At 42.5% G+C, this 57,671-nt stretch carries 54 protein-coding genes and 1 tRNA gene (2 of these 55 cut by a window edge); 23 read left to right on the top strand and 32 right to left on the bottom strand.

Translation table 11 applies throughout. The features are described 5' to 3' along the window. Positions 1 to 971 carry the start of a glycosyltransferase family 117 protein gene (locus EAH55_RS28960; protein ID WP_121812748.1) on the bottom strand. It extends 2,167 nt beyond the left edge of the window, so the window shows 971 of its 3,138 coding nt (coding positions 1-971); its start codon is at positions 969 to 971; the stop codon falls past the left edge of the window. Between the two features lie 213 nt (positions 972 to 1,184). Here EAH55_RS28960 and EAH55_RS28955 point away from each other — a divergent pair. From EAH55_RS28955 to EAH55_RS28925, 7 genes are all read left to right on the top strand, one after another. Further along, positions 1,185 to 1,255: transfer RNA gene (locus EAH55_RS28955), tRNA-Gln, on the top strand. A gap of 164 nt (positions 1,256 to 1,419) precedes the next feature. Next, positions 1,420 to 2,364, top strand: coding sequence for a ribose-phosphate pyrophosphokinase (locus EAH55_RS28950; protein WP_112572913.1), 945 nt, complete (start codon positions 1,420 to 1,422; stop codon positions 2,362 to 2,364). Between the two features lie 188 nt (positions 2,365 to 2,552). Beyond that, complete coding sequence (locus EAH55_RS28945) at positions 2,553 to 3,137, top strand: 50S ribosomal protein L25/general stress protein Ctc (protein WP_112572915.1); 585 nt, start codon at positions 2,553 to 2,555, stop codon at positions 3,135 to 3,137. Positions 3,138 to 3,409: 272 nt separating this feature from the next. Further along, positions 3,410 to 3,970, top strand: coding sequence for an aminoacyl-tRNA hydrolase (pth, locus tag EAH55_RS28940; protein WP_121812747.1), 561 nt, complete (start codon positions 3,410 to 3,412; stop codon positions 3,968 to 3,970). Between the two features lie 104 nt (positions 3,971 to 4,074). After that, positions 4,075 to 6,510, top strand: coding sequence for an outer membrane beta-barrel family protein (locus tag EAH55_RS28935; RefSeq protein ID WP_162997092.1), 2,436 nt, complete (start codon positions 4,075 to 4,077; stop codon positions 6,508 to 6,510). A 114-nt stretch (positions 6,511 to 6,624) separates the two neighbouring features. Beyond that, positions 6,625 to 9,096: a TonB-dependent receptor domain-containing protein gene (locus tag EAH55_RS28930; RefSeq protein WP_162997091.1), complete on the top strand. Its 2,472-nt coding sequence runs from the start codon at positions 6,625 to 6,627 to the stop codon at positions 9,094 to 9,096. 108 nt (positions 9,097 to 9,204) lie between these two features. Next, a complete protein-coding gene (locus tag EAH55_RS28925; RefSeq protein WP_112572923.1) occupies positions 9,205 to 9,555 on the top strand; it encodes a Spx/MgsR family RNA polymerase-binding regulatory protein in 351 nt (116 codons plus the stop codon). A gap of 265 nt (positions 9,556 to 9,820) precedes the next feature. On the opposite strand, the gene EAH55_RS28920 is transcribed toward EAH55_RS28925, so the two are convergent. Then, complete coding sequence (locus EAH55_RS28920) at positions 9,821 to 10,780, bottom strand: phytanoyl-CoA dioxygenase family protein (RefSeq protein ID WP_121812744.1); 960 nt, start codon at positions 10,778 to 10,780, stop codon at positions 9,821 to 9,823. Between the two features lie 264 nt (positions 10,781 to 11,044). On the opposite strand from EAH55_RS28920, the gene EAH55_RS28915 reads away from it, so the two are divergent. The 3 genes from EAH55_RS28915 to EAH55_RS28905 all read left to right on the top strand — a co-directional run bounded on the left by EAH55_RS28915 (position 11,045) and on the right by EAH55_RS28905 (position 14,667). Further along, the gene (locus tag EAH55_RS28915; protein ID WP_121812743.1) at positions 11,045 to 13,039 is read left to right on the top strand and encodes a M1 family metallopeptidase; all 1,995 of its coding nucleotides are present in this window, start codon (positions 11,045 to 11,047) and stop codon (positions 13,037 to 13,039) included. A gap of 180 nt (positions 13,040 to 13,219) precedes the next feature. Next, on the top strand, positions 13,220 to 14,062 hold the full coding sequence (locus EAH55_RS28910; RefSeq protein WP_121812742.1) for an oxidoreductase: 843 nt from the start codon (positions 13,220 to 13,222) through the stop codon (positions 14,060 to 14,062). 287 nt (positions 14,063 to 14,349) lie between these two features. Further along, positions 14,350 to 14,667, top strand: coding sequence for a hypothetical protein (locus tag EAH55_RS28905; protein WP_121812741.1), 318 nt, complete (start codon positions 14,350 to 14,352; stop codon positions 14,665 to 14,667). An 11-nt stretch (positions 14,668 to 14,678) separates the two neighbouring features. Here the strand turns inward: EAH55_RS28905 and EAH55_RS28900 are convergent, their stop codons facing one another. Beyond that, the gene (locus EAH55_RS28900) at positions 14,679 to 15,413 is read right to left on the bottom strand and encodes a LytR/AlgR family response regulator transcription factor (RefSeq protein ID WP_121812740.1); all 735 of its coding nucleotides are present in this window, start codon (positions 15,411 to 15,413) and stop codon (positions 14,679 to 14,681) included. Beyond that, positions 15,410 to 16,525, bottom strand: coding sequence for a sensor histidine kinase (locus EAH55_RS28895; protein WP_121812739.1), 1,116 nt, complete (start codon positions 16,523 to 16,525; stop codon positions 15,410 to 15,412). The genes EAH55_RS28900 and EAH55_RS28895 overlap by 4 nt, the downstream gene beginning before the upstream one ends. A gap of 238 nt (positions 16,526 to 16,763) precedes the next feature. Here EAH55_RS28895 and EAH55_RS28890 point away from each other — a divergent pair, with 238 nt between their 5' ends. Continuing rightward, the gene (locus EAH55_RS28890; RefSeq protein WP_121812738.1) at positions 16,764 to 17,075 is read left to right on the top strand and encodes a hypothetical protein; all 312 of its coding nucleotides are present in this window, start codon (positions 16,764 to 16,766) and stop codon (positions 17,073 to 17,075) included. Between the two features lie 66 nt (positions 17,076 to 17,141). Here EAH55_RS28890 and EAH55_RS28885 read toward each other — a convergent pair whose 3' ends face one another. From EAH55_RS28885 to EAH55_RS28870, 4 genes are all read right to left on the bottom strand, one after another. Further along, positions 17,142 to 18,140, bottom strand: coding sequence for an ABC transporter ATP-binding protein (locus tag EAH55_RS28885; RefSeq protein WP_121812737.1), 999 nt, complete (start codon positions 18,138 to 18,140; stop codon positions 17,142 to 17,144). A 128-nt stretch (positions 18,141 to 18,268) separates the two neighbouring features. Continuing rightward, positions 18,269 to 19,099 carry an outer membrane beta-barrel protein gene (locus tag EAH55_RS28880; protein ID WP_121812736.1) on the bottom strand — a complete coding sequence of 277 codons (831 nt, stop codon included), beginning with the start codon at positions 19,097 to 19,099 and terminating at the stop codon, positions 18,269 to 18,271. Positions 19,100 to 19,133: 34 nt separating this feature from the next. Further along, complete coding sequence (locus EAH55_RS28875; protein WP_162997090.1) at positions 19,134 to 19,922, bottom strand: hypothetical protein; 789 nt, start codon at positions 19,920 to 19,922, stop codon at positions 19,134 to 19,136. Further along, a complete protein-coding gene (locus EAH55_RS28870; RefSeq protein ID WP_121812836.1) occupies positions 19,912 to 20,481 on the bottom strand; it encodes an RNA polymerase sigma factor in 570 nt (189 codons plus the stop codon). Before EAH55_RS28870 ends, EAH55_RS28875 begins: the two co-directional genes overlap by 11 nt. A gap of 156 nt (positions 20,482 to 20,637) precedes the next feature. On the opposite strand from EAH55_RS28870, the gene EAH55_RS28865 reads away from it, so the two are divergent. Then, a complete protein-coding gene (locus EAH55_RS28865) occupies positions 20,638 to 20,817 on the top strand; it encodes a type II toxin-antitoxin system VapB family antitoxin (RefSeq protein WP_091166939.1) in 180 nt (59 codons plus the stop codon). Then, positions 20,817 to 21,221 (top strand): type II toxin-antitoxin system VapC family toxin, encoded by a 405-nt coding sequence (gene vapC / locus EAH55_RS28860; protein ID WP_121812734.1) that lies wholly within the window; start codon positions 20,817 to 20,819, stop codon positions 21,219 to 21,221. Before EAH55_RS28865 ends, vapC begins: the two co-directional genes overlap by 1 nt. 4 nt (positions 21,222 to 21,225) lie before the next feature. Here the strand turns inward: vapC and EAH55_RS28855 are convergent, their stop codons facing one another. The 8 genes from EAH55_RS28855 to hemC form a co-directional block, all read right to left on the bottom strand. Beyond that, positions 21,226 to 21,759, bottom strand: coding sequence for a CopD family protein (locus tag EAH55_RS28855; protein ID WP_121812733.1), 534 nt, complete (start codon positions 21,757 to 21,759; stop codon positions 21,226 to 21,228). 106 nt (positions 21,760 to 21,865) lie between these two features. Continuing rightward, positions 21,866 to 22,891: a uroporphyrinogen decarboxylase gene (hemE, locus tag EAH55_RS28850; protein ID WP_121812732.1), complete on the bottom strand. Its 1,026-nt coding sequence runs from the start codon at positions 22,889 to 22,891 to the stop codon at positions 21,866 to 21,868. A 119-nt stretch (positions 22,892 to 23,010) separates the two neighbouring features. After that, positions 23,011 to 23,574, bottom strand: a complete 564-nt coding sequence (locus tag EAH55_RS28845; RefSeq protein WP_121812731.1) for a hypothetical protein — start codon at positions 23,572 to 23,574, stop codon at positions 23,011 to 23,013. Next, the gene (locus EAH55_RS28840) at positions 23,574 to 24,281 is read right to left on the bottom strand and encodes a response regulator transcription factor (protein ID WP_090529686.1); all 708 of its coding nucleotides are present in this window, start codon (positions 24,279 to 24,281) and stop codon (positions 23,574 to 23,576) included. The genes EAH55_RS28845 and EAH55_RS28840 overlap by 1 nt, the downstream gene beginning before the upstream one ends. 14 nt (positions 24,282 to 24,295) lie before the next feature. Continuing rightward, a complete protein-coding gene (locus EAH55_RS28835; RefSeq protein WP_114937415.1) occupies positions 24,296 to 25,171 on the bottom strand; it encodes a sensor histidine kinase in 876 nt (291 codons plus the stop codon). Positions 25,172 to 25,257: 86 nt separating this feature from the next. After that, positions 25,258 to 26,625 carry a glutamate-1-semialdehyde 2,1-aminomutase gene (gene hemL / locus EAH55_RS28830; RefSeq protein ID WP_121812730.1) on the bottom strand — a complete coding sequence of 456 codons (1,368 nt, stop codon included), beginning with the start codon at positions 26,623 to 26,625 and terminating at the stop codon, positions 25,258 to 25,260. 182 nt (positions 26,626 to 26,807) lie between these two features. Then, entirely contained in the window at positions 26,808 to 27,779 is a 972-nt protein-coding gene (gene hemB / locus EAH55_RS28825; RefSeq protein WP_121812835.1) for a porphobilinogen synthase, read from the bottom strand. Positions 27,780 to 27,908: 129 nt separating this feature from the next. Further along, the gene (gene hemC, locus EAH55_RS28820; protein WP_121812729.1) at positions 27,909 to 29,483 is read right to left on the bottom strand and encodes a hydroxymethylbilane synthase; all 1,575 of its coding nucleotides are present in this window, start codon (positions 29,481 to 29,483) and stop codon (positions 27,909 to 27,911) included. A 381-nt stretch (positions 29,484 to 29,864) separates the two neighbouring features. On the opposite strand from hemC, the gene EAH55_RS28815 reads away from it, so the two are divergent. Both EAH55_RS28815 and EAH55_RS28810 read left to right on the top strand, forming a co-directional pair. Then, positions 29,865 to 32,234 (top strand): ABC transporter permease, encoded by a 2,370-nt coding sequence (locus EAH55_RS28815; protein WP_121812728.1) that lies wholly within the window; start codon positions 29,865 to 29,867, stop codon positions 32,232 to 32,234. Between the two features lie 51 nt (positions 32,235 to 32,285). Continuing rightward, the gene (locus EAH55_RS28810; RefSeq protein ID WP_121812727.1) at positions 32,286 to 32,816 is read left to right on the top strand and encodes a hypothetical protein; all 531 of its coding nucleotides are present in this window, start codon (positions 32,286 to 32,288) and stop codon (positions 32,814 to 32,816) included. 131 nt (positions 32,817 to 32,947) lie between these two features. On the opposite strand, the gene EAH55_RS28805 is transcribed toward EAH55_RS28810, so the two are convergent. Then, positions 32,948 to 33,394: a hypothetical protein gene (locus tag EAH55_RS28805; protein WP_121812726.1), complete on the bottom strand. Its 447-nt coding sequence runs from the start codon at positions 33,392 to 33,394 to the stop codon at positions 32,948 to 32,950. A gap of 214 nt (positions 33,395 to 33,608) precedes the next feature. Between EAH55_RS28805 and EAH55_RS28800 the strand changes: the two genes are divergently transcribed. After that, positions 33,609 to 34,670: a sensor histidine kinase gene (locus EAH55_RS28800; RefSeq protein ID WP_162997089.1), complete on the top strand. Its 1,062-nt coding sequence runs from the start codon at positions 33,609 to 33,611 to the stop codon at positions 34,668 to 34,670. 8 nt (positions 34,671 to 34,678) lie between these two features. Next, positions 34,679 to 35,401: a LytR/AlgR family response regulator transcription factor gene (locus tag EAH55_RS28795; protein ID WP_208644976.1), complete on the top strand. Its 723-nt coding sequence runs from the start codon at positions 34,679 to 34,681 to the stop codon at positions 35,399 to 35,401. Positions 35,402 to 35,557: 156 nt separating this feature from the next. On the opposite strand, the gene EAH55_RS28790 is transcribed toward EAH55_RS28795, so the two are convergent. Together EAH55_RS28790 and hemA are read right to left on the bottom strand one after the other, a co-directional pair. Beyond that, positions 35,558 to 37,516 (bottom strand): hypothetical protein, encoded by a 1,959-nt coding sequence (locus tag EAH55_RS28790; protein WP_121812725.1) that lies wholly within the window; start codon positions 37,514 to 37,516, stop codon positions 35,558 to 35,560. A 504-nt stretch (positions 37,517 to 38,020) separates the two neighbouring features. Continuing rightward, complete coding sequence (gene hemA, locus EAH55_RS28785) at positions 38,021 to 39,247, bottom strand: glutamyl-tRNA reductase (protein WP_112572970.1); 1,227 nt, start codon at positions 39,245 to 39,247, stop codon at positions 38,021 to 38,023. A 168-nt stretch (positions 39,248 to 39,415) separates the two neighbouring features. On the opposite strand from hemA, the gene EAH55_RS28780 reads away from it, so the two are divergent. The 5 genes from EAH55_RS28780 (at position 39,416) to EAH55_RS28760 (ending at position 44,374) form a co-directional block, all read left to right on the top strand. Beyond that, positions 39,416 to 39,805 (top strand): DoxX family protein, encoded by a 390-nt coding sequence (locus EAH55_RS28780; RefSeq protein WP_121812724.1) that lies wholly within the window; start codon positions 39,416 to 39,418, stop codon positions 39,803 to 39,805. Between the two features lie 154 nt (positions 39,806 to 39,959). Then, positions 39,960 to 41,486: a carbon-nitrogen hydrolase family protein gene (locus EAH55_RS28775; RefSeq protein ID WP_121812723.1), complete on the top strand. Its 1,527-nt coding sequence runs from the start codon at positions 39,960 to 39,962 to the stop codon at positions 41,484 to 41,486. Positions 41,487 to 41,724: 238 nt separating this feature from the next. Then, positions 41,725 to 42,555, top strand: a complete 831-nt coding sequence (locus EAH55_RS28770) for an alpha/beta hydrolase family protein (RefSeq protein ID WP_121812832.1) — start codon at positions 41,725 to 41,727, stop codon at positions 42,553 to 42,555. Between the two features lie 78 nt (positions 42,556 to 42,633). Next, complete coding sequence (locus EAH55_RS28765; RefSeq protein WP_121812722.1) at positions 42,634 to 43,632, top strand: MBL fold metallo-hydrolase; 999 nt, start codon at positions 42,634 to 42,636, stop codon at positions 43,630 to 43,632. A gap of 130 nt (positions 43,633 to 43,762) precedes the next feature. Then, positions 43,763 to 44,374: an RDD family protein gene (locus tag EAH55_RS28760; RefSeq protein WP_121812721.1), complete on the top strand. Its 612-nt coding sequence runs from the start codon at positions 43,763 to 43,765 to the stop codon at positions 44,372 to 44,374. An 11-nt stretch (positions 44,375 to 44,385) separates the two neighbouring features. Here the strand turns inward: EAH55_RS28760 and EAH55_RS28755 are convergent, their stop codons facing one another. Both EAH55_RS28755 and EAH55_RS28750 read right to left on the bottom strand, forming a co-directional pair. Further along, positions 44,386 to 44,952: a hypothetical protein gene (locus EAH55_RS28755; protein WP_121812720.1), complete on the bottom strand. Its 567-nt coding sequence runs from the start codon at positions 44,950 to 44,952 to the stop codon at positions 44,386 to 44,388. Continuing rightward, a complete protein-coding gene (locus tag EAH55_RS28750) occupies positions 44,949 to 45,209 on the bottom strand; it encodes a hypothetical protein (protein WP_121812719.1) in 261 nt (86 codons plus the stop codon). Before EAH55_RS28750 ends, EAH55_RS28755 begins: the two co-directional genes overlap by 4 nt. Before the next feature lie 144 nt (positions 45,210 to 45,353). Between EAH55_RS28750 and ispG the strand changes: the two genes are divergently transcribed. Beyond that, positions 45,354 to 47,426: a (E)-4-hydroxy-3-methylbut-2-enyl-diphosphate synthase gene (ispG, locus tag EAH55_RS28745; protein ID WP_121812718.1), complete on the top strand. Its 2,073-nt coding sequence runs from the start codon at positions 45,354 to 45,356 to the stop codon at positions 47,424 to 47,426. Between the two features lie 181 nt (positions 47,427 to 47,607). On the opposite strand, the gene ilvA is transcribed toward ispG, so the two are convergent. The 11 genes from ilvA to ilvC all read right to left on the bottom strand — a co-directional run. Beyond that, positions 47,608 to 48,858 carry a threonine ammonia-lyase IlvA gene (gene ilvA / locus EAH55_RS28740; protein WP_121812717.1) on the bottom strand — a complete coding sequence of 417 codons (1,251 nt, stop codon included), beginning with the start codon at positions 48,856 to 48,858 and terminating at the stop codon, positions 47,608 to 47,610. 2 nt (positions 48,859 to 48,860) lie between these two features. Then, on the bottom strand, positions 48,861 to 50,027 hold the full coding sequence (locus tag EAH55_RS28735) for a 2-isopropylmalate synthase (protein WP_121812716.1): 1,167 nt from the start codon (positions 50,025 to 50,027) through the stop codon (positions 48,861 to 48,863). Positions 50,028 to 50,169: 142 nt separating this feature from the next. Next, positions 50,170 to 50,925: a methyltransferase domain-containing protein gene (locus tag EAH55_RS28730; RefSeq protein ID WP_121812715.1), complete on the bottom strand. Its 756-nt coding sequence runs from the start codon at positions 50,923 to 50,925 to the stop codon at positions 50,170 to 50,172. A 189-nt stretch (positions 50,926 to 51,114) separates the two neighbouring features. Then, positions 51,115 to 51,504: a hypothetical protein gene (locus EAH55_RS28725; RefSeq protein ID WP_162997088.1), complete on the bottom strand. Its 390-nt coding sequence runs from the start codon at positions 51,502 to 51,504 to the stop codon at positions 51,115 to 51,117. Between the two features lie 11 nt (positions 51,505 to 51,515). Next, the gene (locus EAH55_RS28720; protein WP_162997087.1) at positions 51,516 to 51,890 is read right to left on the bottom strand and encodes a hypothetical protein; all 375 of its coding nucleotides are present in this window, start codon (positions 51,888 to 51,890) and stop codon (positions 51,516 to 51,518) included. A 32-nt stretch (positions 51,891 to 51,922) separates the two neighbouring features. Continuing rightward, a complete protein-coding gene (gene leuB / locus EAH55_RS28715) occupies positions 51,923 to 52,993 on the bottom strand; it encodes a 3-isopropylmalate dehydrogenase (protein ID WP_121812831.1) in 1,071 nt (356 codons plus the stop codon). A gap of 57 nt (positions 52,994 to 53,050) precedes the next feature. Next, positions 53,051 to 53,857, bottom strand: a complete 807-nt coding sequence (locus EAH55_RS28710) for a methyltransferase domain-containing protein (RefSeq protein WP_121812712.1) — start codon at positions 53,855 to 53,857, stop codon at positions 53,051 to 53,053. Between the two features lie 69 nt (positions 53,858 to 53,926). Then, on the bottom strand, positions 53,927 to 54,517 hold the full coding sequence (leuD, locus tag EAH55_RS28705; protein WP_121812711.1) for a 3-isopropylmalate dehydratase small subunit: 591 nt from the start codon (positions 54,515 to 54,517) through the stop codon (positions 53,927 to 53,929). Positions 54,518 to 54,576: 59 nt separating this feature from the next. Continuing rightward, entirely contained in the window at positions 54,577 to 54,990 is a 414-nt protein-coding gene (locus EAH55_RS28700; RefSeq protein WP_121812710.1) for a GxxExxY protein, read from the bottom strand. Positions 54,991 to 55,025: 35 nt separating this feature from the next. Continuing rightward, a complete protein-coding gene (leuC, locus tag EAH55_RS28695) occupies positions 55,026 to 56,441 on the bottom strand; it encodes a 3-isopropylmalate dehydratase large subunit (RefSeq protein ID WP_121812709.1) in 1,416 nt (471 codons plus the stop codon). Positions 56,442 to 56,636: 195 nt separating this feature from the next. Beyond that, positions 56,637 to 57,671, bottom strand: partial view of a ketol-acid reductoisomerase gene (gene ilvC / locus EAH55_RS28690; protein ID WP_091213120.1) — the 3' portion only. Its footprint extends 24 nt past the window's final position; only the last 1,035 of its 1,059 coding nucleotides appear in the window; its start codon lies beyond the right edge, outside the window; it ends in the stop codon at positions 56,637 to 56,639.

Below are 57,671 nucleotides of genomic sequence, written 5' to 3'. Positions count from 1 at the left end.
TTTACACCATACTCTAATAAGGCTAAAATACCTACGCTTACTATAAGGCCAATAATGCCACCGCTAATACCTAATATCAGCACAAAACATACCGCCGCTAAAATAATGGCAGGTTTAATAGGGTTTATGGTGTAATAAATACCAGCTACAATAGTGATGATCAATAAAATAAAGAATACCACAGCGCCGCTGCCAAAGCCCATACCCAGGGTATTTACAAAAAGCAGGTCGGAAAAAGCCGCGCCTTTTACGGTGTATTGTATCACTCCCCAAAGCACAAATGCTAATGCCACAACACTGGCCAAAAAGGTAAGTAGCGTACCTTTGGTAGTAACGCTTTTAGCCTTACGGAAATAGATCACCAGGCCAATGGCAGGTATCACCAGCAGGTTTAATAAGTGGATGCCTATAGAAAGGCCCATTACATAAGCGATAAAAACTATCCATCTGTTGGCATGAGGTTCATCGGCGTGGGCATCCCACTTTAATATAGCCCAAAATACTACTGCGGTGCAAAGTGATGATTGCGCGTAAACTTCAGATTCCACCGCCGAAAACCAAAAAGTATCCGACCAGGCATAAGCCAAAGCACCTACAAGGCCCGAGCCAATGATCAGGATCAGGTTGGTATTATTAAGCTGCTCCTCTGTTTTAACTAAAAGTTTTTTGGCAAGGGCGGTAATGGTCCAAAACAGGAACATAATGGTAGCGCCGCTGGCCAGTGCCGATGCCATGTTGGCCCAATAAGCTACTTTAGTATTATCACCCATAGATAACAGGGTGAATACTTTGCCTATCATAGTAAATAAGGGCGCACCGGGCTGGTGAGCTACCTGTAAGCGATAGATACAGGCAATAAACTCGCCGCAATCCCAAAAGCTTGACGATGGCTCAAGGGTTAAAATGTAGGTTACTGTGGCAATAATAAAGGCTACCCAGCCAAATATATTGTTGAGTTTTTTGTAATTCATGTTTGAATGCTATATAAAAAACAGGATTAATGCAGCCGAAAATAACAAAACTATTGGGATGTTGCCATCAAAAACGGGCTTTTGAAGCGTATTTGAATTTTATTTTGCTGTATTTGAGGTGTTAATGAATTTTTTTAAAATTCTATTTTGACTTTCAAATCTTAGCGCTATATTTGCATTCCTTTTCGGGGAGTAATACAAACCAAAGGAGATTGCCTGATAGTATAATGGTAGTACGACGGTTTTTGGTACCGTTTGTCTAGGTTCGAATCCTGGTCGGGCAACAATAAAAATTCGGATTTCGGATTTTCAATTTCGGATTTATTCTGATTGGAAAACTTGAAATCCGAATTGTGTTTTAAGGCGTTTGTGAAGCGGGAAGGCCTTATTTTAATAAGGCAGAGTAATCAATCCGAAATCGAACATCCGAAATTCAAAATCAAAGAAAATGCCCTTACAATTTAACCCGGTTAAATTATTTACAGGATCAGGCTCGCCGGAGCTTGCGCGTCTGATAGCTGATGCATATGGTCGTGAATTAGGAGAAGTTGTAATATCGCGTTTCAGCGATGGAGAATATCAGCCGCATTTTAACGAATCTGTAAGGGGGAGTGATGTTTTCCTGATCCAGTCTACCCATCAGCCTACCGATAATTTAATGGAATTACTCATGATGATTGATGCCGCCCGTCGTGCGTCAGCTCATTATGTAACTGCCGTTATACCTTATTTTGGTTTGGCCCGTCAGGACAGGAAAGATAAACCACGTGTTGCCATTGGTGCAAAGCTGGTAGCTAACCTGTTGGTTGCAGCCGGTATTAACCGTATCATGACCATGGATTTGCACGCAGCGCAAATTCAGGGCTTTTTTGATGTTCCGGTTGATCACCTGGATGCTTCTATCATTTTTGTGCCTTATATCAAAAGCCTTGGCTTAGGTCACCTTACCATTGCATCGCCTGATATGGGCGGTTCATACAGGGCCCGTAGCTTTGCCAAGTTTTTTAACGCTGAAGTGGTAATTTGCGACAAACGCCGTAAACGCGCTAACGAAATTGAAGCCATGACGCTGATAGGTGATGTTACCGATCAGGACATAGTATTGATTGACGACATCTGCGATACTGCAGGTACATTGGCAAAAGCAGCCGGACTTATCATGGAGCGTGGTGCACGCAGCGTACGCGCCGTTTGTACACACCCGGTATTATCAGGCAAAGCTTATGAAACTATCGAAAACTCGGCGTTAACCGAACTGATAGTTACAGATACTATACCGCTGAAACAGCAAAGCTCAAAAATAAAAGTGCTTTCAACTGCCGAATTGTTTGCTAAAGCGATAAGCAACGTAAACGAACACGGCTCGATAAGTACCTTGTTTAAGGTAGAGTAGTAGGTAGTTCATGGTTGATGGTTCATAGATCATAGTGAACATTTATCATGGAAAATAAAAAAGAATAAAGTAATTGGGAAATTAGGCCATGAACAATGATCTATGAACCATGAACTAAAAAAGGCTTTGTGGAAAGTAGAACAATGATCTATGAACCATGAACTAAATAAATAAACAAATAAATAAAAATGAAATCAATTGCTATTAGCGGTTCTCTAAGAGAGAACGTAGGGAAAAGAGACGCGAAAGAGCTGCGTTACAATGGCCAGGTGCCTGCAGTTCTTTATGGTGGTGCTACCCAGACCCACTTCTATGTGTCCGCAGCTGATTTGAGAGCCGTAGTTTACACTCCGGTTGTTCATTTCATCGATCTTGAAATTGCTGGTGTTAAATCACAAGCTATCATCCAGGACATTCAGTTCCACCCACTAACTGAAAAAATCACTCACGTTGACTTTTTATTGTTAGACGAGAAAAAACCTATCTCTATCGAAATCCCTGTTAAATTAACCGGTACTTCTCCAGGTGTAAAAGTAGGTGGTAAACTGGTTCAAAAATTAAGGAAACTGCGTATCAAAGCGCTTCCTAAAGATCATCTTGATGCTATTGAAGTAAGCATCGAGTCTTTAGAAGTTGGTAAATCAGTAAAAGTATCTGATATTAAATTAGATAACTTAACTATCACCAACGCTAAAGAAGATACCATTGTTTCTGTAACTACCTCACGTGCATTACGTCAGGCAGAGCAAGAAGCAGCTCAAGGTAAAAAATAATTTTGCTTAGCAAATTATCAAAACAGCGATAGGGAAACTTATCGCTGTTTTTGTTTATTTTGAAATAGAAAACGGCGAGGCTTTTTTAAAAGCGTAGGCTTGTGCGATTCCCCTCTTGAGAGGGGAGGAGGGGGGTGTTATTCAGCATAATGCATAACACACCCCTGCTACCGCACCGCCCAACGCGCCCCCTCTCAAGAGGGGAGCCAAAACCAAGCCCGTTCAATAATAATTAATCAAATTTCTCCGCTGATTAGCGGAGGTTAGGGGGCATGAAATATTTAATTGTAGGTTTAGGAAACATTGGTCCGGAGTATGCAGATACCAGGCACAATATAGGTTTTATGGTATTGGATGAACTGGCTAAGCAGGAGGGAGCAAGGTTTCAAAACTCACGCCTGGCTTACTATACCGAGGTATCGTTTAAAAGCCGTACCCTTTGCCTTATTAAACCTACTACCTACATGAACCTGAGTGGTAAAGCCCTTAACCACTGGATGAAAGATCTTAAAATCCCGATTGAGAATGTTTTGGTTATTGTGGATGACCTTGCCCTGCCGCTGGGTACCCTGCGCTTAAAACCTAAAGGCAGTGCCGCCGGGCATAATGGCCTTAAAAATATTGAGGCAGTGCTTGGCAATAGCAACTATGCGCGGTTGCGTTTTGGTATTGGCGATAATTACCCCAAAGGTCGTCAGGTTGATTTTGTACTTAGTGCTTTTGATAAAGATGAACAGCCCGAACTTCCCGCACTAATAGATCGCTCGATAGAAATGGTGAAGAGTTTTGCTACCATCGGTACCGAACTTACCATGACCCGTTACAATAAGTAACATGGCTGTTACAAACTAATATTTTAGTTAAATTCCCGTTCAAATCATGATTCGCGATGTAACGCGGCATGATGTTCTTACGTCTTGTAAACCTAAATAACCTTATGAAACAAATCTTACTAACGGTACTTTGCTGTTGCTTTTCCACGCTCTTATTTGCTCAAACAAAAACTCCCGCTGCTCCGGCAGTTCCCAATATTATTGTAAAAGGTATTATCATTGATTCGGTTATAAACAAACCCATGGGGTATGTTACCGTTGCCTTGCAGGATGCAGCTACCAAAGCTCCTGTAAAAAGCACCCTGGCAAAAGACGACGGTAGTTTTGAACTGAAAGCACCCGAAGGTAAAACATACCAGTTGGTAGCTGTATTTATAGGTTACGCTACTAAAACCATCCCGGTAAAACCTACCGGTAATACATTTAACGCAGGCAGGATCCTGCTTTCGGCATCAAGCAAACAATTGAAGGAGGTTACCGTTACCGCGGTAAGGCCCGTAATGAAACAGGAGGTTGACCGCCTGAGCTATGATGTACAGGCTGATCCGGAAAGTAAATCCATCACAGCTTTGGATATGATCCGTAAGGTGCCGCTGTTGTCTGTAGATGGAAGCGACAATATTAAGCTCAGGGGTAATGATAATTATAAGATCCTGATCAACGGTAAAGAGTCGGCCATGATGGCGAAAAATCCATCAGATGTATTGAAATCCATGCCGGCTGCCAATATCGAAAAGATAGAGGTGATCACCACGCCGCCCGCAAAATATGATGCCGAAGGTCTGGCGGGTATCATCAACATCATCACCAAAAAGAATGCAGATCAGGGCTACAACGTAAACATCAACACCGGTTACAACAGCGTTTTTGGCGAGCGTGCCAATGTGAACGTAACAGTAAAGCAGGGGAAATTTGGTTTTGCCGGCTATGCAGGATACAACCACAGACCTGTGCAAACATCAACTTTCGAAAACATCAGCAATTTTTACCATCCGCCGTCATCACTTAGCCAGACCGGTACAAGAGGTAACGGAGCCAATAACGTTTATGGCAGCGGCGAGTTAAGCTATGAAATTGATAGCCTGAACCTGATTACAGGTATGTATGATTTTTACGATGGTAAAGGTAAACAGCAAAACAACCAGGTTACCAGCATTAAGGATAGTGTTGACGCGGTTACCCAGTTTTATCGTTTATTCAATGCCGGAACCAGCACTTTTCATGGTTCGGATTTAGGCTTGAACTACCAGATAGGTTTCAGGAAGTATAAAGACCAGTTGCTTACCGTATCTTATAAATACAATAACAATAATAATGGCCAAAACAATGGTGCTACTGTAGCTGCCGATTCTATTGGTAAAGCACCTACCGATTACAGGCAATACAACAAATCGGGTTCAAAACAACATACTTTCCAGCTCGATTATATTCAGCCACGGAAAATATTAACACTTGAGGCAGGTGGTAAAATTATTTTAAGGGATAACTACAGTAACTTTTATACCGACCTGAAACAACCGGACGGAAGCTACAAAACCGATGATAGCCAAACCAATGATTTTACCTACAATCAGGATGTTTACAGCTTGTATAACTCATACTCGGTAAAGCTTAGTAAATGGGCTTTTAAAGGTGGCTTGCGATTGGAGCACACCAAAGTAAATGCCGATTTTTCAACCACCAACAGCACCGTTCACCAGGATTATAATAACCTTGTACCATCGGTATCTATCCAACGCTCGTTAAAAAGCAGCAGCCTTACCTTAGGTTATACCCAACGGATCCAGCGCCCGGGTATTTACCAGTTAAACCCTTATACCGACAGGACAAACCCACAGTATGTTAACATGGGTAACCCTAATTTGAAGGCAGCGGTTACTAATAACTTTGAACTGGGGTACAGCAATTTTGCCAAGGGCTCTATTAACCTGAGCACCAATTACTCTTTCGCCAATAATACTGTACAAAACCTGGCTCGGGTTGATTCGGCCGGGGTTACTACCAACACTTACGACAACGTGGGCTCCAACAAAAACTGGGGCTTTGATGCTAACATCAATTATCCTATCACGTCTAAATTAAATGTGAATATCAATGCCGAGTTGTTGTTTGTTTGGCTGAAGGGCTACTACAATGGTTCGTTGTACAAAAATAGCGGCAACCAGGGGCATATTTTTACTTATACCAGTTACAAGTTTGATGGCGGTTACCGCGCAGGTGTAAACATAGGTTACGACAGCCGTTATGTATTGCTGCAGGGAAAGGATAATTATTACTTCTTCAGCTCCATCAGCGGAACCAAAACCATGTTTAAGGAAAAGGCTACCTTATCGGTAAATGTTAACAATCCTTTCAAAAAATTCAACAAACTCGATTTCTATACCAAAACTCCTGACTTTGATACTTACACTGCTAACAACAACTTTTATCGCACCATTAACGTGAGCCTGAGCTACAAATTTGGCAGGCTTAACAGTAGCATTAAGAAAAATCAACGTGGTATTAACAACGATGATACCAGCAGCGGAAGCCGCAATTAAAGAATATACAATTAACCCGTTGGGTGACAGAAACAAACGTTAAAAAGTGTTAAACGCATATTTTTTGCTGTCACACCCGGGTATCTTAAACGTCTTATGACCAAAATCGCAATTATGAAACAATTTCTACTAACAGTGCTATGCTGTTGTGTCACGGGCATGGTGATGGGGCAGGCAGCAACACCGGCACCTGTTCAAAATATAACGGTTAAAGGTATCGTGATAGATTCGGCAGCCAACAAGCCATTGGGGTATGGTACGGTGGCCTTGCAGGATGCCGCTACCAAAGCGCCCGTAAAAAGCACACTCGCCAAAGATGATGGCAGCTTTGAGCTGAAAGCACCCGAAGGTAAAACTTATCAGTTGGTTGTTGCTTCGGTTGGATATGCAACTAAAGTACTTCCTGTAAAAATAACTGGTAAAACGTTTGATGCCGGACGCATTTTGGTAGCAACATCAAACAAGCAGCTAAACGAGGTAACCATCACTGCCGTAAGGCCGGTAATGAAGCAAGAGGTTGACCGCCTTAGTTATGACGTAACTGCCGACCCTGAAAGCAAGGCCATTTCGGCATTGGATATGATGCGTAAAGTTCCACTTTTAGCCGTAGATGGTGACGATAACATTAAGCTAAAAGGCAGCGGCAAATACAAGATATTGATTAATGGTAAAGAGTCGGCATTGATGGCAAAAAATCCATCGGACGTATTGAAGGCGATGCCTGCTACCAACATCGAAAAAATAGAGGTAATTACAACACCACCCGCTAAATATGATGCGGAAGGTTTGGCTGGTATCATTAATATCATTACCAAAAAAAATGCCGATCAGGGTTATAACGGTAGTATCAACATGCGATACAACAGTGTATGGGGGCCGGGTTATAACCTGAACATGACTGCCAAACAAGGTAAGTTCGGTGTTTCGGGTTATGCCGGTTTTGGTAATCAGAAACGTAATACCAATACATCAAGCATAAAACAAACTTTCTTTAATCCAGAATCAGAGATCCTGCAAACGGGAGAAAACTCGTTTGGCGGTAAATATCGCTATGCCAATGCCGAGTTGAGCTATGAAATAGATACCCTGAATTTACTTACAGGCTCGTTTGAATACTTTCATGGCGAATTTGACCAGGATGGTTCACAGCGGTCGGCTCAAACAAACGCTGCCGGCGCCCTTACCCAGGGATATAACCTGTTGAGCAACGGCTACAATCACGATCAGGGCCTCGACGCGTCTATCAACTACCAACTGGGCTTTAAAGGACATAAAGATGAGTTGCTGACTTTATCGTACAAATACAGCTACGGGCCAAGCAAAAACTTTACTGATAACCAGTTTTCGGACAGGGTTAATTATTATAACGCCCTTCAGCCCGATTTCAGGCAGTATAATAATGCCGGTAACCGCGAGCATACATTTCAGTTAGACTACGCCTATCCGTTAAAAAAGATCAGTATTGAGGCTGGGGGTAAAGTCATCCTCCGTAATAACTTCAGCGATTACAGGCGTGAGGATAAAGATTCAACCAATTCGGTGTACAACGTAAACGCGGGACAAACGGGCGAGTTTGATTATCACCAGGATGTGTACAGTGCCTATAACTCGTACCAGTTAAAGTTTGATAAGTGGACAGGCAAGGCAGGTGTACGTTTGGAGCATACCCAGGTAAATGCCGTGTTTACAGGTACGCCGCTTGATAAAAACTATAACAACCTTATTCCGTCGGTATCCATCCAGCGTTCGCTGAAAAGCAGCAGCATTAGTTTGGGCTTTACTCAGCGTATTCAAAGGCCGGGTATTTACCAGTTGAACCCTTTTATTGATAAATCGAACCCCAAATTTATCAGTACCGGTAACCCCGATCTGAAACCTGAGTTGAACAATACTTTTGAATTGAACTATAGCAATTTTTCAAAAGGATCTATCAACGTAGGTTTAAGTTATGCGTTCTCCAATAATGCTATCCAGAATGTAACAAGCCTTATTCAAAACAACATGGGCGATCATATTGATACAGTTACTTTTACTACATATCAGAATTTGGGAAGTAACCGCTCGTTAGGATTAAACTTGAATACCAATCTTTCCATTACTAAAAAGTTTACGGTTAATATCAACGGACAAATTTCGCACATCTGGTTAAAAGGTACTTATAACGGCCAGTTTTATAAAAATGATGGCTATACAGGTAACGCTTTCGCCAACATCGGCTATAAGTTTGACGGTGGCTACCGTGTTGGTTTGGATGCCGGTTTCTTTAGTGGTGATGTTACCTTGCAGGGTAAATCAAGCAATTTTATTTATAACTCTTATGTTGTTTCAAAAGAGTTCCTGAGTAAAAAGCTGACAGTATCCTTAGTAGCCAACAACCCATACAGCAAGTACCGTACTTTCCGGTCGACTACCCACACAGTTGATTTCGATCAGGAATCTTTATATCATAACCGCTACCGCCATTTCGCTATCAGGCTTAACTATAAGTTTGGTAAGCTGAGCAGCGATATTAAAAAGAACCAACGCGGTATTAATAATGATGATACCAAAGGCGGCGGCAAAAGCAGCAGCGGTGGCAATGGATAATTGTTAACAGATATTTATTAACAAGCTGTTCAAAGTCTCCGGACTTCGAACCAATAAGTCTGTAGTTTATAACTACAGGCTTATTGGTTTAAACCGTAAATTTACCCCATGAAAGTTTACGGAATAACCAATTGCAATACAGTAAAAAAGGCCCTCGACTGGCTTAAAGAAAATAAGGTAGCTTACGATTTTCAGGATTTTAAAAAGCTTGGTGTAAGCACCGAAAAGCTACAGGAATGGGATACTAAAGCAGGCTATGAAAAGTTCATGAATAAACAAGGCCTCACCTGGAAACAGCTTGACCCGGCAGTTAAAGAAAGCATCAAGACAAATACCGATGCGCTGCAATTATTACAGCAAAAAACCAGTATGATCAAACGTCCTGTTATTGAGGATAACGGTTTCCTTTTCTTTGGTTTTGATGAAAAGGTTTATGCCGATCATTTTTTGGGAAAGTAATTTGATTTTGAGAAAGCTTAATATTATGAAAACGCTAAAAAACATGTCATTGCGAGGAGGCACGACGAAGCAATCTCGTAGCTAATGCATGTCCGCCCTGAATAGCTACGAGATTGCCACGCTGCGCTCGCAATGACATACTTTTTTTAAGATATAATTTCATCTTCCGGACACTTGTTGGTGACAACACTACAACGGCGAGGTGAACGCCTAATAAAAAGGAAGTCGTTGCAGTTACTGCAACGACTTCCTTTTTATTAATTCATTATTCCTTTTTGAATACCGCTTTATATAACAGCTTAAGCAGCGCTTTCTTATCCCGGGTTGGGTTAAATATATATTGGGTTTTATTTACCCTTAAATAATCAATTTTTTCACCGTTATAATTCGGTACAACTTTTTCGCCGGTTGCAATGTTGGTAATGTTGTTTCTTAAGAAAAGCTCATCGGTAACCATGTTACTTAGCATCGGGGTGTAGTAGTAGCAATCCTCAAAAAAGTAATGCGTTACCTGCGACCATCTTGATGAACCTTCCTTTAAAACCGGCATGCCGCCATGCAGGATATTGCTCGACCAAATTAGCATATCACCCTTTTTCGCGTGAAAAATTTTCCTTTCAAAAGGGCTTACCTTTATAATTTCTTCTATAAAGTCTTCGTATTCGTTATAATTGTCATAGTTGTTGCTGGTGGCATTCTCTTTAATCTGAGCAAAATTGTATTCAGGTAAACGGTGTGAACCCGGGTAGTAAAATAGAGGGCCGTTTTCTTCATTTATATCTTCCAGTGCTACCCAAACACCACACATAAACTTGGCCGGTAACGAGCTAAAGTGTATAGTATCAGAATGGGCAAGTTGCTGTGTGCCCTCACTAAAATTTAATGTTTGAAAGGGGATAGGCTTCCTGCCATATAAAGTTTCCAGCAATTTAAGCAGGGGGGGATAAGCAGCTAAATCTTTGCAAGGCTCTGAAACCTCCCAAAAATCCTGGACCCTGGTTTTGGTGCGATGCGTTTTTATTGGAAAATTGGTGTCAAAAGCTTTGTTTTCTGTTTCTTGTTGAACTTTATCAATAAGGTCGGCAGGGAAAAAGTTGCTTAATGCCGTAAAGCCATTTTCGTGATAATCAATACACAATTTTTTTTCTTCGGCACTTAGATTTTTTGTCTCGAGGATCTTATAAAAAAACGGCGATTCGATCCAGGGGAAGTTCGATTTGATCATAGGTAATTAGGATGGTTATGGTTATTTATTTTTTAACCTTTACGTTTTCTATGGCACAAACGTAACATAAAAAGTTAAAGTATATGTTTTGAAATAATAATTAGACTTGCCGATGATAGACAACTTCTGGTTAAATCTACTTTACATATAGATATTGCTGACGAATTAAATTATTTAATAAAACCGTAACAATCGTTTTACCCGTCCCTTGCATTTACCTAATTTGTAGTATACTTGTTCTTTTACTCAATAGATTGACTGAACATGAAATTAAAACTGATGGCAGGTTGCAGCCTTGCCTTTATGTTGGCCGCGAGCGCCACTTACGCGCAACAGCCAGCGCCTCCCACCACTACAACACCCGCCGGATCTGTTTATGATTATCACGAAACTTTTGGTCCTGGGTTTTATACTAAAAACGGTACCGAATTTCGTGCAGCGAGCGGAGAACCAGGATATAAATACTGGCAAAACCGTGCCGACTATCAGTTGGCTGCCAAACTGAACGATCAAACCAATGAAATTACCGGTTCAGAAGTTTTAACTTACACCAACAACAGCCCGCAAACATTAGGTTTTATGTGGATGCAGCTGGATCAAAACTTGTTTAAGCTTGATTCACGTGGTACTGCCATCGTTCCGCCTGCAGGTAGCCGTAACTGGGGCCGTGGCGAGGCATTTGACGCCGGTTATAAAATTAAATCGGTTAAAGTTGCCGGCCTGAAAGGAGAATATGTTGATGTTAAATTCCTGATCACTGACACCAGGATGCAGGTTTTCCTTCCAAAGGAAATTGCAGCCAACGGTGGCCAGGCTAAATTGAAAATTGAGTATTCATTCGTTTCTCCAAACTACGGATCAGACCGTATGGGTTACTTGCAAACTAAAAATGGTAAAGTTTATACCATTGCACAGTGGTACCCACGCGTATGTGTGTATGATGATGTAATGGGCTGGAATACCCTGCCATACAGCGGTCCGGGCGAGTTTTACCTGGAATATGGTGACTTCGATCTGAACATTACTGCTCCTGCAAACCACATCGTAGTAGCATCCGGCGAATTATTGAACCCACAGGAAGTATATACCCCTGAACAATTGAAACGCTGGGCAGCCGCCGAAAAAAGCGAAAGCACGGTGATCATCCGCTCGGCTAATGAGGTTACCGATCCAAAATCACGCCCTGCCGGTAAAGCCGAATTAACCTGGCACTTTAAAATAAAAAACGCGCGTGACGCATCATGGGCTTCATCTGCCGCGTTTATTGTTGATGCCGCCAAAATGGATTTGCCAAGCGGAAAAAAATCAACCGCGATATCAGCTTACCCTGTTGAAAGTGATGGCAATGATGCATGGGGCCGCTCAACTGAGTATGTAAAAAAATCTATTGAGTATAACTCGTCAAAATGGTTTGAATACCCTTACCCTGCAGCTACAGCAGTTGCCGGTATTGTTGGCGGTATGGAATACCCTGGTATCGTTTTCTGCGGATCTAAAGCAAAAAAAGCAAGCCTTTGGGGCGTTAACGACCACGAGTTTGGCCATACCTGGTTCCCGATGATCGTAGGTTCAAACGAGCGTATGTACGGTTGGATGGACGAAGGTTTCAACACTTTCATTAACACCCTGTCTACAGCTAACTTCAACAACGGCGAGTACAAAAGCACCCGTGTGCCTGATATGCATGCTATTGGCAGCAACTTCACCAGGCCAGATCTTGAGCCTATCATGAGTCAGCCGGCTAACCTGAAAGAAAGAAATACAGGTACCCTGCTTTACTCAAAACCAAGCGCTGGTTTAGTATTACTGCGTGAGCAGATTTTAGGCCCTGAGCGTTTTGATTTCGCGTTTAAAACATACATCAACCGCTGGGCATTTAAACACCCAACACCTGATGACTTTTTCCGTACCATGGAAAATGCAGCAGGCGAAAACCTGCAATGGTTTTGGAGAGGCTGGTTCCTGAACGACTGGCGTTTAGACGTTGCCGTAAGCGATGTAAAATATGTTGACAACGATCCAACTAAAGGCGCGTTGATCACTTTAGATAATCTGGGTAAAATGGCTATGCCGGTTATACTGGAAATCAAAACCAAAAGCGGTAAAGTTGAGCGAATGAAACTACCGGTTGAAATTTGGGAACGTTACGCGTCATGGACATTCAAATATCCATCAACCGAAGAAATTGAATCGGTTACTTATGATCCGGACAAAGTATTGCCAGACTACAACCAGGACAATAACGTTTGGAAAAAATAATTTCCCTCTAAATTTTCTCTAAAGGAGAGACTTTATAGAAACGGCGATGAGTTAAAAACTCATCGCCGTTTTTTGTTGTTTATATCGGGGATTTGAGTGGCCACAATGTAACAATGAAGTTCGGCTGACAAACAATTAATGCCTCTGCTGTTAATTTTACAATATCAAACACAAACTATTATGAAAAACAAAGTATGGTTAATAACAGGCTGCTCAACAGGTTTCGGCCGTGAACTGGCGAAGCTTGTTTTACAGTTAGGTTATAAGGCCGGTGTTGCTGCGCGTAACACTGATGACGTAAAAGACATTGTTGAAGGTTATCCTGAAACAGCAGTAGCATTAAAACTTGATGTAACAAAGCCAGAGGAAATCAAAGCTGCTGTTGAAACCGTTACACAGAAATTTGGCACTGTTGATGTATTGGTGAACAACGCTGGTATTGGCTATTTTGGCGCCATTGAAGAGAGCGAAGATGAAGAAGTGCGCCGGATGTTTGAGATTAACTTTTTTGGCCTTGCAGCCATGACCAAGGCTGTATTACCAATTATGCGCGCTCATAGAAGCGGACATATACTTAACATAGCTTCTATTGGTGGATTGGTTGGTTTCCCGGCAGTAGGTTTTTATAATGCCACTAAATTTGCTGTTGATGGATACTCTGAAGCCTTAGCTAAAGAAACCAAACATTTAGGTATTAAGGTTACCGTGATTGCCCCAAGCGGTTTCCGTACCGATTGGGCTGGCCGCTCGGCTAATAACAGCAAGATCGTTATTGATGATTATAAAGAAACTGCAGGTACCAACAAAAACAATATCCGTGGCTACAGTGGCAAACAACCCGGTGACCCGGAACGCGCTGCCAAAGCTATTGTTGATGCTGTTGAAGCTGAAAATCCGCCGTTACGTTTGTTATTAGGCAAGGCAGCCTTAAAAGGCGCGCGCAACAAGCTTCAGGAATTACAGAAGGATTTTGATACCTGGGAAGCAACTACGGTAGGTGCTGATTTTCCGGAAGGGGAATAAAGGTTTTACTTTAACCTTTACAGATTTAAACATCTTCTTCATTTTAAAAATCCCCTCTTGAGAGGGGGCGCGTAGGAATGAGTGGCAGCAGGGGTGCGTTTCTGCATGCGATAAGCAAAGCACAGTAACACACCCCTCCACCCCTCTCAAGAGGAGAATCACACAATCCCGCGCTTTTTTCATATGAAGTCGACAACCTACTAATGTCTGAATTCAAGCCATAGACGATTAAACCTATATTAGGTCTTCAGTTTTTCGTAAATTACATTCATAAAAACCTGAAACTCATGGGACAGATTGTAATTGTAGCCTATAAGCCAAAACCGGGCAAAGAGGAGGCGCTTAAACAATTAATGAAAACGCATTTGCCGCGCCTCAAACAGGAGGGTTTGGTAACTGATCGTGAATCTATCATCATGGAGGCAACTGACGGTACCATCATTGAAGTTTTTGAATGGCTAAGCACTGAAGCTATTGCCAATGCGCATAGCAATAAAGCCGTACAGCAAATGTGGGGAGAATATGCCGAGGTTTGTGATTACGTTCCGTTAAACATGCTGAAAGAAACCAACGATATGTTTGCAGGTTTTAAGCCTGTTGATTGAGGTAACACCCTTTACCCCATCTGCAACCGTTCGCTCTTTAATTTCTTCTGCACGTCCTGCTTATAATTACGACCGATAGGTAGCTCGTGCCCGGCAACATCTATGCTATAGGCATAGAAAGAATCTATTTTGTTCAGCGCAACTATAAACGAACGATGGATGCGTACAAACCTGTTTTCGGGCAGCATTTCTTCCAATAGGCTTATCTTTTGCCGTGTGATATGCGTTTGGTTATTTATGGCCACTACTTTCACATAATCGCGCAGGCTTTCTATCCATAAAATATCATTGATATTTACCTTGATCGTTTTTCTATCTACCTTCAAATAAATGAATGTATGCGCATCGCTTACCGGCTCCTCATGAGCGATCAAGGGTTTACTTTTATGCTCGTTAAGTTGATAAATTTTATCGACCGCCCGCAAAAAGCGCTCAAAAGATATAGGTTTGAGCAGATAGTCAACAGCGTTTAATTCAAAACCGTCAAGCGCGTATTCGCTGTAGGCTGTGGTGAATATTACCTTGGGCGGATTCTTTAGGCTTTTCAGCAGATCTGTTCCTTTTATTCCAGGCATCTGGATATCGAGGAACATCAAGTCGATGGGTTTTTGTTGTAACAACCGGAACGCCTGAATACCGTCGGTACAGGTGGCGGTAACCTCCATTTCGCTAAAACGCGCAAGGTAGTTTTTCAACACCTCAATGGCATGCGGCTCGTCGTCAACTATGAGGGTACGTATTTTCATGCGGTTACCATTTGTTGTGTTGCGGATTGTTTTACGGTTTTCAGATCGAGATCGAGCGCCACAAAAAATGTGTCATCTTCGTTTACAATCTTCAGCCGTGACGAATGAGGATAAAGCAGGTCGAGCCTTTTGGTTACATTTTTTAAACCGATATGCCCCGGCGTGTTACTTGTATCAACAGGATGATCAGGTTTGCTGTTGGCAACCTTTAGCTTAAAGTGATTTAGCGTTACACTTATATCAATATTGATCCAGGTAGCGCCAACCTGTTCGCTGGTGCCATGCTTAAAAGCGTTTTCGATAAAAGGCAATATCAGCAGCGGTGCTATGGTTTTATCTTTTAAATTACCGGTTATGGTAAAGTTAATATCTATGCGGTCTTCGTACCGGAGTTTTTCCAGCTTTACATACTGCTGCATCATAAACACTTCCTTCTCTAAAGGAACTTCATTATCGGAGCATTCATAAAGCATGTAACGCAGCAGATCCGACAGGCCGATAATAGCTTGTGGTGATTTTGGCGAGTTGTTAAGACTTAAAGAGTAAAGGTTATTAAGCGTGTTAAATAAAAAATGCGGGTGTACCTGGGCTTTCAATGCGTTGAGTTCAGCTTCAAGCGCGGCCTGTTTACGCTCATACCACATTTTAAACAGCTTAATGGCAATCACAAAACCAGTAAACAGGTTGGTGCCTTTAAATGAATTTACCAGGCTTTGTCCATCCATTAACTGCTCAAAAAACGGACGCTGGGTTGAGGCTATGTAACCGACATCAGTAACATGCATCACCCGGATGAGGTAAGGAGCAACAAAAAAGATCCCTATTGTACGACTGATGAACATACATGCAAACACCAGCGGGATCAGCATCAGGAAAAACATCACATAGCGCTTTTCAAAAACATATTTGGGGATCAGCCAATAGGCAATGGCATAATAATAAGCAATTTGTATAGGCATATACAAAACGTTATTACGCATAGATACCCAAAAATTGGTTTGGAACGAATAAAGTGTAGTGATGAAAAACGATACAATCACCCAAAATATCACATGCTGCCAAAAGCGCGGCAGTCTGACATTGTTGAGTATGATATCGAAGCCATTATTCATAATGCTAATTTACTGTAAAACAGTTTAATTGAATGATTTCTTAACCAGAAGTGCGACAAACGGCAATCAACTAATGACGAACAGCCGGGAATAGGGCAGTTACCATAGCTTTTTGCAGTCAAAAGTTTGTTCGTCGTGTTAAAATGCGGTTTATCGTAACTGGAAGGTAGTGTGCCTACATTGCTTTTAAGCCATTTTAAAGGCGTTTAATTTTAGTTTATAAATTAAAAATAAGGCCATGAAAAAGTTAATTATCACAATTTACATCCTGGCATTTGCAGCAGCTGCAGTGCAGGCTCAGAATAAAATAACAAACACCCACGGTTTTTGGGTAATAGAGCATAACGCCAATTTACCCCGCGTACAAACCGTTAAGTTTTATAACGATAACAATAAGCTGATGTATGAGGAAACGGTTTACAGCAAGCTTAATATCAAAAAGAAAAAGACCCGCCTCGCGCTTGATCAGATATTGGACAGGCTAAACGAGCGCACCGCATATATCGAAAACAAAAACCTGGTAATGCTAAGCCTCAATTTAAGGAATTAAGATTTTTTTAAATATACGTTTAAGAAAACCGGTAGCCAACGCGAGGTATGGCGCCGGTTTGTTTTTTTAATATTCCAGGTATTTCTCCACCCGGACGGCTACCGAATCTCCTTCAGCATATTTCCCTGTTTCTTCGCTTAAAACCCTCAAGGTAATATTGCCATGCTCAAGGATCAGATCTTCATAAAAACCTTTGAATAACACCTGTTTAACAACCCAACTGCGGGTAGCAGCTATTAATTTGATTTTGATCTGTTCGGGGTAAATAACCGCGTAGTCTTTTGATAATTCAATGCCGCAAAGTTTTGCTTCAGCAGCATTAAATATGTTGCAGTTGGTAAGTAGCTGGGCGGTATAAAGAAATTTAGGATGTTTATATAGCGCTTTCGGATTGCCATGTTCAACTATTTCACCTTTGTTAAGTACAATAAGCTCATCGGCCATCGAGAGTACTTCAGCAGGGTCATGCGATACCATGATTACCGTTAAGCCGGTTTCTTTAACAATCTGCCTGATATCATGCTGTAAGCCTTCCCTGAATGATGTATCAACCTGGTTAAAGGGTTCGTCGAGCAGTAATACTTCGGGGTGGGTGATAATGGCGCGCGCAATGGCTACACGTTGTTTTTCGCCACCGCTCAGGTCGGCAACCCGCTTATCGGCCATCGCAAACATATTAAGTTGCTTAAGTACCCTTTCAGTTTTTTCTGCTTTAGCTTTAAGATTGGTTGCGGGGAGCATGGCTGCTACGTTATCCCAAACCTTGGCAAAAAGGTTAAGATCATCGGTATGCTGGGTAACCATTTTCATGGCGTCATGACCGGGGATCAGCTTCTCTTCCGGCCCCCAGATGCGTTCGCCTTTAAAATAAACCGTACCTTCATCAGGAGAAAGCAATCCATAAAGCAATCGGAGTAAAGTGCTTTTGCCGCTTCCGCTTTCGCCAATAATCGCTGTGATTTTGCCCGGTTCTATAACCAATCCGGTCTTTTTTACACCGGATTGCTGCTTCCCAGGATATATTTTAGTTACGGCAACCGCCTGCAAAAAAGGAATATCTGACATCAAGGGCAAAGATAAGCGTTTGAACCATGATTTATCTGATTTAAGGATTATAAGATGGGGCAGTTCATCCACCTGTCATGGTAATCCCGGCAACCTAAAATCATGGGTCAGCATAATGGCTCTGGAGCTTAAAAGCCAAAAGTTAATCCAAACGAGAAGTTCCTCAGGCCTTTTTGATCGGGGCTGTTTTCAAACATATCGTTGAAGTAATATTTGGCGTACAGGCCCATGATGCCGTAGCCCATACGTACAAATACACCTTTGCGAAGTTTGGTAAAATGATAATCGTCATTGAACTTTTGCTTCCCGTTTTCATCGCTGATCTGTTTTACACGCCCGTTGAGTAAGATCCCAATCTCCGGACCGGCAACTAACCTGAAGTAATTTCCGCGGTCGTCTTCATGGCTACGGTAGTAAAACGACAGGGGGATACGTAGGTAACTTGATGAAAAACGGTTCTTGCTATAATGGATACTGTCCTGAACGTATGTTAACACAGGGGCATTGCGCTGTATGGTGATATCGTTACGCAGGCGGATATGCGTCCAGTCGAATCCGCCGGAAACATAGATCTTGAAAGCGCTGTTAAACCGGTAACCAAATTGCAGCACATCAAAACCAAAGTTGCTGGTTTTCCACTGGCGGTAGCTCAGGAACTTATTTTTGTCAGACAGGGTAAAGCTGCCGTTATCCACCAAAGTAGCAAAGCCAAGGTCGATCCTTGAAAAGGTTACACCGAATGAAAAGCCCGGCGCTTTGTGAGCATGGTAAGCGGTATCAGACCTGTCATTGTTAATATTAACCTGTGCAACATCATCACCAAAGCCAAGCTTTACTTTAACGTGTTTTTTGTGAGTAGTGGTGTCTGTAGCGCTTTGTGCAGAATCGGCAGGTGTGCTTTGAGCAAAAACAAAACTCGCGGCAAGGCACATTATGATGGTAAAAGTCAGGCGTTTCATATTATTGTGGTATATCTATCGTTCGCTAAAAATATTATTTGTCTTTGTCTTTTTTCACTTTAATAAAGCCGAGGTTTAGGCCAGTGATGGTGGCGTCGTCTTCGTCGGTATTGCTAAATTCAATCACTTTGTCTTTACGTTTGTCAACAGCGGCAATCACAACATTAAAAACATCGCCAAGGCTGCGGATCCGATGTTTTTTAACATGTTTTGCAGCTGCCGGAGCAGGCTGTACAGGTGTTTGGGCTATTAACACGGGCTGCGCTTTTTCACCGTTAATTATAGCTGATTTGGGGCCGATTGTTGTTGTTGAATCCGGGGCCGCGGTTTTAACAACAGGGTGATTTGTGGCAGGGTCGCTTGCAAATAAAGGTTCCGCTTCATGGGTAATTACAGGTAATGGGGCAGCGGTTGTTGGCTCCGGTATGGCTTGTGTCAAATTGTTTTTTGATTTAATTTTCCTCGTTTGCGCTATACTGTTAATTGATGCTATAACCGGATTTGCAGGTACTTTGTTTTGAGTTGGGGTTGGCACTGGCTCAACTTTAGGTGCAACGGGCTGTTTTATTGGTTCATGCGTTTTTGCTATTTCTGTTGGATGATGCTGGTCACTATGTTTAATTGGTTGTTTAGGAATAAACAGTATGCCCGCAGTAATCAGCAATATTACACCAGCTGCTGCGCTTAGCAATGGCAATAATATTCTTTTACGCTTATCCGCGTTTAACCCGGCGCTGATGTCCTGCCATACCCGGGCCGATGGCTGTATTTCCAGGTTATCAAGCTTTCGTTGAAACAGCCTGTCCAGTTCCTTATCCTGCATATCCATAACTTTTGCCCTCCATTTTAGCAATTTGTTCTTTCAATATTGTACGGGCCCTTGATAGCTGCGATTTTGAGGCACCCTCGGTAATGCCAACAATTTCTGCTATCTCTTTGTGCGAATAACCTTCCAGCGCGTAAAGGTTAAACACTATGCGGTATCCCGGTGCCAGTCGCTGTATCATGCCCATCAGCACTTTTGCATCCAGGTTGGCCGCTGCGAGCGGGTTAACTGACGGCTCGTGCCCCGCTTCTTCGATATCAATTACCTGCATCATTTTATGATGTTTGCGATAGTATTCAATTGAACTGTGAACCATAATGCGCCTAACCCAGCCCTCGAATGATCCGTCGCCCCGGTAATCATCCATCTTTTTAAACACCCTTATAAAACCATTTTGCAACATGTCTTCGGCCTCCATGCGGTCGGTTGCGTAGCGCATGCATACCCCCAGCATTTTTGAGGCAAACTGTTTATAAAGCAGTTCCTGCGCCTTCCGATCGCCGGCCCGGCAGCGGTCTATCAATTGCTGAATGGTATATTTAGGTTCCAAAAACATCATTTATAAGTAAGATGGCGGAGTGATGTAAATGGTTGCATGGTGGTGTAAATATTTTGATAAATAGTTTCAGTGGTAGAAAATCGAGTTAAATAGAAATGTAAGAATAGATATTTTATTTGATGCTTTTGTGTATATTTATTAAAATTTGTGTGTATGAGGACGAATGTAGATATTAATGATGAGCTAATAGCTAAGGCTCAGAAATTGGGTAATATAAAAACGAAAAAAGCTGTAATTGAAGAAGCTTTGAAATTATATGTAACAATCGAAAATCAAAAGAAGCTTGCTGAATTATGGGGAAAGGTTGAACTTGATGATAAGGCTTTTGAATAATGGACATCATTTTGGTAGATACGTCCGTATGGGTCAATTTTTTTAAAGGAATTGAAACAGAATCGAGCAAATACTTGAAGAATAATCTTGCGAATATTGTAGTAGCAACATGCCCTACAGTAGTACAGGAAATCTTGCAAGGTATTGTTTCTGAATCAGAATTGAGGAAAGTAAAATCTTACTTTGATAGTATGACAAAATTGGTTGAAGATCCTTATAAAATTGCTGTTCAAGCGGCAACTTTATATAGGGATTTGAGAAGAAAAGGGGTTACCATTCGTAAAGCCAATGATTGCTTGATAGCTTTATATGCAATAAATAATAAGATAGCTTTACTCCATGACGATAAAGATTTTCACTTTATAGCCCAGAACTCAACTTTAAGAACAGTAGAGTTCAATTAGCCTTTTATTTCTTCTCCCTATACCTTTTATAAATCTTAACGGCGATCATCAAAATCACACCTAAAGAAACTATTCCTACTACGCCAAACACCCAGCTTAAAGTATCTTTTTTTACAGCGAGGAAAACAATGGCAAATAGAAAAATGGTTGCGAGTTCGTTCCAAAGGCGTAACTGGTTTGATGTCCATTTGAAAATGCCTTTACGCATTTGTTTTATTTTGGATTCGCAAATGTGATGATAGCCTACCAGGCCAATTACGAAAGCCAATTTGATATGCAGCCATGGCATTTTTAACCATGCCGGATATAAATACAGCATGGTACAACCCGCCAATATGGTAAGCAACATGGATGGTTTGGCTATAACGTTCCATAGCCTGCTTTCCATAATTTCAAATTGTTTGGAGAGAATGGTGCGCTCGGGTTCGGGTTTATCCTGTGCTTCGGTATGATAGATAAACAAGCGCACAATATAAAACAGCCCCGCCATCCAGCAGACTACAAAAATGATGTGTATAGCGAGAACGTATTGGTACATATTATAAAATACATGTCATTGCGAGGAACGAAGCAATCGCGAACTTAACAGATCGGCCTGCATAGTTCGCGATTGCCACGCTATCGCTCTCAATGACATGCTGGTATTAGTTTCTGTATTCTTTTATCACTTCTATCGCGTACTTCACATTATCAAACGGGATATCGGGCATAATGCCGTGACCCAGGTTAAAGATGAAGCCGTTTTCGCCTTTCATACGGTCGAACAGGCGGTAGATGCGTTCTTTAATTACTTTTTTATCGGCATAAAGAATATGCGGATCAAGGTTGCCTTGCACCGCTACGCCTGCCGGTAAACGTTTTTTGATATCTAACAGATCAACATTCCAGTCGATTGAAATTACATCCGGTTTAGCTTCGGCCATTAACGGCGCGAAAACTGAGCTGCCTTTACAAAAGGAAATTACCGGGATATCTTTACGGTTTAGCTTGCTGATGATCTCGGCAATATAACGGTGACTAAATTCTTTATAATCATCCCATGCTAAAGCCTGTGCCCAACTGTCAAAGATCTGTACTGCATTTACACCAGCTGCAATCTGCATGTTCAGGTAATCGGCAGTAACAGTTGCTATTTTTGATAAGAGCTGATGGGCCATTTCTGGCTCATTGTGCAGCATAAGTTTGGTACGCTTAAAATCTTTTGACGATCCGCCCTCAACCAGGTAGCTCATTACCGTAAATGGCGCTCCTGCGAAACCGATCAAAGGAATACGACCTGCAAGGCGTTGTTGGATAACTTTAATAGCATCGCCAACGTATTGCAGTTTGTCTAACACATCTGTTTGCAGGTTGTCAATATCGGCCTGTGTACGTACCGGATTGGCAAACAGCGGACCAACGCCAGCGTTAAAGCTCAGGTCGCCGCCCATGGCTTCGCCTGTTACCAGGATATCTGAAAATAAAATTGCACCGTCAATTCCCAACAGGTCAACCGGTAGCATGGTAACATCGGCAGCAATCTCCGGTGTTTTACACATTTCAAGGAACGAGTATTTGTTTTTAATGTCCCAATACTCTTTCATAAAGCGGCCTGCCTGCCTCATCATCCAAACCGGCGGGCGTTCTGTTTGCTCCGAAAATGCCGCTTTTATTAATAACGAATCTCTCATATTTTGGTTAGATACAAGAAGTCAAGAATCAAGAGCCAAGAAGATAACGTGTTTCTTCCTAATTCTTGCTTCCTGACTCTTGCCGTCTTGTTTTCTTACTTCCTTGTCTCTCGACTTTTTTATCTTGACCCCTGACTCTTAAAGTCTTGACTCTTCTTTCCCGGCTCTTTTTTCAACTCCTGCTGAAGGCGGTTAATTACTTCCTTCATTTTGGCGGTTATTTTTTCTTTGTGCTTTTCGGCTAATTGCAGGTAGGCCTGGGCTTTTTCAAGGTTGCCGCGCCTGATGCTGATGTTAGCCACACTAACTAAGGCGGCTACGTGATCATTAACCGAACGTAGAGGGTATTGGGCCGCTATTTCATAATGTTTCTCGGCCTCCTCAAACTCCTGCCTTTGCAGGCATAAACCGCCGTATATAAATTCATAATATCCCCTGCGGTTTTTGCTGAGCCATTCGGGTTTCATGATCTCCTTTAATGATGCAGCTGTTTTGTCATAATCCTTTACATGAAAATGTTTGGATGCAACAATTAAAGTACCCTGTCTGAAATAATCCCAGATAAGCAGGATGATCATCATTGCCGCTACTGCTGCAAGCTCATAAACACGGAAATACATCAACACACCTAACGACAGCAGAAATATAAACGCAATAAAAATACGTATCCTGTTACTGAACATTAATGCTGGTTATCGGTAAATTTATAGCCTACACCGCGGATAGAGTGAAAATAAACCGGGTTTTTAGGATCTGGTTCAAAATACTTGCGGAAGGTTAGGATAAAGTTATCGATAGTACGGGTTGACGGATAAACGTCATAGTTCCAAACAGTTTCCAGGATCTGCTCACGTGATACGGCGTCATTACGGCGCTCAATCAACAATTTAAGCAACATGGTTTCCTTTTTGGTAAGGGCGGTAATTGAGCCATCTTCATTAACAAGTTCAAACGAATTAAAGTGGATGGTTTTATCACCGATTTTGTAGCTGTTAAACTCTTTCAGGTCTTCACCTTTCAGGCTGCGTTTTACCAGGTTGTTCACCCTTAAAATAAGTTCTTCAAGGTTAAACGGTTTGGTAAGGTAATCGTCAGCTCCTTTTTTCAGACCCGAGATCTTGTCCTCATTGGTGTTTTTTGCCGTAAGGAACATGATAGGTACTTCTGTATTTTCAAGCCTGATGGTTTCTGCAACAACAAAGCCGTCAATTTCGGGCATCATTACGTCAAGTATTACCAGGTTAAAACGCTCTTCTTTAAACAGTTGTAAAGCTTTTTTGCCGTTTTTAGCCGGAGTTACCTTGTAGCCTTCCAGCTCAAGGTTAAGCTTAATTGCTTCTAACAAATGCTCTTCGTCTTCGGCCAATAAAATCCTTTTTTTGTTTGGCATGCTCATATTCTAATTTAGGTTAATCCAAATGTAACTTCAAAAATACTACCAGCAGGGCGGTTATCCTTAACCCTGATGCTGGCCTGGTGTTTATCCAACACCTCCTTAACAATATAAAGGCCCAGTCCGGTACCTTTAGTGTTACGGGTTTCTTCGCTGCCTACGCGGTAAAAGCGATCAAAAATGCGCGTCTTTTCCTCGTCGGCTATACCGATGCCATGATCGGCTACCTGTAAATAAACTTTATCGTCTTTCGAAAACAGCTTTACCCCTACAGATGAGCACGGGCTTGAATATTTTACAGCGTTTTCTATCAAATTGGTCACAACCGATGTAAGGGCAAACTTATCGCCAACAATCTCAACCTTAGGTTCTATCTCAGCTTCGATGATCTGCTGGTTGCAATCGCATTTAGTGATCTGCAGGCGGTTAACAATGCTATCAACCAAAACCGAAAGGTTAAAACTGGCCTTAGGGAAGCTGTATGAGCGGTTCTCGATTTTAGACGCCAGCAGCATGTTTTCAACCATATCATCCAAGCGTTCAACGTCGTTTAACGATTTGTCGATAAAATCAAGGATCTGCTCCCTGGTCAATTGCCTTTTTTGAATGGTTTGCAGCAGGATCTTGATAGATGCCAGCGGCGATTTCAATTCATGCGTTACCGAAAGCAGGAAGTTTTTTTTCTGCTCCTGTAGTTTACGCTCTTTGTTAAAAGAACGGTGCAGGTTAATTGCGCCAATTAAAAATACGGCAACAAACATGGCCCCTTCGCCCAGGATCATGCCAGTGCGACGCGGTTGCAGCGTAACCAGCATATAGCCCCACCACACCAGTTCGGCAACGGCATAGGTGATGAGCGCGTAAAAAATAACAAATGACTTTTTCATTCGAGTTTTCAGTTTGCGGTTTGCTGTTGGCAGTATTTTTTCAGTTTGCATATTCAATTGCAAACTGCCTACCGGCAACTGCCAACTTATTTACCGTTAAATACTAAATCTAAACTATCAAATATAGCACGTTTTGTTTTCTCCAGGTCAATCTTGGTGTGTGCCGATGATATAAAACCAACCTCGTAGCCCGACGGACCTAAATAAATGCCCCGGTTAAGCAGCTCGCGATGGAATTTCTTGAATTTTTCCATGCTTGAAGCATCAATATCTTCGGCTTTACGAATATACTCTTTATCTGTAAAAGCAAACCAAAATATAGAGCCTATGCCAAACACTTTGAATTTATAATTACGGGCAGTAGCAAAACGCTGAATTGCTTCTACGAACTCTTCTGTTTTATTGTTCAGATCACGGTAAAAGCCCATGCGCAAAAGTTCGCTCAACTGGGCAATACCCGCACCCATAGCAACAGGGTTACCTGATAAAGTACCCGCCTGGTAAACCGAACCTTCTGGCGAAATATTACTCATTATGGCCGCTGATGAGCCATAAGCGCCCACAGGCATACCTCCACCAATAATTTTACCATAAGTAATGATATCTGGATTGATCTGGTAGTAACCCGCCGCACCTTCAAAGCCAACACGGAAACCTGAGATCACCTCATCAAATATCAGCATAGTGCCATTTTGGGTACAGATGTCGCGCAGGTATTGCAGGTATTCTTTTTCCTGCAATAGCAGGCCGTTATTTGCCGGTACAGGCTCAATAATTACAGCCGCAATCTGGTCTTTAAACTCTTCAAAAGCTTTAGCCAAAGCTTCTTTATCATTAAGCGCTACCACAATGGTTTCGTCGGCAACTGATTTTGGTACGCCGGCCGATGAGGTTTCGCCGAAAGTAACCAGTCCTGAACCTGCTTTCACTAACAGGGCATCGGCGTGACCATGATAGCAACCTTCAAATTTTAAGATCTTATCGCGTTTGGTATAACCCCTGGCCAACCTGATGGCCGACATTACAGCCTCTGTACCGGAACTCACAAAACGAATTTTTTCAATAAACTTATTGTTTTTCAGGATCAGCTCGGCCAGTTCATTTTCCAGCGCGGTAGGGGCTCCGAAGCTCATGCCATTTTGCATTACCTCAATAACTTTTTCCCTTACTTTGGCATTGTTGTGACCAAGGATCAGTGGTCCCCATGAGCAGCAGAAGTCGATGAACTCGTTGCCGTCGGCGTCCCAGATATGGCTTCCATCACCTTTTTGAATAAATAGCGGTGTGCCATAAACAGATTTGAAAGCCCTCACCGGTGAGTTTACACCACCTGGAAAATAAGTCTGAGCCTTAGCATAAAGCTCGGCCGATTTTTCACGACTGATATCGGGCTTGCCCGTAGTATTTACCGGTTCATCCTCTGCAGAAAACATCTTTTTTATTGAATCGAACATATAAGTTGAAATTCTAAACTCTGATTTTTATGTGACCGTCATTGCGAGGGACGAAGCAATCCCAAACTATACAGGGCGAACCTGCTAATCGGGGATTGCTTCGTTCCTCGCAATGACGGGATGATAATTAATGGTTATTAGCTTCTACCTTTCGCCTTTCACCTTTTCCCTTTCACCTCAACCTACAACCACTTATTCTCCAAAACCTCTTTGGCATGGTAAGTTAAAATAGCAGTTGCGCCGGCGCGACGGATGCTTGTAAGCACCTCGGTGATGGCACGCTGCTCGTTTAGCCAACCGCGTTGTATGGCAGCTTTGATCATGGCATATTCGCCACTTACGTTGTAGGCAGCAACAGGCAGTTCGGTATTATCTTTTATCAGCTTAATAACGTCAAGGTAGGGCAGGGCCGGTTTTACCATCAGGAAATCCGCGCCTTCAATCTCGTCCAGTTCAGCCTCAATCAGGGCTTCGCGCTGGTTGGCGGGGTTCATCTGGTAGGTTTTTTTATCGCCAAATTTAGGTGCCGAATTAAGGGCATCCCTGAAAGGGCCATAAAAAGCGCTGGCATATTTAGCAGAATACGACATGATAGACACATTGGTAAAGCCGTTATCATCCAAAACGTTACGGATGTAACCTACGCGACCGTCCATCATATCTGACGGAGCAATGATATCTGCGCCTGATTGCGCGTGCGCCAAAGCCATCTTGCCTAAAACGTCAAGCGTTTCATCATTCAGGATCACGCCATTCTCTACAATACCGTCATGTCCGTCACTGCTGTAAGGATCCATAGCTACGTCGGTAATAACACAAGCTTCAGGGAAGTTTTTCTTTACCTCGCGGATAGCACGTAAATAAAGGCTTTCATCTCGGTAGCTTTCAGTAGCGAACTTGTCCTTCAGTTCTTCGGAAATATTAGGGAACAGGTCAAAAGAGTTTAAGCCCAGTTTAAGGCAACTTTCAATCTCGCGCAGCAGGTTATCAATAGAATAACGGAAAATGCCCGGCATTGAAGCCACTTCACTTTTCTGGTTTACGCCGTCAATAATAAACAGCGGGAAAATCAGGTTAGCAGCGCTGACATGTGTTTCCTGCACCATCTGGCGTATCACTTCGCTTTTACGATTCCTTCTTGGTCGTTGTAACATAACTTTTAGTTCATGGTTCATAGTTGATGGTTCATGGTAGCTCCAGCAACTATAGCCAATTATTGTTTATAGTTCATTTTGACGATGTATAGATAGCTATGATCTATGAACCATCAACCATGAACTAACCTATAATCCAAACACTGCCTCTGCCAGCCCAACTTCGTCGGGTGAGTAGGGGAGCGTGTATTTTACACCCATTTCGTCAAACTTTTTGCCGGTTGATTTACCTATAGCCACTACCTTTTGGTATGGGTCCAGCAGGTTATCGGCAAAGTAGGCCTCTACGTTTGATGGACTGGTAAACACCATCACGTCGGCACCGCTGGCTTCAACATCTTCTTCCAGTACAGTTTCGTAAACCGGCAAGTCGATGATCTTGGTATCGGCAGATAAGCCTTGTTGTATGCTCCTCATTGGGCTTTCGGCGCCTGGGAACAGTACTATTTTACCATTAGCCAGTTTGGCAAATTCTTCGGCGACTTCGGCGGTATCAGTACCTTCACCAACATAGTCGGTAAAATGACCTTTACGGCGCAGCATTTCTTCGCTGCCACTGCCCATCACGCCAAATTTTACCTTTTTAGGGAATTGAGGGTTTAACTGGAAAAAGTATTCAACAGCATTTTTGCTTGAGAAGAATACCCAGTCGATATTTTTTAATATGTATGAGTCAAAACGGGTAATCACGGGCACTGTACGGATCAGCGATCGATCTTCAATCGCAATGCCGTGTTTTTCAAGCGCTTTACGGAAATAACTTTGTTGGCCAAGTTCGCGCGAAATAAATACACTTGCCGGGTGTTTGCGGTCTTTCGCAAATTTAGCTACTACTTTTTCTGCCAGGCCTTCGGTAGTTGGCGCTTCTAAAAATAGCCTGTCCGGAAATTCATCACCTTCGTTGGCTTTAGAAGTAAATACCTGGAAAAGGCCATCTTCCTTACGGCAATAACAGCCCAAAGGCAGGTGACAGCCACCACCAAATAATTTTAATACGGTACGCTCAACAGCAAGCTCCTCAGCAACATTGGTATGGTGTAATGCTTGCAGGGCTTCAAAAAGCTCATGATCATTTTCGCGGATCTGGATAGCCAGCGCGCCTTGTGCAGGTGCCGGGATCAGTTCAACCGGGGTGATCTCTTCCACATGAAACTCGCTCAGGTCAAGTCCTAAACGTGTAACGCCGGCTTTGGCCAGCATAATGGCATCATATTTTTCATCGCGAAGCTTACCAATACGGGTAGGCACGTTTCCGCGAAGGTCTTCAATTTCAAGGTCAGGGCGATGGGCCAATAGCTGCGCTTTACGGCGATTTGACGATGTGCCCACAATGGCGCCATATTTAACAGATAGCTTTTGGTGCACATCAACGCAATCTTTCAAGATCAACAACAGTTCAGCCGGATCTTCCCGTTCTGAAACTGCTGCGATAATGAGTCCCGGAGGATTTTCAGTTGGCAGGTCCTTATGTGAGTGGACTGCGATATCTATAGTGCCTGCTATTAATTCTTCTTCTAATTCTTTGGTAAAAAAGCCTTTACCTTCCAGCTTATCAAAGCTGAGGTTCAGGATACGGTCGCCCTGGGTTTTAATGATCTTTAACTCGGCGGTAATGTTAATGGCAGCAAGGCTGTCTTTAACGAAATTGGCTTGCCACAAAGCCAATTCGCTGCCACGGGTTCCTATAATCAGTTTTCTGTCCAAAAGAATGAATGTTTTACAGCTGCAAATTTAATTTTTTATGCCGATGATAAGGCACAACAACTTAACGAATTATTGTTAATTGCAACAAAATGACTGTAATGTGTGGGTTAGGTGCAGTGTAAATTTACCTTGCATATCGCATAGATGGTAAACAAGTCTCGCGCCCGGATATTTGTATGGTGATAGGATCATAATCGTCGTTGCCGACTGCCGCTGTATTGGGCAAAAACGCACACCTGTTGTAACGTTTCCGAACGATGTAATAAGCGGACATTGTTTAAATTATTGTTTTTCAGTATTTTAAGTAGGTGGCATGAGTTTTAGGCGTTCAGCTGTATTAAATAATATTTTAGGTTTAACATCTGCTACAATCACATACCTATGTTCAAAACATATTTTAAACTGGCTTACCGGAATATTTTAAAAGACAAAGCATATTCTATTATCAATATATCCGGTTTAGCGATAGGACTTGCCTCAAGTATCCTGATTTTGCTTTGGGTGCAAAATGAATTAAGCTATGATAAATTCCATAAAAATGCCACGCAGATCTATCGTATCAACAGTGATTTTGGCGATTCTAAAACGGCGGCAAGTTCGGCAGGAATGCCCTTTGGGTTAAAAGCGGAGATACCTACTGTTAAAAACGCTGCCCGGTTGTACCCAGGTTTTCCTTCTGTTTTATTTGATGTTAACAACCGGAAATTCCAGGAAGAGCATGTTTTTTATGCAGATCCAAATTTCATGGAGATGTTTTCGTATCCTTTGTTAAAAGGAGACCGGGCCACTGCTTTAAACCAGGCAAATGGTATTTTAATAACACAGGATATTGCTACAAAATACTTCGGGAAAGAGAATCCTATTGGAAAAATAATCCGAAAAGATAACAAAGATAACCTGGTTGTAACGGGTGTTATGGCCAATATTCCGGGCAACTCCGATCTGCAATTTGACATTCTGCTTCCAATGGCTTTGATTGCTCAAACCAACAACGATCTGAAAAATAATGAATGGAGCAATTTTAACTTTTATGGGTATGTTCAATTAGATGAAAATTTCGATCCCTCTTCAGCTAACATAGCTAAACTTGAAACACAAGTTGGTCAGATTTTTCATAAACATAGTCCCGATACCAAGGCTACATTTAAGTTACAAGCCTTAACCCAAATACATCTTGCTCCTGAAAGATTAGGAGATTCGCCGGGCCACGGGAATTCACTGTATGTAAGCATCTTTTTTGTGATTGCCATATTGATACTTGTTGTAGCCTGTATCAACTTTATGAACCTGGCTACCGCGCGCTCAGCACGAAGAGCTAAAGAAATAGGCTTACGCAAGGTTGCAGGTGCTGTGCGCAGCCAACTGGTGATTCAGTTTTTAAGTGAATCGATATTTATTGCTTTTCTTTCCCTTTTGCTTGCGCTTGTTATCGTTCGTATGTTTTTGCCGGTATTTAATGATCTGGCTAACAGGAAGTTCGTCATTAATCTGTCGGACGCGAAACTTTGGTTTAGTCTTGCCGGTATTGCATTGGTAACCGGTATCATCTCGGGTAGTTATCCGGCCTTATTTCTTTCAGGATTTAACCCCGTTAAAGTGCTTAAGGGGAATATGAAGTCGATGGGAGGTAATTTGTTTTTCAGGAATACTTTGGTCGTAGTTCAGTTCATGGTATCTATTGTATTGCTGGTGGGTACGGTAGTTATCTATAATCAGCTTAAATTTATCAGGGACAGAAACCCAGGTTTCGAGAAGGCTAATCTTTTATATATGCCAATGACAGGTGAGATGTGGCATAAGCAGGAGTCTTTGAAAAATATACTAAGACAAACCTCGCTTACAAGCGATTTTACTACAATTACCGATCTGCCAACAGAGCTTGGCGGTTGGACACTTAACGTGAAGTGGAATGGCAAAGATCCGCGCTCGCAAATTTCTATCCCGGTAATGGCTGTCGACGAAGATTTTACGCGCACATTCAGAATAAAATTAGCCGCCGGCCGGAGTTTTTCATCGGCTTTTAAAACCGACTCGAATAATTATATGATCAACGAAAAAATGGCGAAGGTAATGGGCCTCACTGCAAGCACTGCTATAGGCAAACCATTAGCGGTTTGGGGCAATAAGGGTACAATTGTTGGGGTTGTAGAAGATTTTAATTTTAAGCCCGTTCAGCAAACCATTGAGCCATTGGTTATACCTTTTAATAAAGTTGGTGGCTATGTGGTGGTACGGACATTGCCTGGAAAAACCGAGGCTACTATTAAGATTTTATCAGTAATTAGCCAGCAACTAAACCCGGCCTATCCTTTCAAATTTGATTTTATTGATCAGGAGCTATCCAAACTTTACAAAGGTGAACAGCAGATGGGTAATATCTTTAACCTTTTTTCAGGTTTGGGTATCTTTATTTCCTGCCTGGGTTTATATGGTTTATCGGCATTTATGGCCGAGCAGCGCACCAAAGAGATTGGCGTGCGTAAAGTATTAGGTGCATCTGTAGTAAACCTGGTTTATTTACTATCATCAGGGATTACGAGGTTAATCCTCATTGCCATAGTGATAGCTATCCCGCTTTCCTGGTACGCGGCAAATAGCTGGTTATCGGGTTTTGCTTACCACATCAACGTGGGTTGGACCGTGTTTTTCGTAGCCTCTGTAGCCGCGTTAGCAATCGCCTGGATCACGGTGGGCTATGAATCTGTAAAAGCCGCTACGGTTAATCCGATAAAGAGTTTAAGGACGGAGTGATGGTGTGCTTATTAATGTTAACTTAGTTTAACAATTAAGCCGTATATCACAATGCTCCTGGCGAAAAGACTCAGCCTTTTATTAATAATACTTAGCCTGGTTTTTCCTGGAACAATTCGTTGCCAGGTGCAGGATAGTTTAAAGAAGCTGGCAGGTAAATATATACAGGCCAAACTTGATAGTGCTACAACAATTGAGCTTCAGGAAAAATTGTTTAATGCCGGGAAAAGCGCCATCCCTTTTTTGATCAACAAAATTGACTGGAACGAGAAACTTGTTTTTGGTGAGAAAGATGATTTCCAATCATCGTTTGCTAATCTCAAACGCCGCGATTATGTTGGTCTGTGGGCCATGTACTTAATCGAGCATATTCAGAAAGGGAGTTTAAACGGAAAGCCGGATGGAACTGTAGAGATAATATTTTATAAGCATCTGCAACTGGAGTATACCGATATGAAAGAGATGAAAGCTTTATACCAAAAATGGTGGGACAGGAATAAGTATAAATCTCCTGCGCAGTTAGCAAAAGAATGGAAGAACGATAAACGCCCTTTATCAGGTTCGTTTTATTATTGGAAATGATGGTGAACCAATGATTAGTGCCGGGCTTATAAAGCCCTTGGTATTTGAACTACCCAAATAAAAGCCTGCTACATATTGTTGTTGATGGATATAATATGTAGCAGGCAAATAACCATGTTTATTAGAGCTCTTTACTTCAGCATTGCCAGCATCTCGCCATTAGGTCGCTCGCGCGATGTATAATGTAAACTGAGTTCGTGATTGTTATTCTTCTTTTCCAGCTGCAACAAGTCTTTTACGGGTATCACCATAGCAAAATCAGAGGCATCGGCAAAGTCCCATTTTTTCAATGTGTTACCCTTTTCGTCCTGAAGGGTAAGGCTGCGCCCTGTACCCGGGCCTTTGGTTTGGCAATGGTTATATTTAATGCGCAGCTCATCGCTTTCATTAGCTTTAGTGAGTTGCAGTACCCTCAAATTCAGGGGCTGGTTAACATACTGTTTCAGAATGAGCTTGTTGTTTAAGTAGATTTCGTAACCATCCAGCCCAAATTTGCTTGCGAACCCCGATTCGGTAAAACTTAGCGTTATCAGCGTAAATAATCCTATAAACGCCTGATAAAATTTGATGTGTTTCATGATTAAAAAGTTTTAAATGAAATACTTATTTGTTTGTGCATGCAATATTAGGGCAACTGGAAATGAGGTCGAAAATTAGTAGACTAACAACCGGAAAAATAGATATCAGCCCTTTTATCCGTATCTTCCTCTATTATTTGCGCAGTTTGTCGATATAATTTTGCGGGCGAAATGCTTTTAGTTTCTTTTATGCTAAATGATATGAAACATCAAAATGGATGCGCTGGATAAACCACTTAAACTGCCGTTTTCAAAACGTAAGGTTACGTTAAGACATATCTTAATGCATGGCGCTTATTGGGTGCTCATCACCGGGTTTTTTATTTATGAAAAAAGATACCTCATATATAAAGCCAGTATGCCTTACTTTGTGGCCTGCGTTACCGGGCGTATAGTGTTGCTTATTATTATCGCTTATCTTAACCTGCAATATTTTTTACCCCGGTACCTGTTAAAAAGACGATATCTGGCTTATTTTACAGCAATCATCCTATCGGTTATTGGCTACTTAACCACGCAAAGCCTGTTCGATTTTTACTTATATGGTTATGTAGTTGGCCCCATGCGTAACAGCAACCTGATCGAATCGTTATCCTACAATTTTTTCAGCACATTATGGTACCTGGGCTTAATGCTTGCCTTGAAGTTGAGTATGGACTGGTATGGGCAGCAACTGGTTATCCAGAGAATTACCGTTGAAAAGCTAAATGCCGAGGTTAATTTTCTGCGGGCGCAGGTAAACCCGCATTTTCTGTTTAATATCCTGAATAACCTTTATGCCCTGACGCTTAAAAAATCAGAACTCGCCCCGGATGTAGTACTGAAGCTATCAGAAATGATGGAATATATGCTGTATGACAGCACCGGTGAAAAAGTGCCGCTGGAAAAAGAGATCGGCTACCTCCATAATTACATGGAACTGGAACGATTGCGTTTTACCGATGAGGCAGCCATTGATCTGAATGTTAGCGCCGAACCAAACGGATACGAAATAGCTCCTTTGCTTTTGCTGCCGCTGGTTGAAAACGCTTTTAAACACGGACTGGGCAAGCAAACCAAGGGCGGTTGGCTAAAGGTGGACATCGCCATGGAGGGGCATAAACTGGAGTTTATTATAGAAAATGTCAAACCAGTTTTAATGGTTGGCCATATTAAAGGTGGCATTGGTCTTGATAATTTGCGGAAGCGCCTGGATTTGCTTTATCCGAATAGGTATACGCTGCTGCTGGAAGATAGAAAAGATACCTTTTGGGCAAAACTGTTAATTGATTTATAATAGAGATAATGGAAGCCTTGCTGAAATATGTGGTAGTAGATGATGAACCGCTTGCGCTTGAAATATTGGATGGTTACCTGAAAAAAATTGATCACGTACATTCGGTATTCTTGTTTAGTAACGCGGGTGATGCGCTGCGGCATTTGCAAGATCATCGGGCCGATGTGTTGCTGTTGGATATTGAAATGCCCGAGATGACAGGCATCCAGTTTCTGAAAACGCTGGCAGATCCTCCGGTGACCGTTTTTACAACCGCTTATCGTAACTACGCTTTTGAAGGTTACGAATTAGGCGTAATTGACTTTTTGCTGAAGCCGATACCTTTTAAACGTTTTGAGCAGGCTATTAGCAAAATCAAAGAATTTCTATCGCTGAAAGCACAATATGACCATGCGGAGGAGCTTTTACCTGATAAGAGCACAGATTTTATTTTTGTTAAAAGTGGTGTTCAGCGTATTAAGCTTTATTTTAATGAGGTTACACACATCCAGGGGTTAAAAGATTATGCTATAATTTATACAAGCAAAGAGAAGATCCTGTTAAAAGGATCGATCAAAGCGATGCTGGATATTTTTCCGCCGAAACGTTTTGTGCGGGTTCATAAATCTTTTATTGTATCTATTAATAAAATAACCCGTTTAGAAAGTAACCGTATTATTTTGAGTGGCCAGGAGATTCCGATTGGAAGGAATTTTAAGGATGATCTGGAACGGGTGTTATCGGCACGATAAGGAGGGCATTGGCTGGTTGAAGTTTAGCGAAGCGTAACTTCGACCTAAAATAAGGCAAGCATTCTGCTTGCGTTTTCAAATGCTAAGTGGTTTTATCAAATATTAAACTATTCAGGACGAAGCTATGCCTCGCTAAACTTCGTCCTGAAATGAAGATTACGCAATTTTATAAAATAGTTGAAAAGTAAAAGTACCTATCGCTGCCACGGTAATTGTGGCAGAAGCACTGCCGCCTGTGCAGGTAACCTTGTTTGTACCATCAAAATAAACAAAGCCATATTCCGGAATAAACGGCAATGTAATATTTGCTGAAAGTGCAGAAGTGGTGACAGTTGCAGCGAGAGTGATTTGTTTACCCTGTTGTGCAAAGGAACCGGCTGATGCGGTTATATTGGGAGGCGTTCCGATATTCCATACCCCATCAATCCCACTTTCAGCAATCTTATAAAATGCGGCTCCATCGCAATACAAATAAAAAATTTCATTTTTGGGTATTATTACTGCCGGAGCTGTTTGCCCCGCCATTTTTACTCCCAACGGATAGGCTGTAGTGTTTCTAATAACGTAAGTTCGCTTAAAACTATTGAAAATTATATTTCTCGTCTGCGTAAGTAGATTACTGGAATCGTTGATCCTGAATAATGAAGAATTAAGTTGTTGTACTGTTATGTTGGTGATATCAGCATCAGCAGTAAAATTGATAAGTGTATAATTGGAATCAAATATGTTGTTCACATTTTTATTTAAAACAACATTTCCTGATGTATTAACCTCATCAAATTCGGCCGCTCCATAAGTTTTTACTATTTCGCAATTGTTAAAAACGTTATTTGTGGTTCCCGTATCTGCAAACCTCACAATAGCAAAAATTCCAGAGGTGGCATTGTTGATTATTTTGCTGTTATTAACTACATTATTTGTTGAAGCGCCGTTTATTAAAGTCGTATATATCGAATCGGATGAGTAAAAGTCGTTGTCAAATTTGTTTCCAGATGATCCAGATATGCTGACAGCGTAGTCTCCTGATACGATAAACTGATTATCAGAAAATAAGCAGTTGTACAGGTTTTTAAAATTGCTGCGCGCATAGCCTACACTTATATTGCCGGAGACTACCAGGTTGTTGATATTTAAATAACGGGAGTCACTACATTGCCATGAAAATGGTGAATATTTAATGGCAGAAGAAGAACTGGAAAAATTATTGTTTGATACCTCCCCATCATTCCATCCACCTGTTAATTCAATCCCGATTCTATAACAATCATTAATAAAGTTGTTATTAACCTGAAAATTCTTGCCACAGCCATCTAAGCTCAAGAAAATAGCATCAGCTAAGTCTGATTTGCCAATGTTATTTACTTTGTTGTTTGATATATTGATATTCTTGCATTTATCAAATTTATCAATTCCGCCATATCTGTTCATGATAGTTGTACCAATTCTCCCTATACTATCGTAATTACAATTGGTGATTGTCAGCCCGTCAATACTTTTAGCTGCTGAGGGGGCGGTATTAATATCTACATTACAATAAAAAGTTATGGCACTCGTGGGCGCATTAGGAACTGTAAAAGAGCATTCGGTAATCTTTAGGTCCTTAACGGAATTTTGATAAGAATACACTAATGCTTTTCCCAGATCCCTGTCCGAACTGCTAAAATTATTAACAAATGAAATACCTTTTATGGTCACATTGGATACATCGAGCAATCTTAGTATTGAATATCCAGTATCGGTAATTATTTCTGAGTTATTATTTCCGATTATGCTACAATCGCTTAGTGCCACAGCTATTTCGGTGTCTATATAATAAGATTGTGTCAAAATACCAGTTTTGCCATTCAAAGCCTGAAAAAAAGCCGTTAGGGCGTTTGTGTCATGGGTGTGGCCGTCTCCAACCGCGCCAAACATTTCAGGTGTTATAAAATATTGTCTTTTATATCTTTTTCCATCAGTGGTGACCAATACACTTCCGGTGTTGTCAGAAGAGGAGGTATCGGCTGCATCGTATATCCATTGACCTCCCCCATAATCAGAGGTGTTTAAAACGCTGTAATTATCGGCTGCAGTTAATGCGCGCACTTGTGCTACTGTAAATACTTGGTAATTCATGAAAGATAGGTTTATGATGATTAATATATGAGTTAGATTAGGTTTGGTTACTTTTTAAAGGTATCGAAAAGTACAAAAAAAAATAAACTTGCCTATTTGAAATAATATTAAAGGTATTTGATGCTGATATTATTAAATAAACAATTTATTAACTTGATATATTTTTATTCGGAAGGATTTGTCCGTTCAGACGAAGTTACTGACGGTAACTTTGGTCGGTAGCAGGAGCCACATTTTGGGCATAAGACGTATAGAAGAAAAACCCTGCGTTAGGGATGGTAGCGGATACCGGCCAATGAACTTAAGGCCTGCAGGCGTATGAACCAATATTTTATAGTGTGCAGTATAAACGCCGGATTTTTGTATGCTAATGATATACAGCGTTCGCTGGCTTAAGCTGAAAGCTTAAACCATTTTAGGACGAAGTTTAGCGAAGCGTAACTTCGTCCAGTGTTAATTAATTCTGTAAATTCTCAAATTCTGTAAATTCTGATTCAGACAGTATCAATTTTCATTGATTAATATATCCTTCGCCATGATCATGGGTACGCTGATATATTTTTTCTCCATGTAGTTGATCACCTTTTCTAAAATCTCGCGTGATTGCTCATCCAGACCTTGTACCTCGTCGGCAAAAACGGTGTTGATGGCATTGTTGCGGATCTCTTTGATTTTTTCAGGCACCTGGCGCATGGCTACTTCAATACGGCGCTGTTTAAGCTGCTGTACAAACTCGGCAATGTTTTGCTCAATAATAGCTTCGGCGTGTACCAGTTCGTGATAGCGTTCCTGCAGGTTCTTTTTGGCAACCTCGTTAAGGGAATGTACTTCGATAAAGTTAACCGGGAATTGCTCCAATACTTCGGGAGCGGTATCATTAGGGATGGCAAGGTCAACTATCGTTTTCCTGCCTGTTTCGCCGTTTAACAGCGATTGGTAAATCTCGGTAGTGATGATAGGCTCAACTGCTGATGTGCAGGTGATAATGGCATCAAAACCTTTATTGTAAGTTTTCAAAGCTTCCAGGTCAAAGGCCTCACCACCCAAATCGGCAGCTAATTTTTCGGCATTGGCCACAGTACGGTTAAATACCGCGAAGTTTGAAAATTTATGTTTTTGAAGATATTTGGAAATGTTGCGGTTGGTTTCGCCTGCACCGATGATGAGGATTCGGGCATTTGAGCAAAGATTAAGGTCTTTAAGCTTGCGGTAAGCCAGCGATACTACCGAGATTGGGTTTTTGGAGATATTGGTATGTGTGTAAACCTCCTTGGCTGTTTTTACCACGCAATTCATGATCATGCGCATGGCATCGCCGGTTAGGCCAGCCTCTTTGCAATGTTCATATGCCCGGCGTAACTGAGCAAGGATCTCTTTTTCGCCCACGATCAAACTCTCTAACGAACAAGAAGTACGTAACAGGTGAACCATGGCTTCCTGATCTTCGTAAATAGACGCGCTATTCATGAAAGTGCTCAACGAATCGTGGCAAAGCTCTGTGTTAAAGGCTTCTATGAATTTTTTGGCAAAGTCTTTATCAACCGCTTGTGGGGTTGTCATCACAAACTCAACACGGTTACAGGTAGCCAGGTAAAAAATTTCGGGGATGTTAAACTGCTCTTTAACCTGCGCAAGTTTATCTGTCAGATTTTCCTGGCAAACCACCAATCTACCCAATTCCTTCAGTTCAATCTGTTTGTGCGTAAAAGCTATTACCTTTAGATACTTCAAAGCAGTTTTAAAATTTGACCGAACAAAAGTATCACTATTCGGCACATCCTATGTCAACACTTTGTCAAACAGGCTTATTTGGAATGGTTATAAATTATAAAAACGGCTTGCTTTGCAGTATTTAAACTGTTTTGTGGTGCGTATAACAAAATATTTGTAAATTAAATCATGAATAAGTTTAAAAAAATAAGCCTGATAATACTTGTAGCATTTTACGTGCTTGCCGGCCTTAACCACTTCCGCGATCCTGGTTTTTACTACGCAGTAATGCCTCATAACCTGCTATATCCGAAAGCGTTAAATATGGTGGCGGGTGTTGTGGAAATAACACTTGGTTTATTACTTATCTCAACAAAAACAAGGTATTGGGCGGGCTGGGGCATTGTGCTTATGCTGATTGCCTTTCTGAGCGTGCATATTGGGATGATATTTGACGCGCCGTTTAAGGTTGAGGGGATGACAATTACGCCTTTTTTTGCCTGGCTCAGGCTTGCGGCACAATTTGTACTAATCTATTGGGTTTGGTGGCATACCAGCGATCGCGAAAAATTACTTTAAACCAATTGAGCTTTTGGATGTTGGGAGTACAGTGATGGGGCGGCTCATTGGTTTGCCCTGCACTGCAATAAACAAACTTTGTCATGTTGCATTTGGAAGCATCTTGTTTTCGGTATGTAGCGTAGCGTAAAAATACTGATCGTAACAAAAAACTATGGATCTGCAAAGTGTAGAACTACGTAACCTGGAAGTACAGGATTATCAGGAACTTAAAAAGTCGATGAAGTCGGCTTATATGGATATGGATGAGGACTATTGGGATGCCAATTCCATCAAAAAGCTCATTAAACTTTTCCCCGAAGGGCAGATCTGTGTAACCGTGAACGATGTGGTAGTCGGCTGCGCGTTATCGATTATTGTTGACTATCAAAAATTTGGAGATAATCATACCTATAAACAAATAACGGGCGATAGCACATTTAAAACCCACAATGAAAACGGCGATGTACTTTATGGCATAGATATTTTTATTCATCCTAACCACCGTGGTCTGCGTCTGGCCCGGCGCCTTTATGAGGCACGCAAGGCATTGTGCGAAAAACTAAACCTGAAAAGTATTATTGCTGGGGGGCGCATCCCCAATTATCAGAAATATCAGAACGAGCTTACTCCCAGGCAGTATATCGACAAGGTGAAATACAAGGAGATCTACGATCCTACACTTTCATTCCAGCTATCTAATGATTTTCACGTACGTAAAGTACTGAAAAACTACCTGCCGGAGGATAGCCGTTCAAAGGGTTTTGCTACGCTTATAGAGTGGAACAATGTTTATTATGAAGAGGTAAGCGATGCTATTAATCATAAAACGGTAGTGCGTATTGGGCTGGTTCAGTGGCAAATGCGCTCTTATAACAATATCAGCGAGTTGCTTAAACATGCCGAATACTTTGTTGACGCGGTGAGCGATTACCAGGCCGATTTTATCCTGTTCCCCGAGCTGTTTAACACGCCCCTCATGGCCGATTATAACCACATGGATACAGCCAAAGCCATGCGTGAGCTGGCAAAATATACTCAGCAGATTGTTGAAGAATTTGGCAAACTGGCCGTATCCTACAACGTGAATATCATAGCGGGCAGCATGCCTAAAATTGATGAAGAATCGCTGTATAACGTATCCTACCTGCTGCGCCGCAACGGTAGCATGGAGGAGGTTTACAAGATCCATCCAACACCATCGGAGATCAGCTCATGGGGCATCCGCGGTGGTGATGAAGTGCGGGTGTTTGAAACCGACGCCGGTAAGGTAGGCATCCTGATCTGTTATGACGTGGAGTTCCCGGAGCTGTCGCGCATTTTGGCTGGGCAGGATATGCAGATTCTGTTTGTGCCCTTCCTTACCGATACGCAAAATGGCTATAACAGGGTTAAGTTTTGCGCCCAGGCCCGCGCCGTCGAAAATGAATGCTATGTTGCCATAGCCGGCTGTGTTGGCAACCTGCCTAATGTGAACAATATGGGGGTGAGCTATGCACAATCGGCGGTATTTACACCATCTGATTTTGGTTTCCCAACTAATGGTATTCAATCTGAAGCCACGCCGAATACCGAGATGATAGTAATTGCCGATGTTGACCTGTCCTTACTGGACGAGCTGCATGAGTACGGCAGCGTACAAAATATTAAAGACAGGCGCACAGATTTGTATAATATCACTTTTAACGGGAAAAGGGTGTAAGGGAAACGATATTACAAAAAGCGTCATTGCGAGGCACGAAGCAATCCCCGATTAGCAAATCCGCTCTGTATAGTTTGGGATTGCTTCGTGCCTCGCAATGACGCTTCCTTTTGAATAGCTTGTGTTTTTCATTGCCGTTGGCTTTAGCCAACGGATCGGGTTAGCAAAGAGGGGCTTTAGCCTAATTACATTAGACAGCTCCCGAAATAATATCCCGGTTAATATTAACTTAGCCGCCATGATCAGGAAAGATAATTTTACCCTTCCCGGCGCCAAAGGCCGACCAATGCTTATTGATGTTACCTATGACGATGCTTTTAAAAACGTGCCGCTGGTAATTTTTGCTCATGGTTTTAAGGGCTTTAAAGATTGGGGCACGCATGATCTGCTGGCCCGGTACTTTGTCAAAAATGGCTTCCGTTTCCTGAAATTTAATTTTTCGCATAATGGCACAACGCCTGCACATCCTCAAGATTTTGCAGATCTGACTGCTTTTGCAGATAATACCGTCTCTATCGAACTGGAAGATCTGGATACCATCATTGATTTTGCCTGCAGCGGCGCGAGCATACCTGTTGCCGATGGCGTATACCTCATTGGCCATAGCATGGGTGGCGGCGTAAGTATCATCAAAACGGCCGAAGATCCGCGGATCAAAAAATTGGTGAGTATGGCTTCCATATCCGGTTTCCGAAATTTGTGGCCTAAACAAATAGAGGCACAGTGGCGCCTGCAAGGTGTTTTTTATTTTGAAAATAAACGTACAGATCAGCAAATGCCTGTGAAATCAACTTTGTTAGATGATCTGGATAGTAATCCGCTTAGGTTAGATATTTTAAAGCAGGCTGCTAAAATAACCCAGCCATGGCTAATTATTCATGGTGATGCCGATCCTACGGTACCCGTTAGTCATTCGCAGCAGTTGCACGAAGCTAATCCTACTGCCGAATACATCGTACAAAAAGAGGCTGACCATACTTTTGGAGGTTTGCATCCTTTTGACAGCGACGTCTTACCAGCTCCGTTAATTGAGTTTTGTGATACGGCAATATCATTCTTAAGTAAATAAAAGTTCTTCCCATTCAACCAATCGTAACTTTTTTGCGTTACTTATATCATACCTGACATAAGTACTATAATTGCTGTTATGAGTTTACCCGCATCGCGAAAAAAAGGACAAAAATATCAAAATACTATACCTACCGACGAAGCCGGCTTTGGCAAAATGATCCCTATTTTGAGGGAATACATGAATAATAAAGCTGAGAATACGCCTAAAAAAACTTTAGGACCGTTTAAAACAGATCCATCAGTTTATAACACGCCACCGGCATCGGGTTTACGCATTACCTGGATTGGCCATTCCAGCATTCTGATTGAGATAGACGGAAAACGTATCCTTACCGATCCGGTTTGGAGCGACAGGGTCTCGTTTTCGCAATCGTTTGGGCCAAAACGGTTTTTTAAACCACCGATAGCACTCCAAGATTTGCCCCCGCTGGATGCCGTGATCCAGTCGCATGACCATTATGACCATTTGGATAAAGCTACGATCAAATTTTTCGCCGATAAAAATATTCCCTTTTTCTGCTCGGTGGGGGTAGCCCAATATTTAACCCGCTGGGGCATGGCCGCCAATTTTATTACCGAAATGGATTGGGGTGATAGCGCGATGATCGGCAATGAAATTGTTCTTACGTCAACGCCATCGCGCCATTTTTCGGGCAGGGGAATTACTGGGAGGAACGAAACGCTCTGGTCATCATTTGTGATTAAAGGACCTGAACACAATATTTATTTTGGTGCCGATTCAGGGTATTCTCCTGAATTTAAAGCGATAGGAGAGGCCTTTGGCCCGTTTGATTTGACCATGCTGGAAATAGGTGCATACGGAAAATTCTGGCCCGATATTCACATGGGACCGGATAATGCCTCAAACGCGCATCTTGATCTAAAAGGCAAACTGATGATGCCTATCCACTATGGTACATTTAACCTGGCCCCGCACGCCTGGTACGAGCCCATCGAATGGTTGGTGCCTATGGCTAAACAAAAACATATCAATTTATTTGTCCCCAAACCCGGTGAACCAACGGAGGTAAAAGGTGCTTATAATTCTGATTGGTGGAAGGAATATCTATCTTAGAGGAATAAAAAACAATTAAAATATGTCATTGCGAGCGAAGCGTGGCAATCGCACTGAGGTAGGTCGGCCCTGCATGCAATTGCTTGGTCGTTCCTCTTCGCAATGATATGGTTATGTAATCGCTCTTCTCATGTCCCAATCCTACATTTTAGTCATCAACGGTAAACCCGAAGGGCCGTTTACCATCCCCGAGCTCAAAACGCGCGGCATAAAGCCCGGCGATTTTGTTAAGACCGATGACATGGTGGATTACAAGGAAGCCCAGGAAATTACCGAGTTACGGGAACTGTTCGGCTTTGCCCGGCCAAAGCTGCTCATGCAATATTACGGCAGCTTTGATCAGCGCTGGCTGGCATCAGCGCTTGACTGGTTTATAATGTTTGGGGTATTTGTAATGCTTGCGGCTGCGGCGGTGTTCCTGTTCGTTACTGATAAGCAGACCCGCATCTATACCTCTATCGGTATTATTGCTTTTACACCCATTGGCAAATTTATTTATCATGTGGTAATGGAAAGCTCGGTTAAGCAAGCTACTTACGGTAAGCAAATGCTTAATATAAAAGTAGTGGATATGGATGGCAACCGGATCAGCGTTGGAAAAGCCATTGGCCGTAACCTTGCCAAGTTATTTTCAGTATTAACCCTTTTTATCGGTTACTTGATAGCGTTTTTTAATAAGCAGCAACAGTGTTTACATGATATGATTGCCGGGACTTTGGTGATTAAAGATAGGTTGATATGATGGGTTTGAGCTTACTTTTGTTTTACCAATTTGTACCTTAATTTATCCAGAATCAATAAAGACGAATCTGCGTTGGGTTTGGTATCATAAAGCTTCAGCGTATCGCCATCAAACTTAAATGAGTAGCTGGCATGATGTTTTATATCATTCCTAAATCCGATCTCGTCAAGATTATCCATTGCGTCCGAGTTAAGGTCGATGTTTATGGTGTAGTTTTTAAAGCCACGAAATCCTTGCACTTTGCCATCAATACTAAACATTACCACGGAATTTGCTGTGGAATCTTGTAAATTATAGGTTCCGGCAATAAGCACCTTATTAATCAGGCGGTACATCCCATCTGCAATTTGCATTATCTCTTTGGAGTTTGCCCTGATAAATGGAGTGGTTTTAATCTGACCCTTATTATTAGGATAATAAACAGTTATGATAGTATCACGGTGATCAACAGCAGCACAAAGTTCGCCTGCTCCAAATATTAACGACGAAGGCCGCTTCCCTTTCTTAAATGATAACGTAACGTCACTTCCGTCATGATTATCCCAGCCAACGGGTACAATAATACTATCGCCTTTCATGTCTGCGGTATTATGCTAAAAGATGATATGCCGTCAGCTTCTTTCACTGCCGCCAATGGCGATCTTGTTTTTGCCACCTTATCAATATAGGTCTTGTTTACCCAGGTGCCTTGCAGTAGTGGCTTGAATTTTTTAATGAGTAAATTAGAGCTTTCGGCATTAGCCGTTATGGAAGTACTGTCTTGCTGCGTTTGTTTTGTATTGCTTTTGCACGAAAAAATCAAACAAAGTGTGGCAAGCAAAATATAGTTTCTCATGGTGAAGAGATAAAGGTTCTATCTGACTAAAGTATATAATTTCAATTTAAAGTGATTTACTCCACTATGAATTTATCATTTATGTGCAGGTAGTCTAATCCCAACATATTCACTAAATTTGCATTATATTAATTTCCATCACTGATGAATACTGATGCTGTTAAAGTGCTGCCCGGCCGTTATTGTAACTCATTAACCGAATATTCGCGTTTTATTACCCGCGAGGTTAATATTGGCGATATACCTATGGGCGGGAATAATCCAATCCGCATACAAAGCATGACCACTACCGATACCATGGATACCATTGGTACGGTTGAGCAAACCATTAGGATGGTTGATGCCGGTTGCGAGTATGTGCGTATCACAGCGCCCAGCATTAAAGAGGCCCAGAACCTGGCCGAAATTAAGAAGCAGCTTCGTGCCCGTGGCTACACTGTGCCACTGGTTGCTGATATCCACTTTACCCCTAACGCTGCTGAGGTAGCTGCCCGCATAGTTGAAAAAGTGCGTGTAAACCCGGGCAATTACGCCGATAAAAAGAAATTTGACCAGATAGATTATACCGACCTGGAATACCAGGGCGAACTGGAACGCATTCTCCAAAAGTTTGCGCCGTTAGTAAAAGTGTGTAAAGAATATGGCACCGCCATGCGTATCGGTACCAATCATGGTTCGCTGAGCGACAGGATCATGAGCCGTTACGGTGATACCCCGCAGGGCATGGTTGAATCGGCCATGGAATTTATGCGGATGTGCGAACAGTTGAATTACTATAATCTCGTGATCTCGATGAAATCGAGCAATCCGCAGGTGATGGTGCAGGCCTACCGTTTGCTGGTAGAAACTATGGTTGCCGAGGGTATGAACTACCCGCTGCACCTTGGTGTAACCGAAGCCGGCGATGGTGAAGATGGCCGTATTAAATCTGCCGTAGGGATAGGAACGTTAATGGAAGATGGTCTCGGCGATACCGTACGTGTATCCCTAACCGAAGAGCCTGAAGCCGAAGCCCCTGTTGCTATTGAGCTGGTTCGCCGCTATTCTTTGAGGGAAAAGGCGAAAGGCGAAAGGCAAAAGGCCGAAACTTTAGGTGAAGATAAAAATCTTTCGCCTTTAACATTTGACATTTCACCGGCTCAACATAATCCATACGAATACAAAAAACGCGAAACCTACGAGGCCAACGCTTTTATAGGCGGGCATTTGGTGCCGAGGGTTGTGGTTGACTTATCGAAAAAGAACCTGAAGGACCCGGCCGTATTGAACGAAGCGGGCTACCTGTACTCACCGCTGCTGGATAAATATAACATGGCCGAACAATCAGTTGATTTTGTTTACCTGGCCGATGAATTGCCTTCGTTTACCTTACCGGGCAACTTAAAACAGCTTTATAATTACAATACATGGCTTAAACTGGCCGATAAAACCAACTGTCATCCGGTGTTTGCCTTGCAGGAATATATTGGCGATGTCGACCGCTCTTCAAAACTAAACTTAGTAAGGTTGCAGCCAGCCGATATTGACTCAGATGCTTTCGGATCTATCCAGCTGGATAATTCGCTGGTGTTGGTACTGGAAACCGAGGCCTTGCACGGCATGGCCGAACAACGTGCCTTCTTCTTTAAAATGGAAGAACTGGGATTGGATGTACCGGTGATTGTGAAGAGAAGTTATTTATTTGAGTCCGGAAGTCCGGAAGCCGGAAAGTCCGAAAGTGAAGCTGATCTCAAATCTCAAATCTCAGATCTTACATCTAAATTACAACTCTACGCTTCAACAGACCTTGGTGCTTTATTGGTTGATGGTTTTGGCGATGGTATCTGGATTGATGCTCCTGAATTGCCTACTAATGTAATTACCTCTACCGCTTTTGGTATTTTGCAGGCTACCCGCTCACGTATCTCTAAAACAGAATATATTTCCTGCCCAAGCTGCGGTCGTACACTGTTCGATCTGATGGTTACTACCCAGATGATCCGCAGCCGTACCAGTCACCTTAAAGGATTGAAGATTGGAATCATGGGGTGTATCGTAAATGGCCCCGGCGAAATGGCCGATGCCGATTATGGCTATGTAGGCTCAGGTACCGATAAGATCACCCTTTACCGTGGTAAAGAAGCCGTGAAAAAGAATATTAGCTCGGCCAATGCACTTGATGAGTTGATCAATATCATCAAAGGTGATGGTAACTGGATTGATGTGGTGGCGGAATAGCTCTTTTATGTCATTGCGAGGAGGAACGACGAAGCAATCGCATGCTGTACAGAGCGGCCTTGCTTCCGTGCGGTTGCCACGCTTCGCTCGCAACGACATTTTTATTATTATCCCGACGGAATTTAGGAAGGAAAAACTTACGAAGTTTTCAAAACTTCGTAAGTTTTAGAAGATCATTTTATCACACCAAATACTCAAACAAAGTCTGGTCTTTATTCAATTCAATAACATTGAAACGGTGTGCATGCATGCGTTGTAACAAGGCCGGGTAGTCCTCGGCATTTTTTAACTCGATGCCTACCAGGGCAGGGCCGTTTTCTTTTTCATTCTTTTTAATGAACTCAAAACGGGTAATATCATCCCCCGGACCTAATACACTATTCACAAATAACTTCAAAGCACCCGGACGTTGCGGGAACCTTACGATGAAGTAATGTTTTAAACCTTCGTACAGCAGCGATTTTTCTTTGATCTCCTGCATGCGGGCAATATCGTTATTACCACCGCTAATGATGCAAACTACCTTTTTGCCTTTGATCTGTTCTTTGCAGGCATCAAGCGCGGCTACAGATAGCGCACCGGCCGGTTCAACTACAATAGCATCCTCATTATAAAGTTTGAGTATGGTGGTGCATATTTTACCTTCGGGTACCAGCAACATATCGTTCAGGATATCTTTACAGATATCATAGGTTAACGCGCCAACACGTTTAACAGCGGCGCCATCAACAAAACGGTCTATTTCATCTAATGTAATAGGTTTACCATGGTTTATGGCACCCAGCATTGATGGGGCACCTTCCGGCTCAACGCCTATCAGGTGAATGTTTGGAACGTTATTTTTAAGATAGGTGCCTGTACCAGATGCAAAGCCGCCACCGCCAATAGGCATAATTGCAACTTCAATGTCTGGCAGGTCCTGCAGTATTTCAACACCTACGGTTCCCTGACCTTCAATAACGCGATAGTCATCAAAAGGAGGGATGAAGGTCATTTGGTTTTTTTCGGTGTAGGCAAGGGCTTCAGCCAGGCAATCATCAAAAGTATCGCCGGTGAGCACAATCTCTATATTACCGTTGCCAAACATGGCGGTTTGTTTAACCTTTTGTTTGGGCGTTATTTCGGGCATGAAAATCACACCCTTAATATTTTTTTTGTTGCATGAAAAGGCTACGCCCTGGGCATGGTTACCCGCGCTGGCGCAAACTACACCGCGGCTCAATTCATCGTCATTTAACTGACTAATCATGTTGTAAGCGCCGCGCAACTTGTATGAACGCACAACCTGCAGGTCTTCGCGTTTTAAATAAACATCACACTCATATTTTGCCGAAAGACCGGCGTTATATTGCAGCGGGGTACGTTTCACAACGTCCTTTATCCGCTGGTATGCCGCTTCAAAATCAAGCTGGCTTTTTGTATCAGTTTCCATTGTTAATTTTTTACCAGTCGGTGCGCCATAAGGCCTTGCAAATCCTGGTCATTTATGTCAAGCTTACTATCAGCAAGCGTTAAAAAGTTATTGTAAACAAAAGCAAGTTCTTCCTTATCCAGCGTATATCCTAAACGCTCCAGATGGAATTTCAGAGCATGCCTGCCGCTGCGCGCGGTTAGCACTATTGTGGCGCTCGGAAAGCCTACATCTTCAGGGCGAATGATCTCGTAGTTTTCACGCATTTTCAGGAAGCCGTCCTGGTGAATACCCGAGCTGTGGGCAAAGGCATTGGCACCTACAATAGCTTTATTGGGCTGTACCGGCATACGCATTTGTGTACGGATCATCTGGCTCAGTTCATAAAACTTTTTAGAGTCGATGTTGGTATGCAAACCTAAGGTATGGTGTGTTTTCAGGATCATCACCACTTCTTCGATAGAAGTGTTACCTGCACGTTCGCCAATGCCGTTAATGGTACCTTCAATTTGGCGGGCACCGTTTTGTAAGCCGGCTATAGAGTTGGCAGTAGCCAAACCAAGGTCATTATGGCAATGTACGGAGATGATAGCTTTATCAATGTTTTTAACGTTCTCTTTCAAGAACTTGATCTTGGCACCGTACTGATCTGGCAGACAGTAACCATTGGTATCCGGAATGTTTACCACAGTTGCACCGGCGGCAATAACAGCTTCAACCATTTGAGCCAGGTAAACCACATCGGCCCTGCCTGCATCTTCGGCATAAAACTCAATATCCTCTACAGATTTCTTGGCATATTTAACTGCTTCAACGGCACGCTCCAAAATCTCTTCGCGGGTGCTGTTGAATTTATGCTTAATGTGCATATCAGACGAGCCGATACCTGTATGGATCCTCGGGCGTTTGGCATATTGCAGAGATGCTACAGCAGCGTCAATATCACCTTTGTTGGCGCGGGTAAGGGCGCAAACGGTAGGTTCTTTAACAGCTTTTGAAATTTCAACAACGCTTTGGAAGTCGCCCGGACTTGAAACCGGGAAACCTGCTTCAATAATATCCACGCCCAGTAGTTCCAGTTCCTTAGCTATCTCAATCTTTTCGGGGGTTGTTAACTGGCAACCCGGTACCTGCTCGCCATCGCGAAGCGTGGTATCAAAAACATAAACGCGGTTGGGATCGTGTAACATATCTTTTTATTTTGATTTGAGATGTTGGATAGGAGATTTAATCCCCTTATCCTTCATCGGTGTTTATTTCTTTGTTTTTTATCAAAAAGCAAAATTCAAGTTAGAGAAAAAAATCTCATATCTCAAATCTCACGTTTCCTATCTATTCTTTTACTGCAATAAACCGTAACCTTTTGTAATCGGCATACCATTCGCCGTTCTCATTATAAAAAGGTTCAAGTTTCTTGGTGATCTCGGCCAGGATCTGTTGTTTTTCATCCTCTGGGATACCATCTAAAAACTGAGCGCCAAACATCGTGATCCATTTGGCTACACCCTGTTCACCATCCTGAAGCGCGGTTTTGCGGTCATAGTGAATAACATACGTTACCCTGAAACCATGCTCCTCCAGTTTGGTGGTATATTCGCCTACCGATGGAAAATACCAAACTTTAACGTCGGCTTTTTCATGATAACCATGATTATGAAGTACCTGTTTAGTAGCTTCTATCAGGCGTTCAACATTGCCCTTACCACCCATTTCGGCAACAAACCTGCCGCCTTTTTTCAGACTGTTAAACACACTGCGGATTGCGCCGTTAGCGTCAAGCACCCAATGCAGGGCGGCGTTTGAAAAAACGGCATCATATTTTTGATCGGTGAAGAAATCGGCAGCGTTTTCAACCGCGAAATCAACATCAGGGTAAAGTTGTTTAGCCTGGGCTATCATTTCGGGCGAGTAATCGGTACCCTTTACTACGGCGCCTTTATCTTGTATTTGTTTGGTTAAATGGCCTGTACCACAACCCAGATCAAGGATGTGCTCACCTTGTTTCACATCCAGAAACTCCAGCACATCTTCTCCATATTTGAATACGAAAGCATGCTTTTGGTCGTATAAATCAGCGTTCCATTTCATAGTATCTTAGATTACACCGATGCTTTTGATTACACCGATTATTTTTCCAATTCCCTCCCAAGGGAGGGGTGCGGCAGGTCGTGTAGTGGCAGGGAGGGGTTTCTGTAACATGCATACTTTCCGCACTCTTATCTAATCCCTTCCTCCTCCTTCCCCAGGGAAGGAATCGCACTTGCCCGCGCTTTTATTTTATCCGGTTACCTCGTTAGAGGTAATTGATATTTTTTTGTTTCTAAAGTGCAATGCGATATAAACCACCCCACTTACCAAAAACAAGCTGTTAACCCATATCACCTTACCAATGGCATCTGCCGAAGCAGCCGTTACAACTATTACAACCAGGCTCAGGGCTATAATTACCCATAACATCAGCCTGCTGTTTGAGCGGATGATGGCATAAACTCCGGCTACCTGGGCTGCTATCGCAAACAGCAATACCAGGTTTTCGAGTTTTTCGTTATCATCCATGCTCATGGCCATCAGCATCTCAATAAAGGCGAATGTCCCTCCTCCGTTATTGGCTCCATAGCCACAGAAAAGGAACAATATCATCATGAAGATGCTGAACTTAGTCATCATGATATCAACAGTTAATTGAGATTATCTGCTTTCACGTTAAACTCAATTTTTCGTTCCTTCCCTTCTTTAAGATACCTCTCCACATAAATGGCGGCCATTATCAGGAAAGTTCCGTTTGTCCAGATTACAAGGCTTAGCGCTTCTCGTGACATAATTGTTGCTGCTATTACTAAACTCAGCAAAACGGTTACCCAGAGCATTAGCCTGTTATATGATCGCTTTATGGCTATAAAGCCTGTTATGTGTAAGGCGATTATCGGTAATATCAACAAAATCTCCTTGTCTAAAGCTCCGACAAAAGGTGCTATTATTACAAATAACTCTGCCATTATAAAAGGGCCGCCACCATGCCCTGCTGCAAACATGCAGAACAGGGACAATATCATGATGGCTATCTTTAACCTGGCCATGTACTAATCTATAAATATTCAAGCACTTTTTGGCCCATTGCCGTGGTGCCTAAGATTTTGGCGTTGTCGGTATTGGCATCAGCAATATCGCCGGTACGGTAACCGTCTTTCAGCGTTTTATCAATAGCGTCTGTTATCTTTTTGGCTTCCTCTTTAAGACCGAAGCTTATTTCAAGCATTAGCGCAACAGATAGGATAGAGGCCAACGGATTTGCTTTATCCTGACCGGCAATATCATGTGCCGAACCGTGAATAGGCTCAAAAAAACCTGTTCCATCACCTACCGAAGCTGAAGCCAGCATCCCCATCGAACCTGCAATTTGTGATGCTTCGTCGGTTAGGATATCACCAAAAAGGTTAGCGGTTAATACCACATCAAACTTTTTAGGGTTTTTAACCAGCTGCATGGCCGCGTTATCAATAAACATGTGCTCGGTTTCAACATCCGGATATTGTTTGGCAATTTCCTGTACCACCTCGCGCCATAAGCGTGAAGCCTCCAATACGTTTGCTTTATCAACAGAGCATAACCTTTTGCCACGTACGCGGGCTGCCTCGTAAGCTTTGATAGCGATACGCTCAACTTCGTAACGTGAATAGATCATCAGGTCGGAAGCGGTGTTACGATCTTCGCTGCGTTTTTTCTCGCCGAAGTAAACGTCGCCGGTTAATTCGCGGAAGAAAAGGATATCTGTACCTTTCAATATTTCGGGCTTAAGGCTTGACGCATCCAAAAGCTCATCAAACAACATAATAGGACGCAGGTTGGCATATAAGCCAAGCTCTTTACGGATCTTTAATAATCCCTGCTCCGGACGCACTTTGGCCGACGGATCATTATCGTACTTGATGTGACCGATAGCGCCAAACAGGATAGCATCGCTTGCTTTAGCTTTAGCCAATGTTTCGTCAGGTAGCGGATTACCGGTGGCCTCGATGCCCGCATGACCCATCAGGGCTTCGTCGAAAGTAAATTCGTGGCCAAAATCCTGACCGATTTTTTCTAAAACTGCTTTACCCCAGGTGGTAACCTCCGGGCCTATCCCGTCGCCGGGTATTACTAATATGTGTTTTTTAATTCCCATAACCCTAATCTCTGCCTAAGGCAGCGGTTTTTTGTTTTATAGATGTTTATTTTATTCGGGTTTTACGCCGCGTACTTCTTTTAGTTTCATCACCATTTGCTCAGCTTCATTTTCTATCCAGTTGGTATACTCATCAATAGCCAGCAAGCGCGATTCATCATCAATATAGCCTTCCTCAACCATTTGCTTTGACTGGGCGACTTTTGCCCAGATGCCCGCTTTGCCTTCAAAGTTATATTCGCCTTTTTGATAAACTTCATCGGCATTAAATACTTCGATATTGGTAAAGCCTGCTTCCTGTAAATACTCCGGCAGATCTTCGGCAATATGGTTATTCATGCCAGCATCGCCCCGCCACCTTAAAAAGGTAGCATAAAAGCGCTGCATACTTGCCGGCGGTTGCGGCTGCCATTGTAAAGCCTCGTGATTATAATCCAAAATGGATACTGTGCCACCTGGTTTTAACAGCGAATACATTTTCTTTAAAGCTTCAACCGGATTGCTCAGCCATTGTAACACACGGGCCGATACAATAAGGTCGTACTGTTCTTCCGGCTCAAAGCTGAACAGATCAGTGTAGATCAGTTCCATGTTTTGCACCGAAGCGTAAGTTTCCTTACCGCTCTGGATAAAATATTCGGTATTGTCAATGCCCGTAACATGACCGCTTTCGCCAACCAGCGCCGCAATATCTTTAGAGATAGCGCCTGTACCACAACCCACATCCAACACCTTCAGGCCAGGCCTGAGCAGGGGGGCAAGGGTTGCATAATCATTCGCTAAACTTCGTTCGTCGAATAATTTGGCGGTACCTTTACCTTCTCGCTGAATTACTTTATTGGTTGTTGACTGGTTCATTAGTTCATTTGTTCAATGGTTCATTAGTCTGGTCGGGTTTCTGACCCTTCGCCTTTAACCTTTCAGCTTTTACCTTACAGATTCAAACTCCTCAATCTTGCCTTTTTGGCTCAGGATGTAGTCGATATCATCATAGCCGTTTATCAGGCAGGCTTTTTTGTACGGGTTAACCTCAAAGCTTTCCTGTTCGCCGGTTGCTACAATTTTAATGAACTGGTCAACCAGGTCAATCTCTACTACAGCATGTTCATCGGCATAAACAGCGTCAAAGATCTTCTTTAAAAAGTCTTCGCTTACCTGCACCGGCAGCAGTCCGTTGTTAAGTGCGTTGCCTTTAAAAATATCGGCGAAGAAGCTGCTTACCACGGCATCAAAGCCATAATCGGCAATGGCCCAGGCAGCATGCTCGCGGCTACTGCCGCAACCGAAGTTTTTGCCCGCAACCAAGATCTTACCGCTATAGTTTGGGTTATTAAGCACGAAATCCTGTTTAGGATTATCGTCGCCATCAAAACGCCAATCGCGGAATAAGTTATTGCCAAAACCATCGCGGGTAGTGGCCTTTAAAAACCTTGCAGGGATAATTTGATCCGTATCGATGTTTTCGATAGGCAAAGGCACTACGCTGGTTTGAATGTGTTTAAATATTTTAGTTGCCATAATATTGTCTGAACTCGAATTTTTTGAATTAATGGAATTTTTCGAATCGAATAAATTCCTTAATTCAGATTTGGGACATATTTTTTATTCAATAATCTTTTAAACTCCATGCTTAAGCTGCCGAAGTTTATAAGTAAACCTGTTTGGATGTTATAAGCCTCGAGGTAATTTATAGCTTGAGCTAAATGAACGTTTTCTAACTGAGTAATAGCTTTCAATTCAACCATTATTTCCCCCTCAACAAAGAAATCCACTCTTCTTGTTCCGACTTGTTCGTTACGGTAAAAGATAGGCATCTCCATTTCTCGGACAAATCCAAGTCCTTCCAAACCCATTTCTATTTCTAAGGCTCGTTGATAAATTACTTCCTGGAAACCGTTTCCCAAAGCAGAATGCACGCACATGGCACAGCCAATTATTTTGCTGGTACAATCTTTAAATTCTTCAGGTGTTCGTTTTCTATTAACTTCCATTCTGTTAATTCATTCAATTCCTCTAAAATTCGAGTTCAGACCAATTCCTCTTCCTTCAGGAAAGTGCGAATATCCGTAACCACACCCGTAATAGCGCTTGCTGCCGCGGTTAGCGGGCTGGCAAGGAAAGTACGGCTGTTTGGTCCCTGGCGGCCTTCAAAGTTGCGGTTTGAGGTTGATACGCAGTATTTACCTGCAGGTATTTTGTCCTCGTTCATGCCAAGGCATGCGCTGCAACCTGGTTCGCGGAGCGGGAAACCGGCTTCGTTAAATATTTTATCGAGGCCTTCGGCTATGGCTTGCTGCTGTACTTGTTTTGAGCCGGGAACTACCCATACGGTAACATTATCGGCTTTGTGTTTGCCTTTTACAAACTCGGCAACCTGGCGCAGGTCTTCAATGCGCGAGTTGGTACAGCTGCCGATGAATACGTAATCAATTGGTTTGCCCAATAACGTTTCATCGTCATGCAGGCCCATGTAGTCAAGGGCTTTTTTATATGATCCCTGCTCTTTAGCTTCAAATGAAGCAGTTTCAGGAACGTGTTGTGTAACACCGATGCCCATACCCGGATTGGTTCCGTAGGTGATCATCGGCTCGATATCTTCGGCTTTAAAGGATAATACTTCATCAAAAGCTGCGTCAGCATCAGAATACAAAGTTTCCCAATAAGCAACTGCTTTATCCCACTCTTCGCCTTTAGGGGCAAATTCGCGGCCTTTTACGTAGTTGATGGTGGTTTCATCGGGAGCTATTAGTCCGCAACGTGCACCCATCTCGATACTCATGTTGCAGATGGTCATGCGGCCTTCCATGCTCAATGAGCGGATGGTATCGCCTGCATATTCAACAGCATAACCGGTACCACCGGCAGCCGAGATCTGCGCAATGATGTAAAGGATAATATCTTTGGCACCAACGCCTTTTTGCAATTTTCCGTTTACTTCAATTTTCATGCGTTTTGGGCGCGACTGAAGTAAACATTGCGTAGCCAATACCTGCTCAACCTGCGATGTACCAATACCAAAGGCAATGGCACCAAAAGCGCCGTGGGTTGAAGTATGACTGTCGCCGCAAACATAAGTACCACCCGGACGGGTGATGCCCAGCTCGGGGCCTATAACGTGAACGATACCCTGGTACGGGTGGCCTAAGCCATATAGCTCAACACCAAACTCTTTACAGTTTTTGGTGAGCATATCTACCTGGTAGCGTGAAAGTTCTTCTTTAATGGGTAAGTGCTGATCAATGGTTGGAACGTTGTGATCGGCAGTGGCCACAGTTTGTTTTGGCCTGAAAACAGGTAAGCCTCGCTGACGCAAGCCATCAAATGCCTGCGGACTGGTTACCTCGTGAATGAAATGTGTATCGATATACAAAATATCCGGGAACCCCTCGCTGCTGCTGACGACGTGCGCATCCCAGATCTTATCAAATAATGTTTGTCCCATTTTATTTTAGTTTTAAGTGGCAGTAGCAGTTGCAGTTTTGATTTGCTGCTTGCCCTTAGTTTTAAGTGGCAGTAGCAGCGGCAGTTGCAGTGTTTTACTGCTCCTTTAAACTGCTACTGCCACTAATATATTAAAAGTAGACAGTAACAATCATAGCGGCTTTACTGCCACTAAAAACTGCTACTGCCACTAATATTAAGCTTCTACAACCTGATTTTCAGGGCGTAAGCTGCGTACGGTTTTGCCTGCCTGCCATAATTCGCTTTCGCGTAATTCTTTTAGTTCGGCATCCAGTTTTTCGCGGTAATCTGGCTGGCTATTTGAATCGATAGAACGTTGTGATTCTTTACCGGTAGCAACACTTTCGTAAAGCTCTTCAAACACAGGTTTAGTAGCGTCACGGAATTTTTTCCACCAGTCAAGTGCACCACGTTGAGCAGTAGTTGAACAGTTTGCGTACATCCAGTCCATACCGTTTTCAGCAACAAGCGGCATTAATGATTGGGTAAGCTCTTCAACAGTTTCGTTAAATGCTTCAGATGGTGAGTGACCATGGCTACGTAATACATCGTACTGAGCAGCAAAAATACCTTGAACGCAACCCATTAAAGTACCACGCTCGCCGGTTAAATCGCTGTATACTTCTTTTTTGAAGTTGGTTTCGAATAAGTAACCGCTACCTACAGCGATACCTAAAGCGATAACACGATCAAATGCTTTACCGGTAGCATCCTGGAAGATAGCGTAGCTTGAGTTTAAGCCACGGCCTTGCAGGAACATACGACGTAATGAAGTACCTGAACCTTTAGGAGCAACCAGGAACACGTCAACATCAGCAGGAGGCACAATGCCTGTTTGCTCGTTGAAAGTGATACCAAAGCCGTGAGAGAAATAAAGGGCTTTGCCTGGAGTTAAGTGTTTTTTAACAGTTGGCCATAACGCGATCTGGGCTGCATCGCTCAATAAGTAGCAAATTACAGTTCCTTTTTCTAAAGCTTCTTCAATTTCAAAAAGGGTTTCGCCCGGTACAAAGCCATCGCTGATAGCTTTATCCCAAGTTTTGGTGCCTTTACGCTGACCAACAATTACGTTGATACCGTTATCTTTTTGGTTCAGGGCCTGGCCCGGACCTTGTACACCGTAGCCAATTACCGCTACTACTTCATCTTTTAATACTTCCTGAGCTTTTGATAAAGGGAACTCTTCGCGGGTTACTACGTTTTCTTCAGT

Source organism: Mucilaginibacter kameinonensis (genome assembly GCF_003675385.1).
GTDB classification, from domain to species: Bacteria; Bacteroidota; Bacteroidia; order Sphingobacteriales; family Sphingobacteriaceae; genus Mucilaginibacter; species Mucilaginibacter kameinonensis.
The sequence above is the reverse complement of the archived record's forward strand: the minus strand, read 5'-3'. Positions and strand labels throughout refer to the sequence as shown.

Coding starts and splice junctions, on each gene's coding strand:
- EAH55_RS28950 (WP_112572913.1), top strand. CDS start 1,420: ATGCCCTTACAATTTAACCCGGTTAAATTATTTACAGGATCAGGCTCG.
- EAH55_RS28945 (WP_112572915.1), top strand. CDS start 2,553: ATGAAATCAATTGCTATTAGCGGTTCTCTAAGAGAGAACGTAGGGAAA.
- pth (WP_121812747.1), top strand. CDS start 3,410: ATGAAATATTTAATTGTAGGTTTAGGAAACATTGGTCCGGAGTATGCA.
- EAH55_RS28935 (WP_162997092.1), top strand. CDS start 4,075: ATGAAACAAATCTTACTAACGGTACTTTGCTGTTGCTTTTCCACGCTC.
- EAH55_RS28930 (WP_162997091.1), top strand. CDS start 6,625: ATGAAACAATTTCTACTAACAGTGCTATGCTGTTGTGTCACGGGCATG.
- EAH55_RS28925 (WP_112572923.1), top strand. CDS start 9,205: ATGAAAGTTTACGGAATAACCAATTGCAATACAGTAAAAAAGGCCCTC.
- EAH55_RS28920 (WP_121812744.1), bottom strand. CDS start 10,780: ATGATCAAATCGAACTTCCCCTGGATCGAATCGCCGTTTTTTTATAAG.
- EAH55_RS28915 (WP_121812743.1), top strand. CDS start 11,045: ATGAAATTAAAACTGATGGCAGGTTGCAGCCTTGCCTTTATGTTGGCC.
- EAH55_RS28910 (WP_121812742.1), top strand. CDS start 13,220: ATGAAAAACAAAGTATGGTTAATAACAGGCTGCTCAACAGGTTTCGGC.
- EAH55_RS28905 (WP_121812741.1), top strand. CDS start 14,350: ATGGGACAGATTGTAATTGTAGCCTATAAGCCAAAACCGGGCAAAGAG.
- EAH55_RS28900 (WP_121812740.1), bottom strand. CDS start 15,413: ATGAAAATACGTACCCTCATAGTTGACGACGAGCCGCATGCCATTGAG.
- EAH55_RS28895 (WP_121812739.1), bottom strand. CDS start 16,525: ATGAATAATGGCTTCGATATCATACTCAACAATGTCAGACTGCCGCGC.
- EAH55_RS28890 (WP_121812738.1), top strand. CDS start 16,764: ATGAAAAAGTTAATTATCACAATTTACATCCTGGCATTTGCAGCAGCT.
- EAH55_RS28885 (WP_121812737.1), bottom strand. CDS start 18,140: ATGTCAGATATTCCTTTTTTGCAGGCGGTTGCCGTAACTAAAATATAT.
- EAH55_RS28880 (WP_121812736.1), bottom strand. CDS start 19,099: ATGAAACGCCTGACTTTTACCATCATAATGTGCCTTGCCGCGAGTTTT.
- EAH55_RS28875 (WP_162997090.1), bottom strand. CDS start 19,922: ATGCAGGATAAGGAACTGGACAGGCTGTTTCAACGAAAGCTTGATAAC.
- EAH55_RS28870 (WP_121812836.1), bottom strand. CDS start 20,481: ATGTTTTTGGAACCTAAATATACCATTCAGCAATTGATAGACCGCTGC.
- EAH55_RS28865 (WP_091166939.1), top strand. CDS start 20,638: ATGAGGACGAATGTAGATATTAATGATGAGCTAATAGCTAAGGCTCAG.
- vapC (WP_121812734.1), top strand. CDS start 20,817: ATGGACATCATTTTGGTAGATACGTCCGTATGGGTCAATTTTTTTAAA.
- EAH55_RS28855 (WP_121812733.1), bottom strand. CDS start 21,759: ATGTACCAATACGTTCTCGCTATACACATCATTTTTGTAGTCTGCTGG.
- hemE (WP_121812732.1), bottom strand. CDS start 22,891: ATGAGAGATTCGTTATTAATAAAAGCGGCATTTTCGGAGCAAACAGAA.
- EAH55_RS28845 (WP_121812731.1), bottom strand. CDS start 23,574: ATGTTCAGTAACAGGATACGTATTTTTATTGCGTTTATATTTCTGCTG.
- EAH55_RS28840 (WP_090529686.1), bottom strand. CDS start 24,281: ATGCCAAACAAAAAAAGGATTTTATTGGCCGAAGACGAAGAGCATTTG.
- EAH55_RS28835 (WP_114937415.1), bottom strand. CDS start 25,171: ATGAAAAAGTCATTTGTTATTTTTTACGCGCTCATCACCTATGCCGTT.
- hemL (WP_121812730.1), bottom strand. CDS start 26,625: ATGTTCGATTCAATAAAAAAGATGTTTTCTGCAGAGGATGAACCGGTA.
- hemB (WP_121812835.1), bottom strand. CDS start 27,779: ATGTTACAACGACCAAGAAGGAATCGTAAAAGCGAAGTGATACGCCAG.
- EAH55_RS28815 (WP_121812728.1), top strand. CDS start 29,865: ATGTTCAAAACATATTTTAAACTGGCTTACCGGAATATTTTAAAAGAC.
- EAH55_RS28810 (WP_121812727.1), top strand. CDS start 32,286: ATGCTCCTGGCGAAAAGACTCAGCCTTTTATTAATAATACTTAGCCTG.
- EAH55_RS28805 (WP_121812726.1), bottom strand. CDS start 33,394: ATGAAACACATCAAATTTTATCAGGCGTTTATAGGATTATTTACGCTG.
- EAH55_RS28800 (WP_162997089.1), top strand. CDS start 33,609: ATGGATGCGCTGGATAAACCACTTAAACTGCCGTTTTCAAAACGTAAG.
- EAH55_RS28795 (WP_208644976.1), top strand. CDS start 34,679: ATGGAAGCCTTGCTGAAATATGTGGTAGTAGATGATGAACCGCTTGCG.
- EAH55_RS28790 (WP_121812725.1), bottom strand. CDS start 37,516: ATGAATTACCAAGTATTTACAGTAGCACAAGTGCGCGCATTAACTGCA.
- EAH55_RS28780 (WP_121812724.1), top strand. CDS start 39,416: ATGAATAAGTTTAAAAAAATAAGCCTGATAATACTTGTAGCATTTTAC.
- EAH55_RS28775 (WP_121812723.1), top strand. CDS start 39,960: ATGGATCTGCAAAGTGTAGAACTACGTAACCTGGAAGTACAGGATTAT.
- EAH55_RS28770 (WP_121812832.1), top strand. CDS start 41,725: ATGATCAGGAAAGATAATTTTACCCTTCCCGGCGCCAAAGGCCGACCA.
- EAH55_RS28765 (WP_121812722.1), top strand. CDS start 42,634: ATGAGTTTACCCGCATCGCGAAAAAAAGGACAAAAATATCAAAATACT.
- EAH55_RS28760 (WP_121812721.1), top strand. CDS start 43,763: ATGTCCCAATCCTACATTTTAGTCATCAACGGTAAACCCGAAGGGCCG.
- EAH55_RS28755 (WP_121812720.1), bottom strand. CDS start 44,952: ATGAAAGGCGATAGTATTATTGTACCCGTTGGCTGGGATAATCATGAC.
- EAH55_RS28750 (WP_121812719.1), bottom strand. CDS start 45,209: ATGAGAAACTATATTTTGCTTGCCACACTTTGTTTGATTTTTTCGTGC.
- ispG (WP_121812718.1), top strand. CDS start 45,354: ATGAATACTGATGCTGTTAAAGTGCTGCCCGGCCGTTATTGTAACTCA.
- ilvA (WP_121812717.1), bottom strand. CDS start 48,858: ATGGAAACTGATACAAAAAGCCAGCTTGATTTTGAAGCGGCATACCAG.
- EAH55_RS28735 (WP_121812716.1), bottom strand. CDS start 50,027: ATGTTACACGATCCCAACCGCGTTTATGTTTTTGATACCACGCTTCGC.
- EAH55_RS28730 (WP_121812715.1), bottom strand. CDS start 50,925: ATGAAATGGAACGCTGATTTATACGACCAAAAGCATGCTTTCGTATTC.
- EAH55_RS28725 (WP_162997088.1), bottom strand. CDS start 51,504: ATGATGACTAAGTTCAGCATCTTCATGATGATATTGTTCCTTTTCTGT.
- EAH55_RS28720 (WP_162997087.1), bottom strand. CDS start 51,890: ATGATATTGTCCCTGTTCTGCATGTTTGCAGCAGGGCATGGTGGCGGC.
- EAH55_RS28710 (WP_121812712.1), bottom strand. CDS start 53,857: ATGAACCAGTCAACAACCAATAAAGTAATTCAGCGAGAAGGTAAAGGT.
- leuD (WP_121812711.1), bottom strand. CDS start 54,517: ATGGCAACTAAAATATTTAAACACATTCAAACCAGCGTAGTGCCTTTG.
- EAH55_RS28700 (WP_121812710.1), bottom strand. CDS start 54,990: ATGGAAGTTAATAGAAAACGAACACCTGAAGAATTTAAAGATTGTACC.
- leuC (WP_121812709.1), bottom strand. CDS start 56,441: ATGGGACAAACATTATTTGATAAGATCTGGGATGCGCACGTCGTCAGC.